The sequence below is a fragment of the Pseudodesulfovibrio senegalensis genome (assembly GCF_008830225.1).
In the GTDB taxonomy this organism is placed as follows: domain Bacteria; phylum Desulfobacterota; class Desulfovibrionia; order Desulfovibrionales; family Desulfovibrionaceae; genus Pseudodesulfovibrio; species Pseudodesulfovibrio senegalensis.
The window spans coordinates 858,858-915,654 of the sequence record NZ_WAIE01000001.1; the positions used below are offsets into that span (position 1 = coordinate 858,858).

Here is a 56,797-nt window from a genome sequence, read left to right on the forward strand (position 1 = left end):
CTTCAGATTCCTTTTGAGAGCCCCCGGTTTTTCCGGGGGCCTTCTCGTTTTTGAAGGCGGGTGCTTTCTTTACTTTGGTTTGCCGTGTTTGCATCTTGAGCAGAAAGCGGGAATCATTTACCATCCCTGTCTGGATTCAAGCCTGCAAAAGCAAGGAGAGCCAATGCCCGTCGTCATGGGAACCGCCGGTCACATCGACCATGGCAAGACAACGCTGGTCAAGGCGCTTACCGGAATCGATTGCGACCGACTTTCCGAAGAAAAAAAGCGCGGTATCACCATAGAATTGGGGTTTGCATTCCTTGATTTCGAGGATGGCTCCCGTCTTTCCGTGGTGGACGTGCCCGGGCACGAAAAGTTCGTCAAGAACATGGTGGCCGGGGCCGCCGGCATTGATTTCGTTCTTCTGGTCATTGCTGCGGACGAAGGCATCATGCCCCAGACCCGCGAACATCTGGACATCTGCTCCCTGTTGGGTATCCGCACCGGCATGGTCGCCCTGACCAAGACGGACATGGTGGACGAGGAATGGCTGGAAATGGTTCAGGAAGAGGTGGTCGCCTACCTTGAGCCGACTTTTTTGTCCGGCTGTGTCATCGTGCCTGTTTCCGGACGCACCGGAGAGGGCGTGGCAGAGCTCAAAAAGGAATTGGCCGCGCTCAAGGCCGGGTTTGCGGCAAAGCGGCGGTCCGATCTGGCCCGGCTCCCTGTGGACCGCGTCTTCACCATGAAGGGGCACGGCACGGTGGTCACCGGAACGCTGGTTTCCGGCTCCTTGCAGGTGGGCGAGGACGTGCAGCTTTTTCCCGATGACCGCACCGCCCGGGTTCGCGGTTTGCAGTCCCATGGAATAAGTGTGGAGCAGGCTCCGGCAGGACGGCGCACGGCCGTCAATCTTCAGGGCGTGGACGTGGCCGATATGCAGCGCGGACAGGTGCTGGCGCGTCCGGGCACGCTTTTTCCTCATGACAGCTGGGTGGTGGAGCTTTCCTTGCTGGAATCGTCGCCCCTGCCGCTCAAGCACCGCAAGGAAATTCATTTTCACCACGGCGCGCGGGAGGTTCTGGCCAGAATCCATTTGTTGGACCGCGACAAGCTCATGCCGGGCGAGACCGCCATTTGCCAGATGCGTTTTCCCACTCCGTTGGCGGGCGTATATGGCGACAGGGTGGTCCTGCGCTCGTTCTCGCCGCTGCGGACCATTGCGGGCGGCCGCATCCTCAGCCCGTCCGCACATGCCATCAAGCGTTTTTCCCCGGCTGTGGACGGCCTTGCCGCGTTGACTTCCGATTCCCCGGAGGAGGTCATTCTTGGCCAGCTTGGTCTGGCCGGAGCCAATGGTGTGAGTTTTGCCGAACTCATGACCATGTCCGACCTTGAGTCCAAGGCGCTGGAAAAGCATTTGGGCACCATGGCCGGACAGCAAAAGGTCGCCCTGTTCGACAAGGAGGAGCGTCGGTATGTGTCCGGTGCGCTTGTTGCCGGATTGCAGGATTCCCTGCTGGCGTTTTTGGCCGATTTCCATGCCCGCGAATCCATGAAGCCCGGCATGGCGCGGGGCGAGATAGCCTCGTCATGGGGCAGAGGCTTGCCCGCCAAATTGTTTCACCTCGTGGTGGAGCGGCTCGTGAAAAAGGGCGACGTGGTGGCGGACCAGCAGGTTTTGCGGCTCAAGGATCACAAGGTCTCGTTGGCTTCGGACACCGAGCTTGTGCGCGAGACCCTGTTGCGGGCTTATGAAAAGGGCGGCATTCGTCCGCCCAATCTCAAGGACGCGCTGGAACCAACGGGCATGAGTCCGCGCGAGGCCGCGCCCGTATTGCAGGTGCTGCGAGATCAGGGCGAGTTGGTCAGGATCAACGAGGACATGTATTACCATGCCCCTGCGCTGGAAGACCTCAAAAACCGCGTGCGGGGCTTTCTTGCCGACCATGAGGAGATGAGCGCACGCGATTTCAAGGACATGACCGACCTGAGCCGCAAGTTCATCATTCCGGTGCTGGAATTTTTCGACAAGGAAAAGCTGACCGTGCGCGTGGGCGACGTGCGTCATCTGCGCAAGGGGACGTCTTCGTGAGAGGCAGGCCGGGCATAATGCTTGACACCATGGTGGGCAGATTTTAGGCCATGTATATCATGAATTGTGTGTGCAAACAGCTATGTATTTTGGCCCTGTGCCTTGTGGTAGCCGGTTGCGGCGCGCGCCGCAGTGCCGGCCAGGCCGATTCCGGCCCCAAGGCCGACCTTGCCCAGCAGGTCGTGGACAAGTCTGTGCGCGCAATGGAAGATTTCATGAAGCGCGATCCTGATCACGGGGTCGCGTTTCTTGTTGAGAACGCTGCCGGAATCATGATTTTTCCCTCGGTAGGCAAGGTCGGTTTCGTGGCGGCCTTTGAAGGCGGCACCGGCGTTGCCTGCGCGCACACGGACCGGGGGTGGAGTTACCCCTCGTTCATGGCTTTGAGCGGGGCTTCGGTGGGCTTGCAGGCGGGAATCAAAGGTGGAGCCGTTGTGTTGGTATTCCTGAGCCGGGAACTGTTCGAAGACGCGCTGGCGGGTGGCGTTTCCTACAAGCTGCGCGGCGGCCTGACCATCTGGAACCTGAGCGACGGCAACACGCCGTGGGGATTGACCCGCGAACTGGACACCGTGCTGCTCACCGATTGGGACGGCTTTTACGCCGGGGCTTCGCTGGGCGGGGCCGGGCTGGCCGGACGTACTCCATTGAATGAAGCCTATTACGGTGTGAACGGCATTGACGCCGGGGATATTCTCTTTCACTCCCGGCACGTGAATTTCGGAGCGGACAGCCTTCGCGGGCTTCTGGACTCCATGCATTTGGAGCAAAACAAAAAGGACGGAATGTTTGTCATTCCGTCCTCTTGATTCCACTGGGGTGAGTGATGGGACTTGAACCCACGGCCACTTGGGCCACAACCAAGTGCTCTACCAACTGAGCTACACCCACCGTGTGAGGGGGTACGTTTATCCAACTCGCCCTTGATGGTCAAGCAAAGAAAACAAAAAAAAGGAAAAATACATGGATAAGTTGATTGTGGAAGGTGGTGTTCCGTTGCATGGACGGATTACCGTGAGCGGTTCCAAGAACGCGGCCCTGCCCATTCTCATGGCCTGTCTGCTGGCCGAAGGGCCTGTGGCGCTTTCCAATGTTCCGCGGCTGCGCGATATTCATACCTCACTCCGTTTGCTGGACATCCTGGGTTGCGAAACCGAGTTTTCCGGCAACGAGGCTACCTCCTGCGTCACCAATCTCAGCCCGGAAGCCCCGTATGATCTGGTCAAGACCATGCGCGCGTCCGTGTTGTGCCTTGGCCCGCTGCTGGCGCGTCTGGGCGAGGCCCGGGTGGCCCTGCCGGGCGGTTGCGCCATCGGTGCCCGGCCTGTGGACCTTCACCTCAAGGGACTGGAGCGCATGGGGGCCGAGTTCGAATTGACCGAAGGATACATCCTCGGCAAAAGCGGTCGCCTCAAGGGCGCGCACATCACCTTTGATTTTCCCACGGTGGGCGGCACGGAAAACCTGCTTATGGCCGCAAGCCTTGCCGAGGGCGAGACAATTCTTGAAAACGCGGCCCGCGAGCCCGAGGTCACGGACCTTGCCAACTTTCTCAATGCCATGGGCGCCAAGATCACCGGGCAGGGGACCAGCGTGCTCCGCGTGCAGGGCGTGGAAAAACTGACCGGCTGCTCGTACCGGGTCATGCCGGACCGCATTGAGGCCGGAACATATCTGGTGGCGGCCGCCATTACCGGCGGGGAATTGGAAGTGGCGGATTGCCCGTTTCAGGAGCTGGACGCGGTGAGCTACAAGTTGCGCGAGATGGGTGTTTGGCTCGAGGAACGGGATGACCATGTGTTGGTTCGTCCAGAAGGGCGCATTCGGGGCGTGGACGTGGTCACCCAGCCGTATCCGGGATTCCCCACGGACATGCAGGCCCAGCTCATGGCCCTGATGTGCGTTGCGGACGGCACCGGCTCCATCGAGGAAAAGATTTTTGAGAATCGTTTCATGCACGTTCAGGAATTGGCGCGGCTCGGTGCCAACATTACCCTGAAAGGACGTATGGGCATCGTGCGCGGCGTGGATCAGCTTGTGGGCGCGCAGGTCATGGCTTCGGATCTGCGGGCTTCGGCCTCACTGGTTTTGGCCGGTTTGGCCGCTTCGGGCAGGACCGAAATATCCCGCATCTATCATCTGGATCGCGGCTATGAAGGCATAGAGGACAAGCTCTCTGGCGTTGGCGCGCGTATCTGGAGGGAAAAGGAATAGCATGGCCCATGGCCGTTCTTCCATAACGTTGCAAACGGACCTGCCCGGGCTGCTGCCTTGGCAGGTCTTTTTTTTGTCGTTGGTGTTTGGCGTCATGGCTGTTCGGTATCCTGTTGCCGCTCTCGTCGCCTGGTTTTGCCTTGGAGCAGTGGACCATTTGTTGCGGTACGGCCGTTTTTTTTCGGGCCGGTGGTGGGCGTGTCTGTTGCTGGCGTTGCTGTCCGGTTTTGTTGTCGGCACCCTGTCATTGCCTGCTCCTGCGCCGCCTGTTCCCGAATGGATGGAGCAACGCCGTATGGTTACGCTTTCCGGTGTTGTTGATCAGGTGGTGACCCGCCCGGAGCACAAACTGAAGATCGTGCTTGAGGATATCGCATGCATTGTGCCGCAGGGGGAGCGGGAAACACTTGCCGGGAAGTTGGTCTGGACGTGGCAATATCCCGGGCATCGGCCCGAACCCGGGCAGCGTGTGCGTTTACATGTTCGGCCGCGTCCGGTGCGTGGGTTTCGTAACGCGGGCGTGTGGGATTATGCGTGGTACTGGCGGTTGCGCGGAGTTTACTGGCAGGCGTGGACCCGGGGGAAGCGCAATGCTCCACAATGGGGACCGGCTCCGCAAAATGTTTCATGGGCTGTTCGGGAGAAGGTCGGCATGACGGTGCGTACCGCCGTGCCCGAAACGCAGGGCGGGGCCTTGGTGCATGCCCTGCTGACCGGGGACAGAAGCCAACTGAGCACAAAAACGGTTCGGGCCATGCGCCGGGCCGGACTTTCGCATACCCTTGCCCTTTCCGGCCTGCATGTGGGGTTCATGGCACTCATGGGTGTGGGGCTTGCCTTCATGGGGGGATGGGTTTGGCCGGATATCTATCTGCATGTGCCACGGCCCCGTCTGGCCGTTCTCCTGGCTGCGCCACTGGTGTTTTTTTATGTCTGGCTTGGCCAGCCTTCAGCGTCCCTGTTGCGGGCTGGGATCATGTTTGGCTTTTGGGGAGCCCTGTTGTGGGCCGGTCGTGGCCGCGTATTGCTGGACGGACTGTTTGCGGCTCTGGCCGTGCTTGTTCTGTTCGATCCCACGTCCGTTTTCGATTTGAGCATGCAAATGTCCGGCGTTGCCGTGGCAGGTATCGCCGTATTGTTTCCGTTGTCGTTGCACATGCTGCCTTCGGGGCATGGCCTTTTCTCGCGCGTGTTCCGTTGGGCCGGGGCCCTTCTGTGCATCAGCGTTTGCGCCAATCTTGCCTTGTTGCCGCTCCTCTCGTGGAATTTCGGCATGGTGGCGCTCAATCCTTTGTTGAATCTGGTCTGGATTCCGCTTCTTGGATGTGCGGTCATGCCGCTGGGGGTGCTTGGAACCCTTTGTTCGCTTGTTTTCGGGTGGACTCTGCCATTGGTTTTTTCTGCGCGGATAGCCGACGGCATGCTGAAAATGTTATACTATGCGGGAGATTCGGGTTTTTCTCCTCTGGTGGCAGTGTTGCGTCCTCTCTGGCCTGAAATTCTGGGATTTGCCTTGTTGATGCTCGGAATGCTGATTGCCGTGCGCCGTGCCGGACACAGGAGTTTGCCGGTCATGGGGGTGGCCGGGCTTGTGCTGCTGGTCGGTCCCCATTGGCAGGTTGCCATGCACGATGCGCAGGATAGGGCGAGTCTGACCATGCTGGACGTGGGGCAGGGACAGGCCGTGTTGGTGTCGTTGCCCGGTGGACGGCGGTATCTCGTGGATGGGGGCGGTACTGCCAGCCGCACTTTTGACATCGGCGAGGCGGTGGTCGGTCCTTTCCTTTCCGGTGGTCGCGCGCCTCGGTTGGAAGGCGTATTGTTGTCCCATTCCGACTATGACCACTCGCAGGGGTTGTGTCACATTCTCGAATATTTTGATGTGAACGTGCTGTACGCCAATAGGCCGTTGCCTTCCGGAAGCACCGGGCAGCGCATGCAGGCCGCTGTCAGCAGGGCCGGGCTGGTTGCCCGGGGCCTGTATGCCGGTGGGCGCATTGAACTCGGCAACGGCTATTCTTTTGAGTGTTTCAATCCGGTGGGCGACTCCGTATCGGCTTCGGTCAATGACCGTTCTCAGGTTGTGCGTCTGGAGTGCGAAGGGCGGGGACTGGCTCTTTTGTGTGGCGACGTGGAATCACCGGTGTTGGAGAGGCTGGCCCGTGGGACGAATGATTTGAGGTGTTCTGTTCTGGTTGTGCCGCATCACGGCAGCAGGGGCAGCTTGGCCCCTGCGTTTTATGACGTGGTGGGGGCGCGATACGCTGTCTGTTCATGCGGGTATCTCAATCGGTATGGTTTTCCAGCAAAGGATGTTGTCCGCGCATTGCAGCGGCGAGGTACTGCATTGTGGACCACGGCGGATTGCGGCATGATTCGGGTAACGTGGCCACGGGGCAATGCCGGGAACATGAACATGTGGTTCGAGGCCGGGGCAGGAGTCAAATAATGCCGGGTAGGCGGAAGAGGTTTTTTTACGGCCCATTCGGGCGGCGCTTGTAGGCCTTTGGTTCTTGGGGTACCTTTGTCCGGAACGGAAAAAATCAGGGAAGCGTGTTGATGCAAGACGGATTGGAGTCGATTCGTGATGCCGTGGAACGGGTGCCTGCTTTGCATTCAAGTGTGCGAACGCTGATGCGCATGTCGGGCGGCGAGGTGTATCCGCGACTGGATCTGGTCGAGGCAATTGACAGTGATCCCGTCTTTTCCCTGAAGATACTGCGATTGGCCAATTCCTGTTTTTTCGGCATGCCGCAGGAAATGACCTCGATCCGGCAGGTCGGCGTGCTGCTGGGCATGGGAATGCTGCAAAGCGTTGCCCTCGGTCTTGCGGTTATTGCGGCCATTCCTTCCGGAACATTCCGCGATATGAACATGGGAGCATTTTGGCTCCATTCCCTTGCCACGGCCACTGCCGCGGGCATGCTGGCCCGAAAACTTGGAGCAGGCCATGAGGAACGGGGCGACTGTTTCACGGCCGGTTTGCTGCACGATCTGGGCAAGATCGTCTTCGCCCTGTTCATGCCCGATGAATACCGAGCTGTGATGAAGTACGCCATGGAACCGGATGTGGATATCTGCCGTGCGGAGCGCGAGATATTGGGGTGCGACCATGCGCAGGCTGGTGAATTGCTGGCCCGTCATTGGGATTTGCCGGAACGGATATGCGGCGTGATTGCCCACCATCATTCCCCGGATGAGGTCTCCGGTTCCCAGTTGCTGGATTGTGTTTTTGCCGCCGACCAGATCAGCAAGCGGCTTTCGTTCGGAACAGCCGGGAATTATGAAGTCGAATCCTTGCCTGCACGCATGGAAGAACGGTTCGGCATGGGATTGCAGGGAATCGTGGAGGACCTTTCCGGCCTGGACGAGGCTGTGGATGCTTCACGCATATTCATCAAATTGGGGGGCGGCTGACAGTTGCCCCTGACAGGCTGTATCCGTTTCTAATGCTGTTTACATGGTGCCGCCCCGAGGGTATTCGCCATGTTCATACAGGTTTTTTTGTTTTTTGGCAGTTGTCCAGACCTGTCGTGGTCGTGTGTCTTGTTGCTGACGGAGCGTGTTCATGATCGTTCGATGCTGGGGTGCCAGGGGATCCATAGGTGTTTCCGGGGTGTCATATGTCAAATATGGCGGCGACACGACCTGCATGGAAATCAGAACAGCGGGGGATGATGTCGTCATCGTTGATGCCGGTACCGGCATCCGGCGGTTGGGCAAGCGGCTGCTTGAGGAGGAAAAGCGGAAATGCACGCTGCTTTTTACCCATGCACATTGGGATCATATTCTTGGTTTTCCGTTTTTCCGTCCCCTGTATGATTCGGCAAATTCCGTGCGAATCGTTGGTTGTCCGTTGGAACAGGGCAACATGCAAATGTTGCTGGCTCGGATAATGAGCCCCCCGTGTTTTCCGGTTTCCTTTGATGTCATTGAGGCGGACGTGCAGTATGAGGAGTATTGCAGCAAGTCTTTTTTCATCGGAGACATGGAGATTCGGACCATACCGCTCAGTCATCCGAACAAGGGGGTTGGCTATCGGTTTATCGAGAAAGGTCGGTCATTTGTGTTTCTGACGGATAATGAATTGTCCTATCCGCACCGGGGAGGCAGGTCGTTTGCAGAGTATGCTGATTTTTGCCGTGGAGCGGACCTGCTCGTGCACGATGCTGAATTCAGTCCTGAGGAATACGAGGAAAAACGCGGTTGGGGCCATTCGCACTTCATGGAAGTGCTGGAACTTGCGCTGGCAGCGGGCGTGAAGAGCCTCGGATTGTATCATCATAATCAGGACCGTGCCGATCACGACGTTGATGCCATTGTGGAACGGTGTCGGGCGGAACTGGTGAAGCGGGGCGAAAATCTGCATTGTTTTGCCGTTGCCCAGGATATGGTCGTGGATGTCGGACACGGCTAGCGCATTTTTCCATTGTGTTGTTCTTGTTTGAATTGTAAATGCATGTGAGTACGTTTGACGGATGCACCGTTGGTGTCAACTTCAGTTCGGAGGATCCGATGAAAGCCCTGATTGTTGATGACGATTTTTACAGCCGGAACATGATTCATGAAATCCTGCGCCCCTACGCCTCCTGCAATATTGCCGTCAACGGCGAGGAAGCCATTTTCGCCTTTCGGGAGGCCATGGAGCGGGGCGAGCCGTATTCGCTCGTGTGTCTGGATTTGATGATGCCGGAAGTGGATGGTCAGGACGCGCTCAAGGAGATCAGGGCCATTGAAAAGGAATTCGACGTGCATCCCAACGATGAAACCAAGGTCATAGTGACCACCATGCTCGACGACGAGCAGGAAACGCACGATGCTTTTTTTCTTGGCGGGGCCTCGTCCTACTTGGTCAAGCCTATTGACGAGAACAAGCTGATCGGCGAGGTGAAGAGTCTGGGCCTTATCGATTGACGGCATTTTTTTTGCGTATCGTGCCGCCTTCCGGTTGCTGCCGGGAGGCGGTTTTTCGTGAAAGGGAAAATTTCCGCGGATTGCCTGAGCATGGCATTTGAAGTTGCGGGGGTTTTCACCTATATTACCCGTTCCGAATGAACGCGCCTTCCCATGGGGAGTTCGCATATACAAGCAGGATTGCATGAGCCAAATTCTTGGTATTAAGTTCAACGATTACAGTCAGGTCTATTATTTTTCATCCGGTCCGTTCGTGGTCCGGGAAGGCCAGCGAGTGATCGTCAAAACCGATCAGGGCATGGGGCTCGGCAAGGTGGTCATGGTCCGTCAGGCTCCGCCTGAGGGTGAAGCGTCCGAAGAACATAAGGCCATTTATCGCCTTGCCAATGACGAGGATCTCGCTTCACTTGCCGAAAATGACGATCTTTCCCGTGAAGCCTATGATTACTGCCGTCAATGTATTGATACGCACGGTTTGGAAATGAAACTCGTGGATGTGGAAGTCTTTTTTGACCGAAGCAAAATGATTTTCTATTTCACCGCGCCCGGCAGAATCGATTTTCGTGAATTGATCAAGGACCTTGTCCGTCAGTACCGTACCCGTATCGAATTGCGTCAGATCGGCGTGCGCCACGAGACCCAGATGCTCGGGGCCATTGGCAACTGCGGACAGGTGTGTTGCTGCCGACGGTTTATGCGCAAGTTTGTTCCCGTGACCATCAAGATGGCCAAGGAACAGAACTTGTTCTTGAATCCCACAAAGATTTCCGGGATTTGTGGACGACTTCTTTGTTGCCTGAGTTTCGAGCAGGAAGCCTATGAGGAGTTTCACAAGCAGTGTCCCAAGGTCGGACGCAAGTATCCTACGGCACTCGGACAGGCCAAGGTTCTTCGTTCCAATTTTTTCAACAAGACTTTGAGCCTGTATACGGAATTCGGCGAGGAACACGAAGTTTCTCTTGACGAATGGAACGATATTGTCAACAAGCCGGTCGGCGAGGGCATTGATCGGCCTTTGGGACCGGTTCAGGGGCGGCCACGAAGAAAACCGCCCCGCAGAGGCGGCCCGCCCGCGCAGAAAGGGGCTGCAGCCACGGGCAGGAAGGCGGAGGAAGAAAAAGTCACGTCTTCTGAAAAAAACGGGACAAGGTCCGAATCCCGCGATGGCGGCGACGATGCCTCAGCGAAAGGCGCTGGTGAAGGTCGTCCTTCGCGCAGGAAGAAATCTCCTGCAAAAAAGGGCAGCCGTTCCGGTAGCAAGCCGGGACAGCGCAAGCCCAAGTCCGGCGACGCCGCATCCGCCAATGCGGGAGACGAAAAACCCAAGCGCCCGAGACGTCGGCGCAGGCGGCGGCCTTCCAAGCCCAAACAGAAGTAGCGCGTTTCCCCCGTGATGCGGGAACGCTTCAACAGTGCACAAGGAGCTTTCAGTTTGGATAGTTTTTATATTACCACGCCCATCTATTATGTGAATGCCAAGCCCCATCTGGGGCATGCCTATTCCACCATCGTGGCTGATTCCCTGAATCGTTTCCACAAGATCAGGGGCGAGGAGACGTTCTTTCTGACCGGCACGGATGAGCACGGCGACAAGATCGTCAAGGCAGCCGAGGCCAATGACCAGTCTCCGCAGGAATATGTGGACACAATCAGCCAGTTGTTCAGGGATCTCTGGCCCGACCTCATGTGTGAGAATGACGACTTCATCCGTACCACGCAGCCGCGTCATGTCGAGGTGGTGCAGGACATCCTGCAAAAGGTCTACGACAAGGGCGACATCTATTTCGGGGAATACGGCGGCTATTACTGTTTTGGCTGCGAGCGTTTCTACACGGAAAAGGAACTGGTGGACGGCAAATGTCCGGACCACCTCACGGTTCCCGAGTATATTTCCGAAAAGAATTATTTTTTCAAGATGTCCAAGTATCAGGACTGGTTGCGGCAGCACATCCTGGACAACCCCGACTTCATCCGTCCCGAGCGGTATCGCAACGAGGTTTTGAGCCTGCTTGATTCCGGTGCGCTTGAGGATTTGTGCATTTCGCGCCCCAAGTCCCGTCTGACCTGGGGGATCGAACTCCCGTTCGACAAGGACTATGTCACCTATGTGTGGTTTGATGCGCTCATCAATTACCTGACCGCATTGGGCTACCCCGACGGTGAGGATTTCAAGCGATTCTGGCCGTCTGCCAACCATCTTGTAGCCAAGGACATTCTCAAGCCCCATGCGATTTTCTGGCCCACCATGCTCAGGGCTGCGGACATCGACGTTTACCAGCATCTCAACGTGCATGGTTACTGGCTGGTCAAGGATACCAAGATGTCCAAGTCGCTGGGCAACGTCATTGAGCCGTTGGCCATGAAGGACACGTACGGCATCAACGCGTTCCGTTATTTCCTGCTGCGCGAGATGTCGTTCGGGCAGGATTCGAGCTTTTCCGAAGAGGCGCTGGTGAACCGCCTCAATGCCGACCTCGCCAACGACCTGGGCAACCTGTTCAACAGGACCCTGTCCATGACCCACAAGTATTTTGGCGGCGAGATTCCCACTCCCGAGGACGAGGAGATCGAGGATCTCGAAATCAAGCGGGTGGGCCAGCAGGCCATGAAGACCTACCAGAAGGAATATGCGGACCTGCGGTTTTCCCGTGCCCTGGAAGGGCTGTGGGAACTGGTGCGCGGTTTGAACAAGTATATCGACACCACCGCGCCGTGGACGTTGTTCAAGAACAAGGAAATGTCCCGTCTCGGCACGGTCATTTACGTGTTGCTGGAGAATATGCGCAAGATTGCCGTGCACCTGTGGCCGGTCATGCCCGAAGCCAGCGAGCGCATGCTCGAGCAGCTGGGCATCCAGTTCGATCCGCGCAAGGTGGCCCTGCGCAAGGAGCCCGAAGTGTGGGGATTGCTGGAGTCCGGCATTACCGTGGCCAAGACGTCCAATCTTTTCCCCCGTGTGGAACTGGCCGAGCCGATGCCGCCCAAGCCCGGAAAGGCCAAGAAGGGCAAAAGCGCTGAAAAGACCACGAGCGAAGGTTTCATCGAATTCGAGGATTTCCAGAAGCTGGACCTGCGGGTCGGCACCGTGCTGAACGTGGAAAAGCATCCGGATGCGGACCGGTTGTTGCTGGTGCGTGTTGATGTGGGCGAGGACGATCCGCGTCAGGTGGTGGCCGGATTGGCCGAATTCTTTGCCCCGGACGACCTTGTTGGTCGTCAGGTCGTGCTGGTGGCCAACCTCAAACCGCGTAAACTGCGCAAGCAGCTGTCGCAGGGCATGATTCTGGCCGTGAAGACCGACAAGGGCATGGAGCTGCTGCATCCGTCCGGCGAAGTTTTGCCCGGCTCCAAGGTCAGCTGACCTGTGCGTGCAGCAAAATGAATAAATGAAGGCCCGGCTATTGTCCGGGCCCTTTTTTTATGCGTGGTTCAAAAGACGCAGTTCCGTGGGATGCTGGTTCAGGTATGTCTGTTCGGCAAGGTACTGCTTGCCGTATTTGCGCACATAGTGGTTCAGCAGGGTGATGGGGACGATTCGAGGAACATGGCCTTGCCGGTAAGCCTCGAAGAGTTCCAGACATTCCTGCTTTTCGGCCGCGTCGAGGTCCTTTTTGAAATAGCCGAGCACGTGCTGCAGCACGTTGATGTTTTTCTTGATGGTGCTTTTCAGTGTCAGGGCCTTGATCAGCTGCTCCAGATAGTCGTCGAAAAGCGGTTCCGGATCGTGTTTTGCCGCTCCTGCCACCATTTTTCCCAACGCGCGGTAGGATTCCACACTGCATGACATGAGCAAAAGCTTGTGCCGGGTATGAAAATCAACGAGATTGCCGACCGTCTTGCCTTGCTTCAGGGTGTCGCGCCAGCGTTTCATGGTGAATACGCGGGTGATGAAGTTTTCGCGCAGGACCGGATCGTGAAGGCGACCGTCGTCTTCAACCGGCAGCAGGGGAAAGCGGTCCATGAACATGCCTGCGAACAGGCCACGTCCGTCGTAGCGGGGCTGGCCGCCTTCCGGCGGATAGACCTTGACGCGGCCCATGCCGCTGGATGGAGATTTGGCCTTGAATATGAATCCGCACAGGTCCAGTTCTTCCAGCGCTTCGAGCCTGTCCGCGGCCCACGTTTGCATGGCCTCGGTCCAGTCCGTTCCCGTTTCGCGCCCGACAAGGCGGGGAGCTGCGACATCGCCCACAAGGCGGACGGGTTCGCGCGGAATGGACATTCCGCAGCCCACTTCCGGGCAGACGGGAACGTATTCGACGAACTTGCCGAGCGTGTGCGTGAGATAGCGGTCGAGTTGGTGCCCGCCGTTGTAGCGGACTTCGTTGCCCAACAGGCAGGAACTGATGCCGAGGCGAAGCTGGTCGGTCATGGCTGATCCTCCGATGATATGTGTCGGAAAACTATATATGGCTTCAGCCCGAAGATCAGTGATTCTTTTCAGCTTGCCTTTGCTTTTTTGTTGGCGAGCTTTTTCCGCTTGTGCGGGCAACCGGGGTGTTCACAGGATTTGCAGACCATGAGTTTGTCGCACAGTCCTTGACCGAGCACTATTTCCGAGTCGCGTACCTTCAGACGGATGGGGCCATGCCCGTCGCTGAGGATTTCAACAGGGCATCCCGGAGTCAGGCCCATGGCCAAAAGACGGGAACGGGCCTGACACCCGCCCTTGATGTCTATGACGCGCACCTTGGTGCCTTTGCAAAAGCAATTCAGTGGTTTTTCGGACATGATTTTTGTGCTCCCTTCCCAATAGGTGAAAGTGAAAATAAGAATCAGCCTCCCGCTTGTCAATGGGCAAATGACCGTTGGCTTTGATAGTTTGACCGTAGGGAGGGTAAACAGCGAAAATAGTTAGCTTCCAAACTCTTCTGGGGTTGTCCAAAATCGTATGATGCGGCATATAAAAATTGCTTTCCCGGGTATAACCTTGTATGACCGCATCACTCTGCGCGGCGGCAGGGTTGCCCGCCCGTAGGGGATTGCCCGACCAGGACTCCTCGCGAAGTCATAACCTCAACCCGCTGGCGAAAAATACATGCCCAAACGCACCGACCTGAAGAAAATTATGCTCATCGGGTCCGGCCCCATTATTATCGGCCAGGCCTGTGAATTCGACTATTCCGGAACACAGGCGCTCAAGGCCCTCAAGGAAGAGGGCTACGAAGTCGTGCTCGTCAACTCGAACCCCGCGACGATCATGACCGACCCCGACCTTGCGGACCGGACGTACATTGAACCCATCGAACCCGAAACCGTGGCCAAGATCATCGAGAAGGAGCGACCGGATGCGCTGCTTCCCACCCTTGGCGGCCAGACCGGCCTGAACACGGCCATTGCCGTGGCCGAAATGGGTGTGCTCGACAAATTCGGCGTTGAACTCATCGGCGCGGATCTGGATGTGATCAAGAAAGCCGAAAGCCGCGAAGAATTTCGTGAGGCCATGGAAAACATCGGCCTCAAGGTTCCTCCGAGCGGCATTGCCCGAACCGTGGAAGAAGTCCGCGAATGGGGCCGCAAAATAGATTTTCCCATCATTGTCCGCCCGGCCTATACCCTTGGCGGTACCGGCGGCGGCGTGGCCTACAACATGGAAGACCTTGTGGAGATTGCCTCGCAGGGCATCGCCGCTTCGCTCAAGAACGAGGTCATGCTCGAAAAATCCTGCCTCGGCTGGAAAGAGTATGAGCTTGAGGTCATGCGGGACAAGAAAGACAACTGCGTCATCATCTGTTCCATCGAGAACCTCGACCCCATGGGCGTGCATACCGGCGATTCCGTGACTGTGGCCCCGGCCCAGACCCTGACCGACCGCGAATACCAGATGTTGCGCGACGCCTCGCTGGCCATCATGCGCGAGATCGGCGTGGAAACAGGCGGTTCCAACGTGCAGTTCGCCATCAATCCCGAAGACGGCGATATGATCGTCATCGAGATGAACCCGCGCGTTTCCCGTTCTTCCGCGTTGGCCTCCAAGGCCACCGGGTTCCCCATTGCCAAGATCGCGGCCAAGCTGGCCGTGGGGTATACGCTGGACGAGATTCCCAACGACATCACTCGCGAAACCATGGCTTCGTTTGAGCCGGCCATCGACTACTGCGTGATCAAGATTCCGCGGTTCACGTTCGAGAAATTCCCAGGAACCGACGATTACCTGACCACGGCCATGAAGTCCGTGGGCGAGACCATGGCCATCGGCCGGACGTTCAAGGAATGCCTGCAGAAAGGGTTGCGTTCCCTGGAAACCGGGCAGACCGGCCTGGGCAGGGATTTTGCCGAGTGTACCGAGGACCGCAAGGATTTACTTGCCTTGTTACGCAAGCCCAATTCCGAGCGCATGCTGGTTTTGCGCAACGCCTTGCGCGTGGGCCTGACCGAAGAAGAAATCTTCGACGCTTCCATGATCGATCCGTGGTTCATCCGCCAGTTTGCTGAATTGGTGGACATGGAGCGGAAGCTTCAGGAATTCGGCATTGCCTCGGGCATCGACGAAAACAATCCCGAGCTCAAGGAAACGCTGCTGCGTGCGAAACAGCTCGGTTATTCCGATCCGCAGCTGGCCGCGCTTTGGAAAACGTCTGAAGAGACCATCCGCTCACTGCGCAAGAAACTGGACATCGTGCCCACCTATTATCTGGTGGACACCTGTGCCGCGGAATTCGAAGCCTACACGCCGTATTATTATTCCACCTACGAGACAGGGCGCGAAGTGTCCCCGGCCGAAGGGAAAAAGGTCGTCATTCTCGGCGGCGGACCCAACCGCATCGGGCAGGGCATCGAGTTCGACTACTGCTGTTGCCATTCCTCGTTCACCCTGCGGGAAATGGGCGTGACCTCCATCATGGTCAACTCCAACCCCGAGACCGTGTCCACGGACTATGATACTTCGGACAGGCTGTATTTCGAGCCGTTGACCTTCGAAGACGTGATGAACATCATCGAGTTTGAAAAGCCGGACGGCGTCATCGTGCAGTTTGGTGGGCAGACCCCCCTGAACCTGGCCCTGCGGCTCATGAACGCGGGCGTGCCGCTCATAGGCACTTCCCCGGACGCCATTGACCGCGCCGAGGACCGCGAGCGCTTCAAGCAGCTCATCAATCTGCTGCACCTCAAGCAGCCGCCCAACGGCACGGCCATGAGCATGGTCGAGGCCAAGGAAATTGCGGGCACGTTGGGATACCCCCTTGTGCTTCGTCCTTCCTACGTGCTGGGCGGACGCGGCATGGACATCGTCTATTCCGAAGACGAGTTTGAACGCTATTTCCGTGATTCGGCCCGGGTTTCCCCGGAACACCCCACGCTGATCGATAAATTCCTCGAGTACGCCATTGAAGTGGACGTGGACGCGCTGTGCGACGGCGAGGATGTCTACATCGGCGGTGTCATGGAGCACATCGAGGAAGCGGGCATTCATTCCGGCGACTCCGCATCCGTGCTGCCGCCCCACAGCCTTGCTCCCGAGATGGTGCGCGAGATCGAACGCCAGACACGGGCCATGGCCCTTGAGTTGAACGTGGTCGGGCTGATGAACGTGCAGTACGCCATCAAGGACGGCGATCTTTATATCATCGAAGTCAACCCGAGAGCCTCGCGGACAGTGCCGTATGTGTCCAAGGCCACGAGCGTGCCGCTGGCCAAGCTGGCCACCCGGGTCATGCTCGGGGAAAAGATTCGTGATCTCAAGCCGTGGGAAATGCGCAAGAAGGGACATGTGGCGGTCAAGGAATCCGTTTTCCCGTTCAACCGTTTCCCCAACGTGGATGTCATTCTCGGACCGGAAATGCGTTCCACGGGCGAGGTCATGGGCATAGACGAGAGCTTCGGACTGGCCTACATGAAGTCCCAGCTTGCCGCAGGCCAGAAACTGCCCACGTCCGGCACGGTATTCATTTCCGTGAACGACTGGGACAAAAGCAAGATCGTCCTGTGCGCCAAGGATTTCATATCCCTCGGTTTTCGGGTCATGGCCACGGGAGGCACCGCAACATACCTGGAAGAGCGCGGCGTGGACGTGGTTCGTGTGCACAAGGTGCATGAAGGACAGCGCCCGCACGTGGTTGATCACATCAAGAACGGCGAGATCGACCTGGTCGTGAATACGCCTTCGGGCAAGAAAACCGTTGGCGATTCCAAGATGTTGCGACAGACGACGCTGATGTACAACATTCCCTACAGCACCACCGTGGCCGGTGCCCGGGCCGTCGTGCAGGCCATTCATGAACTGCGCGATTCCGGACAGCAGGTCAAAAGCCTTCAGGCCTATCACGGCTGACACATACGAGAGAGAGAGGCATGAAAAAAGAATACTGCGGACTGTTCGGCGTTTACGATCACGAGGAAGCGGCGCGCATGACCTATTTCGGTCTGTACGCCATGCAGCATCGCGGGCAGGAGTCCGCAGGCATCGTGACATGGGACGGCGACAGAATTCGTGAGCAGAAGGGCATGGGCCTTGTGGCCGACGTGTTCAACGAACGTCATATCGGCAGGGAACTCAAGGGCCGTATCGGCATGGGGCATATCCGCTATTCCACCACCGGGGCGTCTCTTTTGCGCAATGCCCAGCCGTTTCTGATCCGTCATGGCGACCTGCGTCTTGCCGTTGCCCACAACGGCAACCTCGTGAACACCTACGAATTGCGTTGTGAACTGGAGGAGCAGGGCAGCATCTTCCAGACCACCATGGATACCGAAGTTTTTGTCCATCTCGTTATCCGCAATCTCAACGGCAATACCATCGAGGAAGCCATCAAGCTGGCCTGCAAGCGGCTTCGCGGCGCGTACAGCATGCTGATCATGGCCAACGACAAGCTCATCGCTGTCAAGGATCCCAACGGGTTCAGGCCGCTGGCCATAGGGCGGCTGGACGATTCCTATGTTTTCGCCTCCGAGACCTGTGCCTTTGATCTCATCGAGGCCGAGTACATGCGTCCCCTTTCGCCTGGCGAGATGGTGGTCATCGACGGCGGCAGGATGAGTTGTGACCGCATCTGCGAGCCGCAGCCCAAGAAGCAGTGCATTTTCGAACTGATTTACTTTGCCCGCCCCGACTCCTACGTGTTCGGCGAGGTCGTTTATGAGCGGCGCAAGGAAATGGGCAAGGTGCTGGCGCGGGAAGCGCCGGTGGACGCCGATCTTGTCATGCCTTTTCCGGATTCCGGAAACTACGCGGCCGTGGGGTATTCCCAGGAATCCGGGCTGCCGCTGGAGCTGGCCATGATTCGCAATCATTACGTGGGCAGAACCTTCATTCAGCCCACGCAGGGCATGCGTGATTTCAGCGTCCGGGTGAAGCTCAACCCCGTGCGCAGCATGATTCAAGGGAAACGCATCGTCATCGTTGAGGATTCCGTGGTGCGCGGCACCACCATTCGCACCCGCGTCAAGCAGTTGCGCGCACTGGGGGCACGCGAAATCCACATGCGCGTGAGCTGTCCTCCCATCAAGCATCCCTGCTATTACGGCATAGATTTTTCCTCCAAGGGAGAGCTCATTGCCGCCAATCATGAAGTTGAAGACATCGCCCGTTTCCTGGGTCTTGATTCTTTGCATTACCTGACCATTCCCGGCCTGCTCAGTTCGGTTTCCCACAAGGATGATTACTGTCTGGCCTGCTTTGACGGCAACTACCCGGTCAAGGTAGAAGAGAACGCGGGCAAGCTCAGCCTCGAGGATTCGGCTGCCAAGCCCGGGATCATCAAACAATTCTGCTAGGAAGAGTCAGCGGATGGGAAGCAGTACGCCAGAAAGCATGCTTGATGTGGCCCGACGGGCCATGGATATAGAAATTGAAGGGCTCAAGGCGGTCCGGGAGCAGTTGGACGGAGGCTTTTCCGAGGCTCTGGATGCCATGGCGGCCTGCACCGGCCGCGTGGTCATCACCGGAGTGGGAAAATCCGGTCTTGTGGGACGCAAGATTGCCGCGACATTGTCCAGCACCGGTACGCCGTCTTTTTTCCTGCATCCGGTGGAAGGTGCGCACGGCGACATGGGCATGATTCGCGATGAAGACGTGGTCCTGGCCATTTCCAACAGCGGCAACACCGACGAAGTCAACGCCATCATTCCAACGCTCAAGAGTCTCGGAGCCACGGTCATCGCCCTGACCGGCGGGGCGGATTCGCTCATGGCCGAGTTGGCGGACATCACCATACTTGCCCATGTTCCCCGTGAGGCCTGTCCCATCGGGCTTGCCCCCACTTCCAGCACCACGGCGCATTTGGTGGTTGGCGATGCTTTGGCCGTATGCCTCATGGAGCGCAAAAAGTTTACCCAAAAGGATTTCAAGCGGTTTCATCCGGGCGGCTCTCTCGGGCAAAGGCTTTCCCTGTGCGTGGAGGAATTGATGCACGAGGAGGATTTGCCCGTTGTTCGTTCCGGGGCCACGCTGGCCGGAGCACTTTCCCGGTTGCATGAAGGTGGTTTGGGGCTTGTGGCCGTGCTGGGAGACAGTGACAGGCTCCTGGGAGTACTGACGGACGGTGATGTCCGTCGTATCGTCGTTTCCGGCGTATATGATGCGGATGCGCCCGTGGACGATGTCATGACATCGTCACCGCGCAGTGTTACTGTCGGCGAGTCGTCAGCCCATGTGCTTGACCTCATGGAGGCCAGCCAGATAACCGTTTTGCCGGTTGTCCGTGAGGACGGCATATTGGCGGGTCTGGTGCATTTGCACGACCTGTTGGGCAAGGGCAAATTGAAGTTTTCTCAAGTTTGACGGACCGGTGCGGAACGGAAGACCATGGTGACGGACATGCAGAAAGGCAGGGCTGGCGAGATCGATAATGATCCGGGTGTATGTGCCCGGTGCGCGGCCTTGGGACCGACATGCTGTCATCTCGACCCTGTTGATTCTGAATTTTGTTTTCCTCTGTCCGAGATGGAGAAAAATCGTATTTTGGACTGCTCCCCGATCTCGGGGGGATTCGTGCTTCAGGCCAATTCCCGGGCGTTTGTGGATAATGTCTGTCGCCTTTTCCCGGGTGAAGAAGATACCGTACGCACCGTTTTTGCCGAATCGGACAGCCATTTCCGGCTTGCCGTGGGTGATGACGGTGCATGTCGTTTTCTCGGGCCGCAGGGGTGTACGATTCCTCGCGAAAGCAGGCCATACTATTGCCGCCTGTTCCCCTTCTGGGTCGTGGGCGGCGAAGTCATTCATTTTGACGCCCGTATCTGCCTCGCCCGGCGCGAGGCCAGCAGCCTTCCCCAGATTCTCAACAGTATCGGTGCAAACCGTGCTGAACTACGCGATTTGTATGGACGATTGCGACTGGCATGGGGCCTGCCCCCGGCCCGGGGCATGCAGTCCGTAAAAAAAGGATTCTGACGAACCATCATGAAAGTTCTCAAAATATTTCTCATCACTGTTGCCGTGATGCTGGTGCTCGGCATTGGCGGTCTCGTGTTTTTATACAACTGGGCGGCCAGCGACCTGCCCGGCTTCAAGAAGATCACCGACTACAAGCCGCCGCTGGTGACCACCGTTTATGCCAACGACAATCAGGTGCTTGGCTATTTCTACAAGGAAAAGCGTTTTCTGGTTACCTTGGGACAGATGAGCCCCTGGTTGCCCAAGGCTTTTCTGGCGGCCGAAGACGCCTCGTTTTACGAGCATGAAGGCGTGGACCTTACTGCCATCGCTCGAGCTTTTGTGATCAATATCAAGGCGGGCCACGTCAAGCAGGGCGGATCCACCATCACGCAGCAGATCATCAAGCGACTGCTGCTCAGTTCCGAAAAGAAATACAAGCGCAAGCTCAAGGAGGCCATTCTCGCCTACCGTCTGGAACATTATCTGACCAAGGACGAGATACTGACCATCTATTTGAACCAGATTTTCCTCGGCGCGCATTCCTATGGCGTCGAAGCTGCCGCCCGTACCTATTTCGGCAAGCACGCTTCGGAGCTTGATCTGGCGGAATCCGCTGTCATAGCCGGGTTGCCGCAGGCACCCAGTCGTTATTCTCCGGTGCGCAATCCCGAATTGGCCAAAAAACGTCAGGTGTACGTCCTGGATCAGCTTCTGGAGCTGAACTGGATTGACAGGGCCCAGTATGACGAAGCCGTGAACAAGCCGCTTGAATATACGTCCATGGCCGATCCTTCGTGGAAGGTGGGACCGTACTATCTTGAGGAAGTGCGCCGTTGGCTGGTGGACATGTATGGTGAGGAGGCCGTGTACAACGATGGCATGACCGTGACCACGGCCTGCGACATCAAGCACCAACTGGCGGCCGAGGCAGCACTGCGCCACGGCCTGGAAGAATCCGCCAAGCGCCGCGGTTGGGAAGGGCCGACCGAGAATATCAGCCTTGGCGATGCCGGGCGGATTCAGGAACAGGGACCGCAGGATGCAGAAGATGTCGAAAAAGGTGATCGATACCGTGCGGTTGTCACCCGCGTGAAAAAGGATGGCGCAGAAGTTGTGTTCGGCGCGTTCAACGGATTCGTGACGCTCAAGTCCATGTGGTGGTGTCGCAAGCCGGACATCAAAAAATCGCACGAGGATGTTCGCGATCCCGGCGATGCACGCAAAGTGCTCAAGAAAGGTGACGTTGTTTGGGTTTCTGTTGCCGATATACCCGAGGTACCGGATGCTGTGTGGACGTTGGGTCTGGAGCGTGATCCCATGATTGAGGGGGCCATCGTTTCGGTCAAGCCGGACACTGGCGAGGTTGTGGCCCTGAGCGGCGGGTATGACTTCGGTCGCAGCCAATTCAACCGCGCCACGCAGGCGTTGCGCCAGTGCGGTTCCGCGTTCAAGCCCATCGTGTATTCCACGGCCATAGACAACGGTTTTACGCCTGCTTCCATTGTCATGGATGCCCCCATTGTTTTTGCCAACGAATCCGAGGGCAAGCTCTGGCGGCCCGAAAATTTCGAGAATACTTTTTATGGCCCGACCCTGTTGCGCACCGCGCTGGTCAAATCACGAAATCTCGTGACCATTCGCGTGGCCCAGAAGCTGGGAATCCACAAGATTATCGAGCGGGCCAGAGCGCTTGGTCTGGAAGCGGATTTCCCGTCCGACCTTTCCGTTGCCCTTGGTTCGGCCTCGGTCAGCCTCATGAATCTCTGCAAGGCATATACGGCCTTTGCGCGCGGCGGGACCACCATTCAGCCGAGGCTGGTGCTTTCGGTCAAGAGCGCGTGGGGTGAGGAATTGTATGCCTCGCAACCCGAGGTTGTGGAGGCCATCAGCCCGCAGACGGCATACATCATGGCCTGTCTGATGAAAGAGGTTGTGCGCGACGGCACGGGGTGGCGCGCCCGTGTGCTCAAGCGACCCATAGCGGGCAAAACCGGAACAAGCAACAACGAACATGACGCCTGGTTCATGGGATATACCCCGTATCTGCTGACGGGCGTATTCGTGGGATTCGACCAGATGAAGCCGCAGGGGAAATGGGAAACCGGTTCGCGTGCGGCCAGCCCCATCTGGGTGGATTACCGCAAACAGGTGGAGCAGGATTATCCGTATCAGGACTTCACCCAGCCTCCCGGAATTGTTATGGTGCGTGTAGACGGGAAAACCGGAAAACTGGCCGGTCCCGGGTCGAGCGAGGTCTTTTTCCTGCCGTTCAAGGAAGGCACGGAACCGACACAGATGGCGGCACCCGCAGGAAGCGACGGCGTGCCGGCCTCGGATGACGACCTTTTCAAGCAGGTTTTCTAGTCGGGCCGCTCTAGGGTGGTCCGCATTTTGCCGGAAACCGGCGTCAACCTGCACAACACCCGCAACCGGAGGACTCAATGAAGCTGGATATCTTTCAGGTCGATGCTTTTGCCGAAAGGGTCTTTCATGGCAATCCTGCCGCCGTGGTTCCGCTGTACGAGTGGCTGAGCGATGACCTCATGCAGAACATCGCCCGGGAGAACAACCTTTCGGAAACCGCTTTTTTCGTGCGCAAGGGCGAGTATTTCGAATTGCGGTGGTTTACGCCGGAATTCGAAATCGATTTGTGCGGCCATGCGACCATGGCCAGCGCACATGTCCTGTGCGCACACATGGGGTATGAAGATCCTGCCGTGGTTTTCGTGACCAAGAGCGGACGGCTGTTCGTGGACCGTGACGAAGACGGTATGTATTCCATGGACATTCCGGCCTGGCCCGTAAAGGAAATTCAGGTCACTGAGCGGGTGACCAAGGCGCTTGGCGCACGGCCGGAGGCCTTGTACGCCAACCGCAGGGACATGATGGCCCTGTATGCCTCCGAGCAGGATGTCCGCGGTTTGAAACCGGATGCCCAGCTTGTGTCCCAACTCGACGGCGTGTGCCTGATTTGCACGGCCCCGGGGGAGGATCATGATTTTGTTTCCCGCGTATTCAGCCCGGGTGCAAGCATATTCGAGGACCCGGTCACGGGCTCGGCCCATTGCGGTCTGGTTCCCTTTTGGGCAGAGCGGCTGGGCAGGGATTCCCTGTATGCGCATCAGGCTTCTGAGCGCGGCGGCGATATCCGTTGCGAAAACGCGGGCGATCGCATCAAGATCGCGGGGCGCGCCGTGACCTACATGACCGGAAGCATCACGCTGTAGGAGGTCGTATGCCGTTTTGCAGGCTGGAAACCAACGTTGTCGTGGGCAAGGAACAGACGCAGACGCTGGTGCGCGGGCTTTCCACACTGGTTGCGGACATGCTGGGCAAGCCAGAAGCATATGTCATGGCCGTGTTCGAGCCGGGCAAGGAACTGATGTTTGGCGGCACGGACGACCCTGCGGCGTACGTGACCTTGCAGAGCATCGGGCTGCCGCGAGAAAAGACCCCTGAGTTTTCCGCGGTCATGTGCGCTTTCCTGGAGGACGCGCTGTCCATTGCGCCGGATCGCGTCTACATCGCGTTCGGGGATATTGACCGTCCCCTGATGGGCTGGAATTCGGCAACATTCTGATATTCGGATAAAAGGAAATCGAGATACATGAAGCGCAGTGAGATCAACGCATTGATTGCGGACGCCAAGGTTTTTTTCCGTGAACACAGGTTCATGCTGCCGCCGTGGGCCTTTTGGGGGCCAAAAGACTGGAAGGGCAAGGGACAGACGGAAGTCGTTGCCAACCAGTTGGGATGGGACCTGACCGACTACGGCGAAGGGAAATTCCATGAGCGCGGCCTGATTCTGTTTACCCTGCGCAACGGCAACCTCGCCACCGGACACACCAAGCCCTATGCGGAAAAGATCATGATCGTGGGCGAGGGACAGATTTGTCCCATGCATTTTCATTGGTCAAAGATGGAAGACATCATCAACCGTGGCGGTGGCAATCTGGTCATTGAACTGAACGGTTCGGATGATGAAGAGTGTTTCTCGGGCAAGCCGCTGGCCGTGATGGTGGACGGCATTGAGCGGGTTGTGGAACCCGGTGGGACCGTGGTCCTTGAACCCGGCGAGTCCATTACCCTCGAAAAGGGCATGTACCATCGTTTCTACGGCGAGGCGGGCAAGGGCCGGGTGCTGGTGGGCGAGGTCTCCTCGGTCAACGACGACAACACGGACAATCGTTTTTATCGTCCCATGCCGCGTTTTCCGGAAATCGAGGAGAACGAGTCCCCGCTGCATCTGCTGTGTACGGATTACCCCCGGTACGTGTGACGCAGCAATATCATGCAACGTAAATCAAAGGGCCCGCCATTTGGCGGGCCCTTTTTTTGTCATTCGGTGAATTGTTCCCAATCCTTGAGGAATTGGGCCAGCCCCGTATCCGTGAGCGGATGCTTTACGAATTGCTGTATGACCTTGTAGGGGACCGTAGCCACATCCGCGCCGATGAGTGCGCTGTCCTGCACGTGCATGGGGTCGCGCACGCTGGCCACCAGTATTTTGGTCTCGAATTCGTAGTTGTCGAAGATGGTCCTGATCTGTTCGATGAGCTGCATGCCGTCGTGCCCGATGGCGTCGAGCCTGCCCACGAACGGGCTGACATAGGTTGCCCCGGCCTTGGCGGCCAGAAGCGCCTGCATGGCAGAGAAAACCAGCGTGACGTTTGTCTTGATACCTTTTTCGGAAAGTGTTTTTGCGGCCACCAGACCTTCGGCGATCATGGGTATCTTGATGACCACGTTGGGTCCGAAGCCGACAAGGTCTTCGGCTTCCCGGACCATGTCTTCGGCGGTGGTGCCCACGACCTCAAGGCTGACCGGCCCGGAGACGATTTCGCATATGCGCTTGGCCTGCTTGCGCCAGTCGCCGCCTTCGCGGGAGAGCAGGGTCGGGTTGGTGGTCACTCCATCCACAAGGCCCTGACGCTGGGCAGCCCGGATTTCATCAATATTGGCCGTGTCCAGAAAGAATTCCACGTAACAACCTCCTCGGCATTGTTGGCTGGCAGAAAAATGTCCCGTTCATCGGGATTTTTCCTGTATGGTCGCAACCATACCAAGAACAAAGGCTTTGGTCACCCTTTTGTCGTTTTGGGGAACAGTGGAAAATCAGGGGTCAGATGCGCAAGGTGTCCGGCATGACGGGCATGGCTCCGGCCTGCGAGCAGACATGGGCGGCCACCTGTGCGGCCTTCTGGTTGATTTCTTCCAGCGGGAGTCGTTGCAGCCAGCCAAGTGCCAGCGCGGCCGAGAACGAATCCCCGGCGCCGATGGTATCGCGGACCGTGGCAGCTACGCCGGGAAAGTCGGAAGTTTGGTCCGGGGTCATGAGCAGGCTGCCGTTTTCTCCGCGCGTGAGCACGCCGAGTCTGAGGGTGAATCGCTCGATCAGTCGGGACATGCGCTCCTGTTCCGTGCCGTGGATGGCCAGCATGCCGCCAACGATCGCCAGTTCCTCGTCGTTGATTTTGAGCACGTTGGCCATGCGCAGGGACGATTCGATCAGCTCTTGGGAATAAAAGTGTTGTCGCAGGTTTATGTCGAATATTTTCAGCGTTTTTTGGGGCAGGGCTTGCAGCATGGCCGTGATGTTGCGGCGCGATACCGGGCTGCGCTGGGCCAGCGTACCAAAGCAGACAGCGTCGAGCGTGGGCAGGGCCCGCGTTGCCGCGTCATTTGCTTCAATGTGGTCCCAGGCCACGTCGTCCGGGAATTCATAGCTGGCAACGCCGTTTGCATCCACATGCACGTCCACTCGACCGGTCATGTGATTGGGATCCACGGTCACGGCGGAGATGTCCAGACCATGCTCTTTCAATTGCGCAAGAGCGGCTTTGCCGGGTTCATCGTCCCCAACGCGGGAAATGGTCAGGCTTTCACCGCCCAGCGCCTTGAAATGGTAGGCGAAATTGGCGGGCGCGCCGCCCAGTTGCCTTTCGCCGGGAAGCATGTCCCAGAGGATTTCCCCGATGCCTGCTGCCGTGAATGTGCCCATGATTACAACAGATTGTTATTCCAGTTGAACGTGCTGGTGCGTTTGGGACGGGGCACGGCCTTGGGCCACGGTTCGTGCAGATGCACGAATGTACGGATTCCGGCTCGTTCCAGTTTGCGCATTTCCGGGGTCAGGTCAATTTCCCAGCCCGGGAATATCCAGTGGTTCTGGCCGTATTTTCTGACCCAGGCCACTTCGTTCATGGGGCTTTTTATGGGGGCTTCCTCCTTGACCTCGGCAGCCAGAATGCGGGAAATGCCGAAGGGCCACAGCCCCTTGACGACCATGCCCAGCGGCATGGGCGTGCGTTTGGTGAGGGCGATCACGTCTTCGGCGGGCAATTCCGGGCTGATGATGGCCGAGGAAAAACCCATTTTCTTGAGCGCGTCCAATGCCAGATGGTTGGCCGCGTTGCAGTACGGCCCGGCAATGAGTTCGGCCTTGCGGTCCCGGAAGAGTTCGGCCTGCCACGGCGAATTGAGCACGAACGTTTGTGCGCCGTGGCGTTGGGCGTCGCGAAGCAGCCTGCGGTATTTGATTTCCTCTTCCGGCCAGATCACGGGCGGCAGCCACCACGTGGTGCGCGGGATTGTCTGGCGCGAGACGCGCTGCAGGGAAGATCGTTCCAACCACAGTGCCGGGCGGCCTTCGATGCGTCCTTTGGGCAGGCTGCGGTTCACGTGCATCAAACGGGTGCGGGCCTTGTTCTTTTGTGCCATGCCCTTGGGCATGGTGGGCGAGAACGTGGACTCCACCGGCTCTGCGGCCGCGTGATTTTTCAGCTCGTTTTCAAGCTCGCGAATGATTTTTGTCAGTTCTTTTTCCCTGCGGTCCACAAGAAACACCTTGGCTCCGATGCGCGGGGCGGGCTTCTTGGGGTCCTTGGGGCGGGGGATGTCGAAACGGCCCCGCTTGGGAACGCGGCGGCGTATGCTCAGGGTCCGGTGGCCCATCTGGTCTTCATAGCCCACGCGGATCAGGTCGCCGGGCAGAAGTTCCTCGCGGGAAACGAAGTGGAATTTGGCTCCGTCGCGTTTGATTTGGCCGACCATGAGGCCCGAGCTGGTTTCGTCTTCGGGCTTGACCGGGGTGAACGGACGCTGCGGCAGGAAAACAGAATGGCTGGAAGGGCGGCCGAGCGCCTGTTCCAGAAGGTCCATGGCGGCCTTTTTGGTCTGCGCGTCCTTGGGATTGTCCCGGAGCATTCGATAGGCCGAGACCGTGTAAAAAACGTAATGCGGTCCTTTTTTGCGGCCTTCGATTTTCCATGAACCCACTTGCGGTATGTCCAGCAGGGGTTTGGTCAGCACGTCGAGGCTCAGATCCATGCAGGAAAAGAGGCGCTTGGCGTCGGCATTGGCCTGGCGGTACATCCTGCGGCAGGGTTGCACGCAGCGGCCGCGCAGGCCGCTTTTGCCGCCCAGAAAGCTGCTCCAGTAACATCGTCCGGAAACGCAGTGACAGAGCGCACCGTGGACGAAGAGTTCCAGTTGCAGGCCCTTGGGGCAGGCCTTGGCCATGTCGCGCACTTCGTCGAGGTTGAGTTCGCGCGGGAGCACCACGCGACTCGCGCCCAAACGGGCCGCTGCGGCCAGTGCCGCCGGATGCGTTGCGTTGGCCAGCGTTGAAATGTGCAATTCGCCCTTGAAACCGGCCTGTCTTGCCAGTTCCAGCATGGCCAGATCCTGCACGATGAGCGCGTTCGGGCGTACCGAACGGGCAAGGCGCTGGATCAATCTTCCTGCGGATTCCGGGTCCGAGGGCTTGACCAGTGTGTTCATTGCCACGTAAGTCTTTGTTCCGCGCTCACGCCCGAGGCTTGCCAGGGCGGAAAGGTCGCCGATGGAGAAATTCTTGGCCTGCATGCGGGCGGAAAAATGCTTGAGTCCGACGTAGATCGCGTCCGCGCCCGCCGCGAGTGCGGCAAGGTAGGAAGAGACGTCGCCTGCCGGAGCCATAATCTCCGGTTTGAATCGTGTATCTTTATTCATTGTATTGGATGGTACCATGTCGTTAAGAGATTGCCGGAACGTGAAGGTATTGGATGTTGTCCCCGTTGGTCAATCAAAAAGACCCGGGGATTTTTTCGAGCTTGTTCTCGAGTATCCGGGTTGGGGCGGCTGGAAGCCGGGACAGTTCGTCATGGTTCGGCCTGTTTCGTGGGGGCCGGAACTGGTCTGGGGACGTCCGTTTTCCATTTGCCGGGGCGATGAGAAAAGTCTGACCCTGTTCGTGCAGCGCGTGGGGCGCGGCACGGAGCGCCTTTCGCAGGTGCTCCCGGGCGAGGATGTCACCATATGGGGGCCGCTGGGCAATTCGTTTGCCGTGGAACCGGAAACGCCCACGCTCATGCTGGCCGGGGGCATCGGCATTGCCCCGTTTTGCGGCTACATCGAGCGCCACGCCGCGCCGGAGAATCTGAAGTTGTTTTTTGCCCACCGCATGCCGCTGGAATGTTACCCCTATGCGGCCATGACCCAAAAAGCGCAGGGGCAGAACATGCTGGAAGCGCAGCCCGAGGACCTTGCGGGTATTATCGACCAGATGGGCGCGTTGATCAGGGAATATGCTGACGGCGGGCTGGTGCTTTGTTGCGGTCCCACGCCGTTCATGAAGACCGCACAGCGTTTTGCGCTGGAGCACGGCGCACGTTTGCAGGTCTCGCTGGAAAACCGCATGGCCTGCGGCGTTGGCGCCTGCCTTGGTTGCGTGTGCAAGGATGAAAAGGGGCACCATACGCAGGTGTGCACCAAGGGGCCGATTTTCTGGGCCGACAAGGTCGAACTGTAGGAGACGACGATATGGATATGAATGTTTCTGTGGGCGGCCTGCAACTCCGAAATCCGGTCATGACGGCCTCGGGCACGTTCGGCAACGGTCTGGAGTTCGCGCCCTATGGCGATCTGGAAAAACTGGGCGGCATCTGCGTCAAGGGACTTTCGCTCAAACCCCGCGAGGGCAACCCCATGCCGCGTATTGCCGAGACTCCCTGCGGCATGCTCAACGCCATCGGCATCCAGAATCCGGGCGTGGAATATTTCGTGCGCTCCATCCTGCCTTCGCTCAAACGCGTGGACGTGGCCGTGGTGGCCAACCTGTATGCCTGCGACGCGGACGAGTTCGGCGAGCTGGCCGGTATTCTGGCTGCGGAAGAGGGCGTGCACGCGCTTGAGGTCAACGTGTCGTGCCCCAACGTCAAGGAGGGCGGGGCGGCCTTTGGGCAGGATCCGTCCCAGATCGCCCGCGTGACCGAGTCGGTCAAGAAACGGGCCGGGAATACTCCGGTCATGGTCAAGCTTTCGCCCAATGTCACGGATATCGTGGAATGCGCCAGGGCGGCCGTGGACGGCGGGGCGGACAGTCTTTCGCTCATCAACACCTTGTTGGGCATGGCCGTGGATGCGCGCAACCGCAGGCCGCGCATCGCCAACGTGGTGGCCGGCCTTTCCGGTCCGGCCATCAAGCCCGTGGCCCTGCGCTGTGTGCATCAGGTCTGCCGCGCCGTGGACGTGCCCGTGGTGGGGCTCGGCGGCATTGCCTCGGCCGAGGACGCGCTGGAATTCATCCTTGTGGGTGCGCACGCCGTGCAGGTGGGAACCGCCAATTTCTTGCGTCCGGATTTTGCGTTTTCCCTTGCGGACGACATGGCCGCGCTGCTCTCGGACATGGGCGTGGAGAGTCTGGACGAGTACCGGGGGAGCCTTGTCCTTCCCCTGTAAAATCGGAATCTTGGAAAAAATGCGCCTTTTGGGCAATTAACGCTTGCCACTGATGCGCGTTTTCGCTAAATACACAACTCCCAACGCGGAGAGGTGTCCGAGTCCGGCTTAAGGAGCACGCCTGGAAAGCGTGTGTGGCTTCACGGCCACCGGAGGTTCAAATCCTCTCCTCTCCGCCACAGAGAATTCAAAAGGGTCAGGCTTTCCGGTCTGACCCTTTTTCATTTTGCACCTCAGGCTTGACGACTCTTGCCTGCTGGGCTACAAGCATCTTCCCTCTGCAACGGCAGGGCCGGGAGGGAAGCCGGGCGGCGGTAGCGCTGTAAACCCCGTCAGGCCCGAAAGGGAGCAGCGGTAGCGGTTGCTATCGGGTGTCCGGTTTCCCTCACAGGGGCGCTCTTCGGAGCGTCCCTGTTTTTTTGATCCAGCCCGCGTCAAACTCATCCACGGATTGTTTCATGATTCGCATGATCCCCATACTGATCGAGCGCGGCTTCCTCCCCATTGCCTGTGTCCTTTCCCTGCTGGCGTTGTGGCGTCCCGAGCTGTTCACGTGGATCAGGCCGCATATCCCGTTGGGGCTGGGCATTATCATGTTCGGCATGGGGCTGACCCTCGATTTCGGTGATTTTCGGGACATTCTGCGCAAGTGGAAGCTGGTGGGGTTGGGCATGATCCTGCAATACACCATCATGCCGCTGCTCGCCGTGGGCATTTCCATCATGCTGGATCTGCCCGAGGCCGCCATGGTTGGCATGGTCGTTGTTGGTGCGTGCCCGGGCGGCACGGCTTCCAACGTGATCGCCTACATTGCCCGGGCCAACGTGCCGCTTTCCGTGACCATGACCCTTGCCTCCACGGCCCTTGCGCCCATATTTACGCCGCTGGTCATTTATGTTGTTCTAGACAGGCAGATATCCATAGATTTCTGGGGTATGATGGATTCGGTCTTCTGGATTGTTGTTTTCCCGCTGCTGGACGGCCTGATCCTGCGGCGGCTGCTGCGCAAACGACTCGATCCCGTGCTGCACTGGTTCCCGTCCGTATCTATCGTTGTCATTTCCCTGCTGATCGCCTGTATCATCGGCCTTAACAAAGACAGCCTGCTGGCTTTCCCCTTGCTGGTGTTTGCGGCCGTGGCTCTGCACAATGTGTTTGGGCTGGGAGCCGGATACCTTGCCGCGCGCATGGCTGGGTGCGACAAGCGCGACGCCCGGACCATGGCCATTGAGGTGGGCATGCAGAATTCCGGATTGGGCGTGGCCCTTGCCAGTTCCTTTTTTTCCGCAGCCAGCGCGCTGCCCGGTGCGTTGTTCAGCCTGTGGCACAATGTCACCGGCGTTTCTCTTGCCAGTTACTGGCGTCGTTCCGACTCCTGATCGTGATTTTGAGCCCTCATTTTTGACGTTCCATACTTGACCTGTGTCACCTTTTCTGCAATAGTATTCACTTAGTTCTATTGAGAATGTTTTCTTATACTGAATTTGAGGGAGGTCTTCATGAAACGGGTTACGGTATCATTGGCTGTTGCGGTCCTTTTTGCCTTCATTGCGTCCAGCGCGTTTGCGCATTTCGGCATGCTGGTTCCTGATACGGACGAGGTTACGCAGGCCAAGCGAGACATTAATCTTGTCCTGAGTTTTTCTCATCCTTTCGAGGGAAATGGCATGGAGCTGGTCAAGCCGGAGCGGTTTTTCGTGGTCGCCGATGGCGAGGCTGAAACCGATCTTTTGGCAGGGCTGCAAAAGGCATCCGTCATGGGACATACGGCGTGGAAGGCGCAATACACGCCCAAGGCTCCGGGACTGTATGCTTTTGCCATGGTCCCCCATCCCTACAAGGAAGATGCAGAAAACAACTACATTCAGCATTTGACCAAGGTGTATGTGGACGCCTACGGCGAAGGTGAGAACTGGATGAAGCCGTTGGGCCTGCGCACGGAAATCGTGCCCCTGACCCGTCCGTTCGGCAACTATGCCGGTAACGTGTTTCAGGGACAGGTACTTTTTGAAGGCAAGCCCGCTGCACATACCCGTGTGGAAGTTGAATTTTACAATAAGGACGGCCAGCGCAAGGCTCCCAACGATCGTATGGTCACGCAGGAAGTAATGGCGGACCAGAATGGCGTATTCACGTTTGCCTGCCCGTGGAAGGGGTGGTGGGGGTTCGCCGCTTTGACCACGGCCCCGGAAGAATACAAGGGCCGTGAACTTGAGCTTGGCGCCGTCATCTGGTTGGACATGAAGTAATTTGTCTGTCCGGTAAATCAGGAAAAGCAAACGGCCCGTCCTCTTGCGAGGACGGGCCGTTTTTTTGCATCACCGAAAAATTTTAATCGTGGTGGTGATGATGGTGGTGGCCGTGATCATGATCGTGGTCATGGTCGTGGTCGTGGTGATGATGGTGGTCATGATCATGTTCGTGGTCATGATCATGGTGATGGTGGTCGTCCTGACCCAGTTCACGTTTCATTTTCTGGAACTTGGTTTCATGGCCGGGACCGCAACCGCAATGGTCACACATGGCAATTCTCCTCGTTTAAATAGGTGAATACGATATTTACACCAGTGTTACGAGGATGTCCATGCGCAATAACCATTTTTATCGGGAGCACTCCCCCTCCATTTTCTTTTTGGCGGATGAGGATGTCGGAGATTCGAGCAGGGCAAGCATCGGGGAAACGAAATCGTCGGACATGGCCCCCAGCCATGCCCCCATGGCGCTGCCGACCATGGAGCCGATGAGGATGTTTGCGCCGTTTGCGCTCCCGGCGATCTGTGCCAGTGTGCCGAGCAGTGTGCCCATGAATGATCCGAGCATCATGCCGTCGTTGTTGACGCCGCGATACGGCTTCAACCCGCGACTGATCCGCATGAGGTCCTTGGACAGAAAGCCTCCAAAGCCTCCCAGGAAAGCGGCGCAAAGAGTCAGCACTGCACCGGGAAACACGTAGCGCAGGGAAAATCCGTGAGCCAGCGTGCCTTCCAGCAGTCCGGCTGCAGCGCCGATTATCATTATTCCGTAAAAGCCTTTTTCCTTGGCATCCAATTTGGGCTTCATCGCGTAACTCCATGCGGGAATGATTTTCCGTATGAAGTTGATATTGCGATTATCGTGCCGTCTGACGTTTTTTAACATTTCCGCTGTTTTGAAACCGGCATTTTAAACCTTTGTTTTAATAACATATTGTTTTTTTTGATTTACTTTTTGTTGCAATATGTTAACGAAACGAAATTCCGCGGCGCATTGAGAGGGCGCCGTTTTCATTGTTCTTCGAACAGGGTTCCGAAGAAGGCGAAGACGGAGCGACATTTGGTGAATGTACGTTGCTGCGGTGGATACGAAGGGGGATAAATGAAAAATATTTTGGGGGCCTTTTGTGCCCTGGCCGTGCTGTGCATGGTTTCGTTGATGGGGGTTACCAAAGCCGACGCGGCCGGTTTTGGTCTGTATGAATGGAGCAACCGGGCCAACGGTATGGGCGGGGCGTTGATCGCCCTGGCGGATGAACCTTCCGCCATTGCCTACAACCCTGCGGGCATGACCCAGCTAGAAGGTACGCAGACCCAGGTTGGCATGACGCTGATTGCCCCGTCCGCCAGTCTTGAAATCGGTGGTGAAACATACGATACCGCGCACAAGGTGTATACACCGCCGCACATGTATTTGACCCACCAGCTCAATGATGATTTTTGGGTCGGTTTTGGCGCGTATACCCGTTTTGGTGTGGGCACCAATTATGACAACGACTGGGCGGGCCGTTACAATGTCTACAAGGCCAGCCTTGAGTCCTATTCCCTGAGTCCGGCCGTGGCCTACAAGATCAACGACGATTGGTCCGTTGGGGCTGCTCTGGACTGTATGTATCTTTCCTTTGACCTGCGTCAGTACACCAGTCCTCTGGCTCCTACCGGTGATTCGGATTTTCATCTGGACAACCATGGGTGGGCTTGGGGTTGGAACGTTTCCACGCGTTATGAAATAACGGACAAGGCGGCTGTCGGCCTTATGTACCGCGCCCCGCAGCGTCTTGTGGGCAGTGGCGAATCCAAACTTATTGATTCCGGTCTGACCGAAGACCTGACCATGCGCGCCACCTTGCCCGGTAGCGTAAGCATGGGGTTTGCCTACAAGTTCACGGATACATTTCGCGTGGAAGTGGATGCCATTTATACCAACTGGAGTGACTACAAAAAAATCGAGTATCGATTTGGGGATGCCACGGCCTTGCAGGCATTTGGTAGCCTGAGCTCGGATATCGATTCCGACAAGTATTGGAATGATGTATGGCGCTATCAGCTTGGTGCGGAATGGGATGTGGCCGACCACCATACGATTCGTGCCGGTATCGTTCTGGACGAAAGCCCGATCCAGAAAGGCTATGAAGATTACATGCTGCCCTCCAACGACAGGGTCATGTATTCGGCTGGTTATTCGTATTCCGATTCCGCGTGGTCCGTGGACCTTTCGCTCATGTATCTGGATATGCTCGGAAGGCATATCGATGCCAACCTGGCCAAAGGCGTGTATGACACGGAAATAAGCAACAGCCATGCCTGGCTTGGCGGTGTGAGTTTTTCCTACGCATTCTAGGTCAAGTCGCCATATTCAAAAAACGCAGGGGCTTTCCGGAAAAGGGAAGTCCCTGCGTTTTTGTTGACACAAGGGCATGCCCACTGGTCAATTGCCGGAACCGCAGGAGACATGATGATTCATTTGAATGACCTTTCATATGGGTATTCTCGGGGAGTGGACGTACTTTCGGGCATCAGCCTGTCCGTAAAGCCCGGACAGCTGCTGGGTCTTGTGGGCGCCAACGGAAGCGGAAAATCCACTGTGCTTGCGATCATGGCCGGACTTCTGACCCCTCGGCAGGGCAGCGTGCTCGTGTCCGGGGGGGAGTTTTTGGAAAACGGAGCCGGCAATGAACAGCGGGTTCGTCTGGTAATGCAGGACGCGGACCTGCAAATTGTTGGCGCAACCGTTGAAGAAGATTTGCTGCTGGGCAGAGAGGCTGAAGCTGATGCCGGAATCAGGGCACGGGATATTGCCGATCGTTTTGGGCTGGGGGATGTCTGGGCCGCGCCGGTGCATTCGTTATCGTGGGGCATGAAGAAAAAACTGTGCCTTGCTGGCGCAGCGCTTGACAGGCCGCGGGTTTTACTGCTGGACGAGCCCTTCAGCGGTTTGGATTATCCTTCGGTTCGAGAAATGCGCGCATTGATCGATGCCAACAGGCAACAAGGCATTACGCAGGTTCTTGCAGCCCACGATCTCGAGGCGTTTGTGGATATGGCGGACAGGCTGGCCGTTTTGGAAAAGGGCACACTGGTGCTGGAAGGCGTGCCCGCTGATGTCTTGGGCCGAGTCGCTTCATTCGGGGTGCGGCCTCCGTGCAGTTGGGTGCTGAACCGTAGCGTGACCCATGGGGAAGAGTGGTAGGCATGGACTGGCTGCGACAGGCTGACCCGCGCGTGAAAATATTCGGGGTGCTCGTCTTCGGGGTGGGGCTGTGGCACACCGGAGTGTACGGGGTGCTGTTGTGTGCCTGTATCGTGGGGTATTTGGCGGTTTGGATTCTTGGAATCAGCCCGCAGGCCCGGCGCATGACCCGGGCATTCACAATTTTTGCTGCTTTTTGGTCATTGCTCAAGGCCGCGTTCGGTCTGTGGGACGGTTTGCCGCCAATGGCCGTGTTCGGCGACGCCGCTTTTTTCGGAATTCGGTTATTGGTTTTGCTGCATCTGGGCCTTGTGCTTTCGGAATCCACTTCTGCCCGTCAGATCGGTCGGGCCTTTTGCTGGGCGCTCAGGCCTTTGGGCACGCAGCGCAGTTGGCGTTTCGGGTTGTCGTTGGCCCTGATGATTCATTTTATTCCGATGACTATTGAAGTGATGCAAAAAGCCGGGCAAACCCTGAAGTTGCGCCGCGCCCGTCTGGGGTTTTGGCTCAGGATGCGGGTGTTGCCCGGCATGGTCATGCGCATTATGGCCGGCAAGACATGGGAGAGCGCCCTGGGCGTCAGTGCCCGCGGACTGGGGCGACCCGAGGCCTGGGCGTACCCTCTTTCCTTCCGGGTTCGCGATGTGTTTTTTCTTTTTGGGATATGTCTAGGCGGATGCTGCCTTTTTCTGCTCTGATACGGCCCGGGTCAGGGCAATTACGCAGAGGGCCAGCAGGCCGAGATCCCGGAGCAGCACCAGACGCATGTCGGCCACGCTTTCCGGATTCAGCGAAAAACAACCGCAGTTGATGTCCAGCCCACGCAGATAGCTTATTCCCACGGCAGCGGAAAAGACCATCATGAGCGTGGCGGCCGTTGTTGCCGCTCCCATGGTGAAGCGTCCCGCAACCAGCAGAATGCCGGTGAGCATTTCAAGCCACGGAAGCCAGAGCGCAACCGGACCGACCAATGCTGTGGGCAACAGGTCGTAATTGGCCACGGAAACCGCAAAGGCATCCGGATTCATGAGTTTTTCCGTAGAGGCGTACATGAGTAGCAGGCCGACGACAATGCGTGGCACCATGTTCAATATTTTCATTGCGCGCCCTCCGTTGCCCATCCCTGTTTCGTCCATTCCTTGTATCCGCCGGGGAAGACGTATGTGGTATAGCCTTTTTTATCCAACAGGGATGCCAGTTTTTCGGCCCATTGGCATTTGATGTTGCTGCAATAAACCACAAGCCTTTTCTGCTTTGGCAGGGTGTCTAGCACGGAGTCGTCCGTGATTGCTTCGTCCAACGGAATGTTGATTGCGCCCGGAATGTGCCCCAGGTCGAAATCGAACGAATTCCGACTGTCCACGAACAGGTTGTGTTCGCACTCATGGGCGGCCTTGGCCTGTTTCGCATCCAGCGTGGTGACGCTTTCGGGCAGTTTTATTGCCGTGGGGCGGTTCACCTGCGGAAAACCGTGCGGACGCACAGCGTATGAACCTGCTGCAAAAACGAGCGACAGGCCCATTACGAGAATGGTTTCCTTGAGTAGTGTTTTGATCATAATTGTGTGTTGTACAGCATTTGCTTGGTATAACCGGTCGGAATACGTTACAACTACTGGACCGCAATCTGATTGGCAACTTCATTTTTTGGAGGCCTGATGGACCACGGGATCGAGAATCTGACTGTTGATGGCGTGAGGAAGTTTTTTTCCGCCCGTACAACAGGACGCTACACATTGCTGGATGTTCGGCAGCCCTGGGAATATGAGGATGCCCACCTTCCCGGTGCGCGTCTGCTTCCTTTGCCCGTATTGGCGGAGCATCTGGAAAATGAAACGATGGTCGAGCCTGTGGTGGTCTATTGCCGTACCGGGGCACGGAGCATGGCCGCGGCTAAATTGCTTGCGGGTGTGGGATATTCGCGGATCGTGAATATGCTCGGAGGCATGTCGGCCTGGGAGGGGCATGTCGCGTTCGGCCCCATGGATTTGGGGCTGGGCGTTTTCAGTGGACAGGAGGCCCCTGTTGCAATCGTTGTGAAAGCCCATGCCATGGAAAAGGTTTTACAGGATTTTTACATACTGCAAGCCGCGCAAGCAAAAGATGCCGGAGAAAAAGCGGCGTATGAAGAATTGGCTGGTTTTGAGGAAAAACACATGTCGGTTCTGGAGACGCTTCATTCCCGTTTCGGAGGAGCGCAGGCGGAATTGATTGCCTCGGACGAAAAAGGTCTGGGCGAAGGCGGGGTGGTCATCGAAGACTTTCTCAACGAGCACGCTGGTGCGTTTGAGGGGCCTCAGGGCGTCCTGCAACTGGCCATGATGATGGAGGCGCAAGCCTGTGATTACTACCAGCGGTGTATGCGTCAGATGACACGGGAGGATGCTCGGGATCTGTTTGGCGTTTTGGCGCGCGAGGAACTGGCTCACCTCAAGCTCTTGGGCCGCCGCATGGATGTTTTGGGAGAATGACGTGAAGTCTTCGTTTGATATTGAATTGTATTCCAAGATGATTCTTGAATTTCCCGAGGACAGGGAACGCATGAATTGCCGGTTCATCGGGTTGATGCCGGATGAATACGTAGTGGTCCGGGTGCCGCTGGTTCCGGGGATCAGAAATCGTCTGGAGCCGGATAGTCCCGTTGAGTTGCGTTTTTTGGAACAGGGCAGTCTCGTGGGTTTCAGGACCGAAGTGATCGCCTACCAAGCCACACCGTTTTCCCTCATGTTCGTCCGCTATCCTCAGCGGCTTGATCGTCATGAGTTGCGGAAAGAAAAACGTATGGAGTGCCGTTTGGCGACGTTGATCAGCAAAGGGGATTCCCAGTGGAAAGGCGTGACCGTGGATATCAGCAAGGGCGGGTGTCATTGCAGACTTGATGCCGGAACTATGGAAAAACCGGATTTAAAAAAAGGTGATCACGTAAAGGGTGCTTTTCAGTTCATCGATGGAGAGAGTCAGCCTTTTCGTGCCACAATCGCCAGCATTGGCAAAAGGGACGGCCTTTTGACATTGGGCCTGTCGTTTCCCGACGACAAGAGTGCCCCGCCCGAAAAGCTGTATGCGTATCTTCAGGGAATGGCGGCGATGCTGGGTTAATGGCCCAGGGCTTTTCCGGCGCGCAGCAGCTGCAGATTGGGGAGTACAATTCCGGCAACGATCAGTGCCGCCCCGCCCACTTGCAGCAATACCACGTTTTCTTCCAGCAGCAGTGCCGCAGCCGCAAGGGTTGCAACCGGTTCGATGCTTGAAAAAATGGAAGCATAGGCACTGCCGACCTTTTCGATGGCAAGGTACAGGAACGTTACTGCAAACACACAGGCGATCAGTCCGAGTCCAAAAGCTATGGGCATGGTTTGCAGGGTGAGTTGCGAGTACGCTTGCGGCCCGCCTGCGACGTTGTAGGTGATGCAAGCGAAGAGCAGCACGTACAGTGTGGCGCGCAGGGGCTGTTCGTCCCTGAGCAGTGCCTGAACCACGATGAGATAGACGGAAAAGGTGGCCATGGCTCCGAATGCGAGGGCTATGCCCGTGGGATTCATCTGTTGCAGGAAGGCATCGTAAAAGACCAGCGTGCATCCTCCCAACACCAGCATGAGCGACACCACAACCGTGCGGTCAATGCGCATGCCGAAAAAAAGAGCTGAGAGCAGTGTCACGGCTACCGGATAGAAATAGAGAATGAGGGCCGTGGTCGAGGCCGGAATGTATTTGGCCGCAGAAGCGAAGCATATGGATTGCAGCGGATAGATGAATATTCCGATGAGTCCGCAGCGAAAAACAGTCTTGCGTTTGGCCCGGAGCTGGTCGGGAGCCCTGAACAGTAGCCACAGGAACAGGATGGTCACGCCGAAGGTGAAGCGATACTGGAGCATGGTGACCGCATCCAGCCCAAGCCGGTAGCCGAGCTTGACGAATATGACCAGCATGCCGAAGGAAATGGCCGAAATGACCGAGTACGCAAGTCCCTGGATCATTTGCGAGCCTTTGTTCCTTTTGTTTGTCCGGGCATTGTTCAGCGCCGGAAATAGGCGAGATATTCCTGATTGCCTTTGGGGCCCTTGATGCGCGACGGCTCAACGTCCACAGTGAACAATCCCAATTCTTGCTCGCAGAAATTCGTTATGATCTGCACGGCCTGCTGCCGCAGAGATTCGTCTCGCACCACGCCTTTGTCCGTTTGGCCGGGGCCGAGCTCGAATTGCGGTTTTATCAGGCAGACCACATGTCCGTCCGCAGCAAGGAACTGCATGCACGCAGGCAGTATCTTGGTCAGGGAGATGAAGGAGACGTCGGCCACGACCATGTTCACGGTTTCGGGAATCAGGTCCGGCTCTGCGTGGCGGATATTGGTACGTTCAAGGTTGATGACCCGTTCGTCCGTGCGCAGCTTTTCGTGGAGCTGGCCGTAACCCACATCGGCGGCATAGACCCGCACGGCGCCGTGCTGCAGCAGGCAGTCAGTGAACCCGCCCGTGGATGCCCCCGCATCCAGACAAACCATGCCCGAGCAATCGATGTTGAAATGTTCCAGCGCCGTGAGCAGCTTGAACGCGCCGCGGCTCACAAACCGGTTATCCTGTGCGGCCACGAATTCCGTGTCTTCGGGAAATTGTTGTCCCGGTTTAGCCACGGGAATCTTTTGGCCCTTGTGCATGTAGTGGGCCTTGCCCGCCATGATCAGGCGTTTGGCCTTTTCCCGGCTTTCGGCAAGGCCCTGCTCGGCCATGAGTTGGTCAGCCCGTTTTTTCGGCACGTGGCTTTACCTCGAGCGTGTTTGCAGCCCGAGTTTGGCAACGACCCGTTCGGCCGTGGCCGTCGTGTATTCTGCAGCCGAAAGGCGTTCCTTTTCTTCGGGATCGATGACCAGTTCCGGGGCGTTGGCCAGTGAACGGTCGGGCGAAACCTCAAATTCGGCGGGGAAGCTGTCTTCAAAATACATGGTCTGGAAGTCCACGAATTTCAGATGGTGGGCGGTGGAGTCGAGGATGCACAGCTCGTTTTCGTCCACAAGGCCCAGTTCCTTGGCGCGCTTGGCCCCGGCAAGGGATTCGCCACCCTGCGTGCAGGCAATGTGTCCATTGCGGTTTGCCTGAATCATGGCGTCCATGATCATCTGTTCCGTGACCTGGATGACCTGGAAGGAATGTTTTCCGCCCACGGCCTCGAAGCGTTCCGCAAAATGGCGTACGCGAGGGAAGGAGACCGGGTTGCCGATCATGGCGGCCTGGGCAACGCTCGGCGTCACGGCCACAGGCTCGAATTTTCGCTGTCCGCTGTCCGCCGCATAGTAGCGGTACACTGGGTCTGCGTGGTGGGACTGCACTCCGAAGATGCGCGGCACGGTGTCGATGATGCCCAGATCGTGCAGCTTCAGAAAACCGGCCATGATGGCGGTGATGTTTCCGGCGTTGCCGATGGGCACGAAAATGCATTTTCCGGCCATGTCCCAATCGAACCACTGCGCCACTTCATAGGCATAGGATTCCTGCCCGAGGATGCGCCATGCGTTTTTGGAGTTGAGCAGAGCCACGCGGTAGTTATCCGCAAGGTGTTCCACGACCTTCATGCAGTCGTCGAAAACGCCGGGGACTTCCAGCACGGTTGCGCCGGAGCCCAGCGGCTGGGACAGTTGGGCGGCGGTGACCTTGCCTTGCGGCAGGATGACCACGGATTTGATGGCGTCGCCCGCATAGGATGCATACAGGGCTGCCGCGGCGGACGTGTCGCCCGTGGACGCGCAGACCGTGAGGATCTGATCCCAGTCGTTGGCACGAATCAGGGAGCGCAGGTAGCTGAAGGCGCAGGCCATGCCGCGGTCCTTAAACGATGCGCTCGGGTTCTGGCCGTCGTTCTTGTATGCGGTGTGCAATCCGGTTTCCGCGCGCAGGGCAGGGCTGGACTCGATGGTCGGGGTGTTGCCTTCGCCAAGGTAGACGATATCTTCCTGCTCCAGCACCGGGGCCATGAGTTCGTAAAAACGGAAAATGCCTCGCAGGGCCGTGTTTTTCGTGGCTGCACGCTGGTCGAATATGGCGCGCCATTCGTGGCCCGGAGTCTGCTTGAGCGTATCGAAATCAAGGTTGTCCAGCAGGAAAACGCCGCCGCATTCCGGGCAGGTGTAATACAATTCGTTGGCGGGATAGCGCTTGCCACAGCCGAGGCAGAAATATTCCATTGTTCCGCGATAGGAAGGGAAAGTCATAGATTGCACCGTTTTTTTTGCTGAAGTTATGTCAATCCGGGCTGGTGTGCCTTTTTCGGGGTATCGTGAAGCAGGGGGCCTGTGCAAGTCCCAAGTCGTTCTCAGGGCCAGATTTTGGGTATGGACATGACCACGATGATGGCCCCGAGGGTTGTCTTGAGCGTGAAGCCGAAAGCTTTGCCCCAGAAGGCGCCCTTGGCTGCGTGCCTGGCCTCGGCAAAGCTTTTGCCCCGCAGTTCCGCGACAAGGCAGCCCAGATAGGCTCCGGCCAGTGCTCCGGGCAATGCGCCGAGGCCGAACAGCAGGGGGGCGCCCAGAATGGCCCCGACAATGGCGCCGATGATGCCGGCAATGTTGCCAAGTCGACCTGCTCCATACTTTTTCGCTCCCCATGACTGGAGAAGGAATTCCATGATTTCGCCGGTCAGGGCTATGCCGGCCATGACCGCCACAAAGGCCCAGGTCATGGATTCCGGAGACAGCCACTTCCAAATGGCTATCAGAACGACGGCAACCCAGTTGGCCGGTCCGCTGAATATCTGCAGGGCCTGCGAGGCCACAAGCAGGAAGATGACCAATCCTGCCCAGACATATTCCATGACTTACTCCTTGTCCCTGAGGTCCACCACGCGTACGGCCTTGCCTTCTGCCTTGGGGATGGAATCGTGCATGACCAGTTCCACCCGGGGCGTGACCAGAATCTCGCTGCACAGGCGCGAGGCAATGGATTTTTGCAGGTTTTGCAGTGCGCGCATATCTTCCACGAAGAATTGGTCCTTGATTTCGACCTTGATGCGAATCTGGTCCATGAAGCCTTCATGGAACAGTTCGATGAGGTAGTTCTGGCCAACCTCGGGCATGCTCATGAGCACCTGTTCTATCTGCATGGGGTAAATGTTTACGCCCTTGACGATGAGCATGTCATCCGCCCGGCCGGCAATGCGGTCGATGCGGCGGTGCTTGCGGCCACAGGCACATTCGCCGGGAATGAACCGGGTCAGGTCCCGGGTGCGGTAGCGGATGATGGGCATGCCATCGCGCCGCAGGGTGGTCATGACCAGTTCGCCGATTTCCCCTTCGGCAACGTGCTCACCTGTGACTGGATCTATGATTTCAGGGATATAGGCATCTTCCCATACGTGCATGCCGCTCTGTTCCGTACACTCGAAGGCTACCCCCGGACCGTTCATTTCGGAAAGTCCGTATGAGTTGTAGGCCTTGATGTGCATGAGCTCTTCAATGCGCTGGCGGGTTTCCTCGGTGTGCGGCTCCGCACCGATCAATGCGATGCGCCACGGCATGTCTTTGGGATCAAAGCCTTCCTCGCGTACCTTTTGGGCGAAATACAGGGCGAAGGAGGGGATGATGTGCAGCACGGTGACGTTGAAGTCACGGATGAGTTTGATCTGGCGGCGTGTGTTGCCCGCGCCTGCCGGGATTGTCAGGCAGCCCAGGCGTTCGGAACCGTTGTGGATTCCCAGTCCTCCGGTGAACAGCCCGTAGCCGGACATATTTTGCAGCACGTCGGATTTGCGTATGCCTGCCGTGTGCATGGAGCGGGCCATGAGATCAGCCCAGGTGTCGATGTCCTTTTGGGTATAGAAAATTGCGGTGGGGCTGCCTGTTGTCCCGGAAGATGCATGCAGCCGCACAAATTCGTCCAGAGGCCGGGTCAGCAGGCCGTAGGGATATTGCGAGCGCAGGTCGTCCTTGGTGGTAAAGGGCAGTTTGACGATATCGGCAGGGGTGGAGATTTCTCGGGTGTCGAATCCTTTCAGTCGTTCGGCGTAGAAAGGAGATTTGCGGGCGTTTTCGACGACTGCCTTGAGGCGTTCGGTCTGGAGTTGGTCCAGTTCGGAGCGCTGGAGGGATTCTTCCGGATGATAGAACATTGCTGCCCCTTGAGAGTTGGGAATTGTTATTCGTTCTGCTGGCCGCCCGTGAATTCCGACGGGTATGGCGTGCTGTCCAGATTGCCGAAGAGAGTGCACTCCTTCTTGAAGAACAGGGTGCAGGTGCCGGTGGGGCCGTTACGCTGCTTGCCGATGATGATGTCGGCTTCGTTCTTGCGCGGGTTGTCTTCACTCTTGTTGTAGGCGGCGTCGCGGTAGAGGAAAATAATGATGTCCGCATCCTGTTCGATTGCGCCGGATTCTCGCAGGTCGGACATCATGGGCGTCTTGTCCGTGCGTTCTTCGACCTTGCGGTTGAGCTGCGAAAGGGCGATGACCGGAACGTTGAGTTCTTTGGCCATGGCCTTGAGGCTGCGGGAAATGTCGGAGATTTCCTGCTCGCGCGAATCGGTCCGGGCGCTGGAGCGCATGAGTTGCAGATAGTCGACCACGATAAGCCCCAAGCCGTGTTCAGCCTTGAGGCGGCGGCATTTGGCCTGAAGCTCCAACGTGGAGAGCGCCGGAGTGTCGTCAATGAAAATGGGGGCGTGGGAAAGCACGTCCGCAGCATCGTACAGCGCGGCCCAATCCTGATCGTCCAGATAGCCGGTACGCAGGTTGCTCAAATGGACATGGCTTTGCACGGCCAGCAGGCGTGTCATGAGCTGTTCCATGGACATTTCCAGCGAGAATACGGCCGTCGGGACTTCGGCCCGAGCTCCGGCACGGAGGGCTATGTTGAGCGCAAAGGCGGTTTTACCCATGGAAGGGCGTCCGGCAATGATGATCAGGTCGGAATTCTGCAAGCCGGCAGTCATGCTGTCAAAATCGTTGTATCCGGTGGGTATGCCCGTGATTGCGGACTTGTTTTCGAATTTGGTCTGCAGCTCTTCGAAAACCTTGATCACCAGCTTGTCGCTGGCAAGCATGTTGGTGGCGGACTTGGCCTGCGCAATGCGGAATATTTCCTTTTCGGATTCGCTCAGGAGCGTGTCCACGTCTTCGGCTTCGTAGCAGTTGCTGATGATGCCGCCGGAAATATCGATGAGTTGGCGCAGGATGGATTTGTCCCGCACGATGGTGGCGTGGTACTCCGCATTGGCCGCACTGATGACCGAGTCGGCAATTTCGGCCAAGTAGACCGGGCCGCCGATGGTATCCAGTTCTCCACGGCTGTTCAGGTAGTCGCTGACCGTGATCAGGTCGATGGGCTTGCTGGTCCGGTAGAGTTCGGTAAATGCTTCGAAAATTGTCTTGTGTGCCGGAGAGTAGAAATGGTCCGGTTCAAGAATCTCCACCAATGAACTGAACATGGTGGGAGATTGGAAAACACCGCCAAGAACGGATTGCTCAGCCTCGAGGTTGCTGGGGGGGACTTTGCGTAATAAGTCGGAGGAAGCCCTGTTCAGGGCTTCCTCCGAGTGTGAATTGCGGCTTTGGCCTTTATGCCTCTGCGGATTCTGCTTCGGCATCGGCGGTAGCTTCGGCTTCTTCGGCAACCGGAGCTTCTTCGGCGGTCTCTTCCACAGGCTCTTCGTCTGCGGGCTGGCCGTGTTTGACAACGGCCAGCTTGAGTTCGCCACGAACTTCCGGGTGCAGCTTGATTTCGATATCGAACTCGCCGAGAGAGCGGATGGGATCGCTGAGCAGGATCTTGCGGCGATCAATCTCGACTCCGGCTTCGGCCATGGCGTCGGCAATGTTTGCCGCAGTCACTGCGCCGTAGAGTTTGTCGCCTTCACCCACGCGAACCGCGATGGAAACCGGGGTTGCTGCGACTTTTTCTGCCAGTTCCTGAGCGACGGCACGCAGTGCGTCGGCCTTGACCTGCAGCTTTTTGCGCTCCAGCTCGAACTGTTTGACGTTTGCTTTGGAAGCAGGCATGGCCAGCCCCTGCGGGACGAGGTAGTTGCGGCCATAACCCGCCTTGACGGTGACAACATCTCCGAGTCGACCCAGAGAGTCGACATCAGCACGAAGAATAAGTTTCATGGCTCCCCTCCTACAGGTTGGTCTTCTTCTTCACGTCCGTGGAATGGACGGTGGTGTAGAACATCAGAGCCATCTGCCGGGCGCGCTTGATCTCGGTGGTCAGGCGGCGCTGGTGCTTTGCGCAGGTGCCGGTGATGCGGCGTGCAATGATCTTGCCGCGTTCAGTCACGAAGTCGCGCAGGATGTCCGGACGTTTGTAGTCCAGAGGCATTTCCTTGTCGGCGCAGAAGCGGCAGAATTTTTTCCTCGGGGTGAATTTCTTGCGGAATGCCATGGTTACCTCCTTAGGCTGCCTTGGTGTCGAGTTTGACGGTCAGGAACTTGAAGATGCCGTCGGTGATGCGAATGTTACGCTCCAGTTCGGCAACAAGGGGTCCGGGACCGCTGTACACAAGGCGGGTGTAGTAACCACGGGTCTGCTTTTCCACCGGATAGGCCAGCGTGCGCATTCCCCATTCGTCCGTTTCGGCGATCTCGCCGTTTTCGGAAGAGATGACGCCCGTCAGCTTTTCCATGATCTCCTTGCGACCTTCTTCCCCGAGTTCGGGAGAAAGCAGCAGGAGGGTCTCATAATTAGCCATTCCAGTCCTCCTTTTGGTCGTTGGCCCTCTCCTGATGAGGATGGAGAGAGCAAGGCTAAAGAAAAGGGTTTGTATGGGCTTTGCCCCTTTCTGTCAAGGGCAATACCATGTCACTTTTCGTCCGGCTTGTCAGCCTTTGTCTTGTCCGGCGACTTCCAGTCGCACGACGTGTTCGGGCGTCAGCCCAGCTGAATACCGGTTTTGCGTGATATCCACCCGAGCAGTAGATATCCGGCGACAAAGCAGCCTATGAGAATCAATGCGTCGAGCATGATCAGAACTCCAGTTCGCTGCCGGTCAGCAGCGAATAGGCCTCCATGTATTTGGCGCGGGTCCGGCTGCCGATTTCCTCGGGAATGGCCGGTCCGGGAGGCTGTTTGTTGAATCCGATGTCCACGAGCCAGTCGCGCAGGAACTGCTTGTCGAAGCTGGGCTGCGACTGCCCGGGAGTGTATCCTTTTGTGGGCCAGAACCGGGAGGAGTCCGGAGTCAGCACTTCATCGATGAGGATGAGCTTGTCGCCGATGGTGCCGAATTCGAACTTTGTGTCCGCGATGATGATGCCGCGTTCGCGGGCATAATCGCGGGCGCGTTTGTAGATGTCCAGCGAGAGTTTTTCCACCTTGCGCATCATTTCCTCGCCCACCAGTTGCGCGGCGTGGGCAAGGGTGATGTTTTCGTCGTGGTCGCCGAGTTCTGCCTTGGTGGACGGTGTGAAGATCGGCTCGGGCAGCATGTCGGATTCGCGCAGGTCGCCTGGCAGGTCGTGGCCACAGACCGTGCCGGTCTTTTGGTAGTCGGCCCAGCCGGAGCCCGTGATGAATCCGCGCACGATGCATTCGATGGGCAGGGGCTTGGCCTTCTTGGCCAGCACCGAGCGCCCTTCAAGCACGGCGCGGTGCGCCTTGAGCGGCTCGGGGTAGTCGTCCACGCTGGCGGCGATGATGTGGTTTTCCACCAGATCCTGCATCATTTCCATCCAGAACAGGGTGATCCTGTTGAGCACGATCCCTTTTTGTTCGATGGGGTCGGGCATGATCACGTCATAGGCGGAGATGCGGTCGGAAGTGACGATGAGCAGGGTTTCTTCGTCAATGTCGTAGATATCCCTGACCTTGCCCCGGGACACAAGGGGGTATTCCTTGATGTCGGTTTGGGTAACTGCGTTCATGGTTTCCTCGTGAGTCTTTACTATAAGGTATTACTTGTTGCGGCATTCCACGGAGCGGGCATGGGCCTCCAGCCCTTCAAGCCTCGCCAGCCGGGCAATTTTGTCTCCGTGCTCGCGCACGTATGACGGGCTGGTGGCAATGACGCTCGATTTCTTGACGAATGTCTGCACCGAGAGAGCCGATGAAAAGCGGACCGTGCGCAGTGTGGGCAACACATGGTTGGGACCGGCAAAATAGTCGCCAACCGGTTCCGGGGAATGGTGTCCCATGAAGATGGCCCCGGCATGTCGGATGGAGCCGAGTACGGACCACGGGTCGGCCATGGCCAGTTCCAGGTGCTCCGGGGCGAGTTTGTTGATGATTTCTGTCCCGGTGGCAATGTCCGGAACAGTGATGACCGCTCCCCATTTTTCGAGGGATGCTGCGGCGATTTCACTGCGGGGCAGAGCCTTGGTCTGGTTTGCGAGTTCCTTGCAAACCGCCTTGCCCAGTTCCTTGTCCGGGGTAACCAGAATGGATGCGGCGAGCGGGTCGTGTTCGGCCTGCGAGAGCATGTCTGCGGCCAGCCATTCCGGGGTGGCGGTGTGGTCCGCGAGTATGGCGATTTCGCTCGGCCCGGCAAACATGTCGATGCCGATCTGGCCGATGAGCTGGGCCTTGGCCGTGGCGACGAAAATATTGCCCGGTCCTGCTATCACATCGCAGGGGGCAATGGTCTGCGTGCCGAAGGCCAGCGCGCCGATGGCCCATGCGCTGCCGGAAAGACGGATTTCATCCAGTTCCAGCAGGGCGGCCGTGGCCAGAATGTACGGGTTCAGGGTCCCGTCCTTGCGGGGCGGGCTCATGACCGATATTTCCTGCACCCCGGCCACCTGTGCGGGCACAGCGTTCATGATCAGGCTGGAAATGAGCGGTGTTTCACCGCCCTGACCGCCGGGAACGTAGAGGCCCACGCGGTCCACCGGACGTACCAGCTGGCCGAGAATGGTGCCGTCTGCTTCCGTGGTCCACCAGGATTTTTCTTTCTGGTTTTGGTGAAATTTCCGAATGTTGTGAATGGATTCCTCAAGAATCGCGCGGTCGGATTCAGGGATTTCGTCCAGCGCGGCCCGGATGGTTTCGGCGGGAACGCGCAACGTCTTTTCCGTCAGGTTCGGGCAGTCGAATTTACGCGTGTATTCGACCAGCGCCGCGTCCCCGTTGGTGCGAACGTTTTCAAGAATGTCGCGGACGATCCCGTCCACGTTGGTGTCCGGATCCTTGCGTTGACAGAGCCAATCGTCGATGGCTTGCCAATCGTTGCCGGAAGTATAGTCGATGCGTTTACAGGGCATGGCATCCTCTGTTGTTTCAGGCGATTTCAGACGGTTCGGAGCAAGGGAGGTGGTGTGACTCGTTCAAGCCCGAGAGAAGAAATATATAGCCGAGCGTATGGCAAAAGTCGAGAGCCGGGTTGTGCGTGAACGTGGGAGGTCGGTGGCTTTGAGGCCCGGCTGCATTCGTGTGTGGGCCGTTGTCTAAAAGGCGTAGTTCAGGCCGGTGGAAATTTTCCATGCCTCCTGATTGGCCCGGTTGCGGTCATCGCTCCAGTCCGGGGTGATCAAGCCGAGTTCCACGTAGGCGGTCAGTTCGTCGTAGATGGAGTAAGCGGAGTTCAGGTCGAATTCCCACAGCGAGTCGCCTTCCGTGAGGTAGGTCGACGGAGCGTAGGCAGCGAATTCTTCAGCATTGGTGCCTTGAATGTACAGGACGTTGACGGTGTGTGTCAGTTTTTCAAAGAAGGATATGTCTTTCAATGAAACGCCCAGCGTCCAGAAGCCGTACCAATAGACATCGGCGTTGATGCTTGACTGGTCACCGATGCCCCAGTCGCCTCCGAACCAGAATGAGCCGACAGCCCAGTCTCCGAGAAAGTAGGGCATCTGGTCTTCCCCTGCATAGGTGGTGTCCTTGTCGTCGCCGGAAGACCAGACGAAAAAGGCTTCGGGAGTCATGAAGTCAAAACCTGTGTATTCTGCGGACATGGCAGTGAACCAGCCTGCGGCGGAATCGTCCCGTTGGTAGTCGGCCTCGCCGTAGTTGATGTCTGCCCTGAATACGAAAGGATCGAACAGGGTCAGTTCCACGGACATGCCAGACCAGGTGATGTCGTCCACATCGTAATCGAAGTTGTGGCCTGCATACAGGGCCAACACAAATGGGGTTACGGTAAATCCATCGAATTTAATGGGCAGGGAGGCGGATATCGCGTCAGCTTCATCTGCGGTGCCACCTTGCCAACCGGATTTTTCCACCCGGTGCCAGCCGAGCATGTAGGAAATGTTGTCGTTGATGGGGCCGGAGAACAGCACGGTGGGCAGTTCGTCATCAAGAACGATGGACCCGCCCACCGCACCCGGCAGGGTCACCCTGAGGTGGCCCATCTTGACGTTTTGTTGGGTGCCGGGCCAGTTGAAGTCGATATAGCCGGCCTTGATGGTGACAACGTCGAAAATATCGTATCCGGCCTTCATGTCCCACCCCCAGGCGTTGGTGCCGACTTCGGTGTACAGAACGCCTTTCAGGTTTTCGTTGGCAATGAATTCGAATTTGGTGCGCAGGCGCTGGTATACGTCGAAGCGTGATCGCAGAAAGCTGTATGTGAGGTCATTCTCTCCGCATACGGCTTCAAATGTATACGCACCGGTTGCCTTGATGTCGGAGGCGAAAGTCGTGGTTGTCATTCCCGAGACAAGAATGAGCAGAATGGCAAGCGGCAGAAGGCGCTTCATGGCGAATTCTCTTTCATGATGTTGGTAAAACTGGATGATCGAATACTGCCAAATATGACTGGTTGTATAGCAAACGGAGGAGATGAACAAGCGTGCCGTTTTTTCGTTGCAGCGTTGTTTGACGGTTTGAACCGGGAACCAACGATTGGCGGTCGGCTTGTTTATGTTGGCGGCAATGCGTTTCGGCAGGAAGGGCTCGAAGTCAAAAAGGCAGAATGCAAAAAAAGAAGGCCGGAGCCCGAAGGCTCCGGCCGGATGGCGTCAATGGTGAGAGTTTGTAGTCTTCTTAGAAGACGTAGTTCAGACCCGTGGAGACCTTCCACGCTTCGTCGTCGTTGATGTTACGATCGTTGTCCCAATCCGGAGCGATCCAACCGAGTTCCACGTAGGCGGTCAGTTCGTCGTAGATGGAGTAAGCGGAGTTCAGGTCGAGTTCCCACAGGGAGTCATCTTCGTTCAGGTAGGTCAGGTCGCCTGCGATGAAGTTGTCCTTGTCGTTGGTACCCTGGATGTACAGAACGTTCACGGTGTGGGTCAGGCCTTCGAAGAAGGAGATGTCCTTCAGGGAGACGCCGAGGGTCCAGAAGCCGAGCCAGTTGGCGTCAGCGTCGATGCTGGACTGGGCGCCGATGCCCCAGTCACCACCGAAGAAGAAGGAGCCAACGGCCCAGTCGCCAGCCAGAAGCGGCATCTGGTCTTCACCAGCGTAGGTGACGTTGTTGTCATCACCAGTGGTGTACACGAAGAAGGCTTCCGGGGTCATGAAGTCGAAGCCCTTGTATTCGGCGGAGGTAGCGAAGTACCAACCGTCCTGGTCTTCAGCGTTTTCATAGTCAGCCTGACCGTAGTTCAGGTCGGCCTTGAACACGAACGGATCGAACATGGTCAGTTCAAAGGACACGCCAGCCCAGGTGATGCTGTTGGTGACGTTGGCGTCGTAGTTGTCGCCAGCGTAGGCGGCCAGGATGAACGGAGCAACGGAAACACCGTCAAAGTTCAGGGGCAGGGCCATGGCCACTGCGTCCAGTTCGTCGTCGGTGCCATTCTGAGCGCCGGACTTGTCCAGACGGTGCCAACCGAGCAGGTAGGACACGTTGTCGGTGATCGGGCCGGTGATCACAGCGGACGGCAGTTCATCATCAAGGATGATGGAGCCGCCAACGGCGTTGGGCAGAGCCACGCCGAAGTGACCGACTTTGATGTTCTGCTGAGTGCCGGGCCAGTTGAAGTCAATGTAACCGGCCTTGATGGTCACGAGGTCGTCGATGTCGGTGCCGACATGCATGGTGCTACCCCAGGTGGAGGTGCCCACTTCGGTGTACAGAACGCCCTTCAGGTTCTCGTTCGCGATGAACTCGAACTTGGTGCGCAGACGCTGATACACGTCGAAATCGGAATCCTGATCATCATCGTCGAAGCTGTTGTCGCCCCAGACGGCCTCAAAGGTGTACGTACCGGTCGCCTTGATGTCGGCGGCGGAAGCTGCGGTAGCAGCCATGCCGAACGCGAAGGCGCACAGCACAGCGAGCATTACCAAACGTTTCATAATAATCCTTCCTTCTTTTGCGATTAAGTCTTTTGCGATTGAGAAGTCACCACATAACGCCATCTACACGCGTCTTGTATCGCAACTGTAAAAGGGAAGCAAGGATAAATTAACATTTGGTTAAAAAATTTTTACCGTGTTTACATCTGCCGGTGAGAGAGCTTGGTGGTTGGCTTAATATTCTAATTTTAAACATTTTATTTTGTTATAAGCTTGGGCCGGCAGGGCGGGGGGAGAGCATGGGAACCCTGTGGCGTGTTGTCGGTGAACTGCCGACTGGCCTGCGGAGGGTATAAAAATTTGTCCTTGCCGGTTTGTGCATGAACAAAAAAACGGCCGGAGCAAGCTCCGGCCGTTGCAATATGCAGGTTTTCGCGTGGGTCTAGAACTCGTAGTTCAGGCCCGTGGAAACCTTCCAGGCTTCGTCGTCGTTGATGTTGCGCTCGTCAGCCCAATCCGGAGCGATCCAACCGAGTTCCACGTAGGCGGTCAGTTCGTCGTAGATGGAGTACTGGGAGTTCAGGTCGAGTTCCCAGAGGGAGTCGTCGTCGCTCAGGTAGGTCAGATCCGTGCCGACGCCGACGTTTTCATCGTCGTTGGTACCCTGAATGTACATGACGTTCACGGTGTGGGTCAGGCCTTCAAAGAAGGAGATGTCCTTCAGGGAAACGCCCAAGGTCCAGAAACCGAAGTAGTCTGCGTCTGCATCGACGCTGGACTGTGCGCCAACGCCCCAGTCGCCGCCGAACCAGAAGGAACCGAGAGCCCAGTCGCCAACACCGATGTTGGGCATGGAGCCGCCGCCGTCGGTGGCAGCGTCTTCGTCGTCACCGGAGGTGTACGCGAAGAACAGTTCCGGAGTCATGAAGTCCAGACCCTTGTACTCGGCAGCAGCCGCGAAGTACCAACCGTCGGTTTCGTTGGCTTCGGCTTCATTGTCCGAGGCACCGTAGGCCAGGTCGGCCTTGAACACGAACGGGTCGAACATGGTCATCTCGAAGGATGCGCCGGCCCACCAGACGTTGTTCAGGTCGTTGTCGTAGTTGTCTCCGGCATAGCCGATCAAGGTGTACGGAGTGACGGAGATGCCGTCGAAGGTCAGGGGAAGGGCCAGGGATACGGCGTCCAGTTCATCAGCGGTGCTGTTCTGAGCGCCGGACTTGTCCAGACGATGCCAGCCGAACAGGTAGGCCACGTTGTCGGTGATCGGGCCGGAGATGACTGCGGTGGGCAGTTCGTCCGACAGGATGATGGAGCCGTCGCCGATGGCGTTGGGCAGGTCGATGTTCAGGTGACCGACCTTGATGTTCTGCTGGGTGCCGGGCCAGTTGAAGTCGATGTAGCCGGCCTTGATGGTCACGACATCGTCGATATCGTCGCCGACACGCATGGTTTCACCCCAGGTAGAGGTGCCCACTTCAGTGTACAGGACACCTTTCAGGTTCTCGTTCGCGATGAATTCGAACTTGGTGCGCAGGCGCTGATACACGTCGAAGTCGGAATCCTGATCGTCATCGTCGAAGCTGTTGTCGCCCCAGACGGCCTCAAACACATAGGACCCGGTCGCCTTGATGTCGGCGGCGGATGCTGTCGTTGCCGCCATGCCGAGCACGAATGCGCACAGCATGGTGAGCAGAACCAAACGTTTCATAACAATCCTTCCTTTTGCAGTTAAACAATTCGCGATTCACGTACGTGATGAAAATTTGTACCCCTGTGGGGTGTTTGCAATCAATGGTGAAATTGTAAAAGGTACAAGAAATTGTACCGTTTTTTCGCGGAGCGTCCTTTACATTTTTTTCTTGGATAAATAATTGGTTTTTAATGATATTGTATTTTTATGCATGCGCATTTATTTTGTTTTTGTAAACGAATGGTTAAATTGTATGAGGATTTTCTTGGAGGTGGGGTAAAAAAAATTGTACGAGGTGGGTGTTTTTTCGGGGTATTGCTTCCCAAGGGGTTCATCCGTAGGTTGGTGTTGGTTTTTTTCTTGAAGCCTGGTGTTGCTACAATCGGAGTTCTGGTGAGCGATTTCATTTTTTCGGCCGGTGATTACCCAACCCGCCCCGGGGTGTACCTGATGAAGGACGCTGCGGGAAAAATCATATATGTGGGCAAGGCGAAGTCCTTGCGGGCACGTCTTTCATCCTATTTTTATTCCCGGGCCAGACATACCCCGAAAACGCGGGCCATGGTCGAACGCATTGCACACATCGACATCCTTTTGGCCGGGAGCGAGAAAGAGGCCCTGTTGCTTGAGGCAAGCCTGATCAAGAAGCATCGCCCCCGATACAACGTGGTACTGCGCGACGATAAACAGTACGTTCTTTTCCGGCTGGACAAGATGTCCGAATATCCACGGCTGATCATGACTCGCAACGTGGTGCGCGACGGTTCCGTGTATTTCGGGCCGTTTACTTCCGCCGGTGCGGCCAAGGCCACATGGAAACTGCTGAATTCCGTGTTCCGGCTGCGCAAGTGTAATGATCGTGCGTTCGGCAACCGCGTGCGTCCGTGCCTGTATTATCATATAGGTCAATGCCATGCCCCTTGTGTGCTGGATGTGGACAGGGACATGTATCGGGATATCGTGCGCCGGGTGGAGATGGTTCTTTCCGGGCGCACCGGTGAGCTGGTTGGGCGATTGCGTCGAGAGATGCAGGATGCTTCCGAGGGGTTGGCCTTTGAGCGGGCCGCCCAGTTGCGCGACCAGATACGCGCTGTGGAAAAGACCGTGGAACGTCAGGCCGTTGTCATGCACGACAACAGTGACCGTGACGTACTGGGCCTTGCCCAGACGGAAAACGGGCTTGGGCTGGGCATGCTGTATGTCCGGCAGGGGCGGCTTCTGGATGAGAAGACATTTTTCTGGCCGGGGCTGACGCTTGAGGAAGGGCCGGAAGTTCTGGACAGTTTCCTTTCGCAATTCTATGGCCCCGGTCGTTTCATACCCCCGGTCATCATTGTGCCCTCGGCCATGGAGAGTGAGGCCTTGTCTGAAGTGCTTTCCGAACTGCGCGGCGGCAGGGTGCGCATCGTGTCGGCCGCATCTTCGGCGCAACAGCATCTTGTGGGGCTTGCGCGGTCCGTGGCCGTGCAGGCGCGTGAACAGGAGAACAGCATAACCCGACTGCTTGCCAAGGGGCTTCGCCTCGAGCACGAGCCGCTGCGCATCGAATGCATTGATGCTTCGCATCTGGGCGGGCAGGGCATGCGTGTGGGGCAGGTCGTCTATGAGGATGGAAGGCGCGCCAAGGGGGAAACCCGGTTGTATTCATTCCCGGAACTGGAAGGGACCGGCGACGACTACGCTGCCTTGGCCGCATGGGCTGTGCGAAGGATTGAGTCCGGGCCGCCGTGGCCGGATTTGCTGCTCATCGACGGCGGCAAGGGCCAGCTCGCATCCGTGGAAAAGGCACTGGAAAATGCCGGTTGGGACAACTCGTGGGAATTGGCGTCCATAGCCAAGGGGCCTTCACGCCGGGCCGGAGAACTGGAGGACAGAATTTTTCGACCCGGTCGCATGAATCCCATGCCGCTCAAGCCGGGTAGCGCCGAATTGTTGTTTTTGCAGCGTGTGCGTGATGACGCACACCGTTTCGTCATCGGCAGACAGCGCAGGGCCAGGAAAAAAAGAATGCTGGACAGCGCCCTTCTGGACATGCCTGGAATCGGAGAGAAAACTGCGCGGATCCTGTGGGATCGGTTTGGTTCACTTGAGGCGATGCTTGAGGCCACTCCAGACCAGCTGCAGGAGATTGACGGAATCGGGCGCAAACGAGCGCTTCGTATTCACGAACAGTTGTCGGAAATCCGTGTCTGCCGGAAATCCGGCTAGATATCCGTGGGCTGGCCTGTTTCCAATACCGTTAGGGATGTACCGGGCGCTGTCTGTTTCAACTCGGCAGCCAGATCGTCCGTACCCTGCGCCAGAATCGGCCAGGTGCCCCAGTGCATGGGGATGAGCGTCTTGCATTGCAGCAGCTTGCAGGCATGGGCGGCATCGCGTGCATCCATGGTGAATCGTCCGCCCGTGGGCAGGACCGCGATGTCGATGTCGTGCAGTTGACCGAACAGTTCCATGTCTCCGAACAGGGCCGTATCGCCCGCGTGATACATGCACCGACCGTCCGGGAAGGTCAGCAGGAATCCCACGGCGGTTCCGGTTGCGCTGGAATGCACCGCTTGCACCATTTTGATTTTTACTCCATTGCGTTCAACCGTCCCACCTATGTTCATGGGCACGCCGAGCGATGTGTGCAGTCCCTGGGAGATCAGGCTTTGGATGGTGTCGAAAACTCCCACCACCTCCGCGTCCAGACGCGTGGCCAGTTCCAGTGCCTGACCTATGTGGTCCGAGTGGTCGTGGGTCACAAGGATGATGTCGGCTTCCGGCACCTGATCGTACGTGATGGGCGCTGCAGGGTTACCCACGAAGAACGGGTCCACGAGAATGGTGGTGTCTTCGTATTTGTAGCGGAAATTCGAGTGTCCGAACCATGTTGCTTCCATGCTCGCCTCCTATTCGCCCCACCGTTTGTACAGGGTGTGGGGGATTTCCAGTTGATCGAGTATTTTACCCGCCAGATGGCGTGTCAGATCCGGAATTGTCGAGGGCTGGTGATAAAAACCCGGACAGGCCGGAAGAATGGTTGCCCCGGCACGGTTAGCCTTGAGCATGTTTTCCATGTGAATGGCGTTGAGCGGTGTTTCCCGGGGAACGATAATCAGGCGGCGGCCTTCTTTCAGACATGTGTCCGCAGCCCTGTGCATGAGGTTGGTGCCGAGTCCGTTGGCAATGGCGGCCAGGGAAGCCATGGAACAAGGGCAGACGATCATTCCATCGTGTTGCCATGAACCGCTGGCCGGGGGCGCGGCGATATTGTTTGGGTCATGGTCGGTGTGGGCCAGGGAGAGCAGCGATTCGGGGTTGATGTCCTCATGCTGCATGA

At 57.4% G+C, this 56,797-nt stretch carries 52 protein-coding genes, 2 tRNA genes and 1 other RNA gene (1 of these 55 running past the window's edge); 29 read left to right on the plus strand and 26 right to left on the minus strand.

The window, feature by feature from the left end:
- Nucleotides 1–163: 163 nt before the first annotated feature.
- The gene (gene selB, locus F8A88_RS03870) at nt 164–2,077 is read left to right on the plus strand and encodes a selenocysteine-specific translation elongation factor (protein WP_151149774.1); all 1,914 of its coding nucleotides are present in this window, start codon (nt 164–166) and stop codon (nt 2,075–2,077) included.
- Nucleotides 2,078–2,127: 50 nt separating this feature from the next.
- The gene (locus F8A88_RS03875; RefSeq protein ID WP_151149775.1) at nt 2,128–2,886 is read left to right on the plus strand and encodes a lipid-binding SYLF domain-containing protein; all 759 of its coding nucleotides are present in this window, start codon (nt 2,128–2,130) and stop codon (nt 2,884–2,886) included.
- Between the two features lie 6 nt (nt 2,887–2,892).
- Here F8A88_RS03875 and F8A88_RS03880 read toward each other — a convergent pair.
- A tRNA-His gene (locus tag F8A88_RS03880) sits at nt 2,893–2,968 on the minus strand.
- A gap of 72 nt (nt 2,969–3,040) precedes the next feature.
- Here F8A88_RS03880 and murA point away from each other — a divergent pair.
- From murA to metG, 7 genes are all read left to right on the plus strand, one after another.
- The gene (gene murA, locus F8A88_RS03885; RefSeq protein WP_151149776.1) at nt 3,041–4,291 is read left to right on the plus strand and encodes a UDP-N-acetylglucosamine 1-carboxyvinyltransferase; all 1,251 of its coding nucleotides are present in this window, start codon (nt 3,041–3,043) and stop codon (nt 4,289–4,291) included.
- Between the two features lies 1 nt (nt 4,292).
- Nucleotides 4,293–6,740, plus strand: a complete 2,448-nt coding sequence (locus F8A88_RS03890) for a DNA internalization-related competence protein ComEC/Rec2 (protein WP_151149777.1) — start codon at nt 4,293–4,295, stop codon at nt 6,738–6,740.
- 110 nt (nt 6,741–6,850) lie between these two features.
- Complete coding sequence (locus F8A88_RS03895) at nt 6,851–7,708, plus strand: HDOD domain-containing protein (RefSeq protein ID WP_151149778.1); 858 nt, start codon at nt 6,851–6,853, stop codon at nt 7,706–7,708.
- Nucleotides 7,709–7,859: 151 nt separating this feature from the next.
- Nucleotides 7,860–8,708 carry an MBL fold metallo-hydrolase gene (locus F8A88_RS03900; RefSeq protein ID WP_151149779.1) on the plus strand — a complete coding sequence of 283 codons (849 nt, stop codon included), beginning with the start codon at nt 7,860–7,862 and terminating at the stop codon, nt 8,706–8,708.
- Between the two features lie 98 nt (nt 8,709–8,806).
- Nucleotides 8,807–9,205, plus strand: a complete 399-nt coding sequence (locus tag F8A88_RS03905; protein WP_151149780.1) for a response regulator — start codon at nt 8,807–8,809, stop codon at nt 9,203–9,205.
- 184 nt (nt 9,206–9,389) lie between these two features.
- Nucleotides 9,390–10,583 carry a PSP1 domain-containing protein gene (locus F8A88_RS03910; RefSeq protein WP_151149781.1) on the plus strand — a complete coding sequence of 398 codons (1,194 nt, stop codon included), beginning with the start codon at nt 9,390–9,392 and terminating at the stop codon, nt 10,581–10,583.
- Between the two features lie 54 nt (nt 10,584–10,637).
- Nucleotides 10,638–12,566 carry a methionine--tRNA ligase gene (metG, locus tag F8A88_RS03915; RefSeq protein ID WP_151149782.1) on the plus strand — a complete coding sequence of 643 codons (1,929 nt, stop codon included), beginning with the start codon at nt 10,638–10,640 and terminating at the stop codon, nt 12,564–12,566.
- Nucleotides 12,567–12,623: 57 nt separating this feature from the next.
- On the opposite strand, the gene F8A88_RS03920 is transcribed toward metG, so the two are convergent.
- Nucleotides 12,624–13,577, minus strand: coding sequence for a YbgA family protein (locus F8A88_RS03920; protein WP_151149783.1), 954 nt, complete (start codon nt 13,575–13,577; stop codon nt 12,624–12,626).
- A gap of 68 nt (nt 13,578–13,645) precedes the next feature.
- Nucleotides 13,646–13,936, minus strand: coding sequence for a FeoA family protein (locus F8A88_RS03925; RefSeq protein WP_151149784.1), 291 nt, complete (start codon nt 13,934–13,936; stop codon nt 13,646–13,648).
- 307 nt (nt 13,937–14,243) lie between these two features.
- Between F8A88_RS03925 and carB the strand changes: the two genes are divergently transcribed.
- The 8 genes from carB to F8A88_RS03965 all read left to right on the plus strand — a co-directional run bounded on the left by carB (nt 14,244) and on the right by F8A88_RS03965 (nt 24,801).
- Nucleotides 14,244–17,477 carry a carbamoyl-phosphate synthase large subunit gene (gene carB / locus F8A88_RS03930; RefSeq protein ID WP_151149785.1) on the plus strand — a complete coding sequence of 1,078 codons (3,234 nt, stop codon included), beginning with the start codon at nt 14,244–14,246 and terminating at the stop codon, nt 17,475–17,477.
- A 20-nt stretch (nt 17,478–17,497) separates the two neighbouring features.
- The gene (purF, locus tag F8A88_RS03935) at nt 17,498–18,919 is read left to right on the plus strand and encodes an amidophosphoribosyltransferase (protein WP_151149786.1); all 1,422 of its coding nucleotides are present in this window, start codon (nt 17,498–17,500) and stop codon (nt 18,917–18,919) included.
- 13 nt (nt 18,920–18,932) lie between these two features.
- On the plus strand, nt 18,933–19,925 hold the full coding sequence (locus F8A88_RS03940) for a KpsF/GutQ family sugar-phosphate isomerase (RefSeq protein WP_151149787.1): 993 nt from the start codon (nt 18,933–18,935) through the stop codon (nt 19,923–19,925).
- Nucleotides 19,926–20,135: 210 nt separating this feature from the next.
- Nucleotides 20,136–20,537, plus strand: a complete 402-nt coding sequence (locus F8A88_RS03945) for a YkgJ family cysteine cluster protein (protein ID WP_338325277.1) — start codon at nt 20,136–20,138, stop codon at nt 20,535–20,537.
- Between the two features lie 9 nt (nt 20,538–20,546).
- Nucleotides 20,547–22,886 (plus strand): penicillin-binding protein 1A, encoded by a 2,340-nt coding sequence (locus F8A88_RS03950; protein ID WP_151149788.1) that lies wholly within the window; start codon nt 20,547–20,549, stop codon nt 22,884–22,886.
- Between the two features lie 77 nt (nt 22,887–22,963).
- On the plus strand, nt 22,964–23,749 hold the full coding sequence (locus F8A88_RS03955) for a PhzF family phenazine biosynthesis protein (protein ID WP_151149789.1): 786 nt from the start codon (nt 22,964–22,966) through the stop codon (nt 23,747–23,749).
- A gap of 8 nt (nt 23,750–23,757) precedes the next feature.
- Nucleotides 23,758–24,102, plus strand: a complete 345-nt coding sequence (locus F8A88_RS03960; RefSeq protein WP_151149790.1) for a phenylpyruvate tautomerase MIF-related protein — start codon at nt 23,758–23,760, stop codon at nt 24,100–24,102.
- A gap of 27 nt (nt 24,103–24,129) precedes the next feature.
- Nucleotides 24,130–24,801, plus strand: coding sequence for a D-lyxose/D-mannose family sugar isomerase (locus tag F8A88_RS03965; protein ID WP_151149791.1), 672 nt, complete (start codon nt 24,130–24,132; stop codon nt 24,799–24,801).
- 59 nt (nt 24,802–24,860) lie between these two features.
- On the opposite strand, the gene fsa is transcribed toward F8A88_RS03965, so the two are convergent.
- From fsa to F8A88_RS03980, 3 genes are all read right to left on the minus strand, one after another.
- Nucleotides 24,861–25,505 (minus strand): fructose-6-phosphate aldolase, encoded by a 645-nt coding sequence (gene fsa, locus F8A88_RS03970; protein WP_151149792.1) that lies wholly within the window; start codon nt 25,503–25,505, stop codon nt 24,861–24,863.
- Nucleotides 25,506–25,644: 139 nt separating this feature from the next.
- Nucleotides 25,645–26,523: a carbohydrate kinase family protein gene (locus F8A88_RS03975; RefSeq protein ID WP_151149793.1), complete on the minus strand. Its 879-nt coding sequence runs from the start codon at nt 26,521–26,523 to the stop codon at nt 25,645–25,647.
- A gap of 2 nt (nt 26,524–26,525) precedes the next feature.
- Nucleotides 26,526–28,481, minus strand: a complete 1,956-nt coding sequence (locus tag F8A88_RS03980) for a U32 family peptidase (RefSeq protein ID WP_241667330.1) — start codon at nt 28,479–28,481, stop codon at nt 26,526–26,528.
- Nucleotides 28,482–28,530: 49 nt separating this feature from the next.
- On the opposite strand from F8A88_RS03980, the gene F8A88_RS03985 reads away from it, so the two are divergent.
- The 6 genes from F8A88_RS03985 to F8A88_RS04010 all read left to right on the plus strand — a co-directional run bounded on the left by F8A88_RS03985 (nt 28,531) and on the right by F8A88_RS04010 (nt 32,491).
- Complete coding sequence (locus F8A88_RS03985; RefSeq protein ID WP_151149795.1) at nt 28,531–29,313, plus strand: iron-sulfur cluster-binding protein; 783 nt, start codon at nt 28,531–28,533, stop codon at nt 29,311–29,313.
- An 11-nt stretch (nt 29,314–29,324) separates the two neighbouring features.
- On the plus strand, nt 29,325–30,242 hold the full coding sequence (locus F8A88_RS03990) for a dihydroorotate dehydrogenase (RefSeq protein WP_151149796.1): 918 nt from the start codon (nt 29,325–29,327) through the stop codon (nt 30,240–30,242).
- An 87-nt stretch (nt 30,243–30,329) separates the two neighbouring features.
- Nucleotides 30,330–30,421 (plus strand) — tRNA-Ser (locus tag F8A88_RS03995).
- A 116-nt stretch (nt 30,422–30,537) separates the two neighbouring features.
- An RNA gene (ffs, locus tag F8A88_RS04000) (signal recognition particle sRNA small type) lies at nt 30,538–30,633 on the plus strand.
- 67 nt (nt 30,634–30,700) lie between these two features.
- Nucleotides 30,701–31,621, plus strand: a complete 921-nt coding sequence (locus tag F8A88_RS04005) for a bile acid:sodium symporter family protein (protein WP_151149797.1) — start codon at nt 30,701–30,703, stop codon at nt 31,619–31,621.
- Nucleotides 31,622–31,741: 120 nt separating this feature from the next.
- A complete protein-coding gene (locus F8A88_RS04010; RefSeq protein WP_151149798.1) occupies nt 31,742–32,491 on the plus strand; it encodes a DUF4198 domain-containing protein in 750 nt (249 codons plus the stop codon).
- Between the two features lie 69 nt (nt 32,492–32,560).
- On the opposite strand, the gene F8A88_RS04015 is transcribed toward F8A88_RS04010, so the two are convergent.
- Nucleotides 32,561–32,707, minus strand: coding sequence for a hypothetical protein (locus F8A88_RS04015; protein WP_194163266.1), 147 nt, complete (start codon nt 32,705–32,707; stop codon nt 32,561–32,563).
- A gap of 136 nt (nt 32,708–32,843) precedes the next feature.
- A complete protein-coding gene (locus F8A88_RS04020) occupies nt 32,844–33,302 on the minus strand; it encodes a hypothetical protein (RefSeq protein WP_151149799.1) in 459 nt (152 codons plus the stop codon).
- Nucleotides 33,303–33,596: 294 nt separating this feature from the next.
- Between F8A88_RS04020 and F8A88_RS04025 the strand changes: the two genes are divergently transcribed.
- From F8A88_RS04025 to F8A88_RS04035, 3 genes are all read left to right on the plus strand, one after another.
- Nucleotides 33,597–34,835 carry an OmpP1/FadL family transporter gene (locus tag F8A88_RS04025; protein WP_151149800.1) on the plus strand — a complete coding sequence of 413 codons (1,239 nt, stop codon included), beginning with the start codon at nt 33,597–33,599 and terminating at the stop codon, nt 34,833–34,835.
- 111 nt (nt 34,836–34,946) lie between these two features.
- A complete protein-coding gene (locus tag F8A88_RS04030; protein WP_338325278.1) occupies nt 34,947–35,684 on the plus strand; it encodes an energy-coupling factor ABC transporter ATP-binding protein in 738 nt (245 codons plus the stop codon).
- Between the two features lie 2 nt (nt 35,685–35,686).
- Nucleotides 35,687–36,382, plus strand: coding sequence for an energy-coupling factor transporter transmembrane component T family protein (locus tag F8A88_RS04035; protein ID WP_151149801.1), 696 nt, complete (start codon nt 35,687–35,689; stop codon nt 36,380–36,382).
- Here the strand turns inward: F8A88_RS04035 and F8A88_RS04040 are convergent.
- Nucleotides 36,353–36,784, minus strand: coding sequence for a MauE/DoxX family redox-associated membrane protein (locus tag F8A88_RS04040; protein WP_161598333.1), 432 nt, complete (start codon nt 36,782–36,784; stop codon nt 36,353–36,355). The genes F8A88_RS04035 and F8A88_RS04040 overlap by 30 nt on opposite strands.
- The gene (locus F8A88_RS04045; protein ID WP_151149803.1) at nt 36,781–37,242 is read right to left on the minus strand and encodes a rhodanese-like domain-containing protein; all 462 of its coding nucleotides are present in this window, start codon (nt 37,240–37,242) and stop codon (nt 36,781–36,783) included. The genes F8A88_RS04040 and F8A88_RS04045 overlap by 4 nt, the downstream gene beginning before the upstream one ends.
- Before the next feature lie 99 nt (nt 37,243–37,341).
- Here F8A88_RS04045 and F8A88_RS04050 point away from each other — a divergent pair, with 99 nt between their 5' ends.
- The gene (locus F8A88_RS04050; RefSeq protein WP_151149804.1) at nt 37,342–38,154 is read left to right on the plus strand and encodes a rhodanese-like domain-containing protein; all 813 of its coding nucleotides are present in this window, start codon (nt 37,342–37,344) and stop codon (nt 38,152–38,154) included.
- Between the two features lies 1 nt (nt 38,155).
- Nucleotides 38,156–38,782 carry a flagellar brake domain-containing protein gene (locus tag F8A88_RS04055; RefSeq protein ID WP_161598334.1) on the plus strand — a complete coding sequence of 209 codons (627 nt, stop codon included), beginning with the start codon at nt 38,156–38,158 and terminating at the stop codon, nt 38,780–38,782.
- Here the strand turns inward: F8A88_RS04055 and F8A88_RS04060 are convergent.
- The 14 genes from F8A88_RS04060 to F8A88_RS04125 form a co-directional block, all read right to left on the minus strand.
- Nucleotides 38,779–39,660 (minus strand): DMT family transporter, encoded by an 882-nt coding sequence (locus F8A88_RS04060; RefSeq protein ID WP_151149806.1) that lies wholly within the window; start codon nt 39,658–39,660, stop codon nt 38,779–38,781. The two genes, F8A88_RS04055 and F8A88_RS04060, sit on opposite strands and share 4 nt — an antisense overlap.
- 38 nt (nt 39,661–39,698) lie before the next feature.
- Complete coding sequence (locus F8A88_RS04065; RefSeq protein WP_241667331.1) at nt 39,699–40,439, minus strand: TlyA family RNA methyltransferase; 741 nt, start codon at nt 40,437–40,439, stop codon at nt 39,699–39,701.
- Nucleotides 40,440–40,445: 6 nt separating this feature from the next.
- Complete coding sequence (gene thrC / locus F8A88_RS04070; protein WP_241667332.1) at nt 40,446–41,861, minus strand: threonine synthase; 1,416 nt, start codon at nt 41,859–41,861, stop codon at nt 40,446–40,448.
- 128 nt (nt 41,862–41,989) lie between these two features.
- The gene (locus F8A88_RS04075) at nt 41,990–42,487 is read right to left on the minus strand and encodes a DUF456 domain-containing protein (RefSeq protein WP_151149808.1); all 498 of its coding nucleotides are present in this window, start codon (nt 42,485–42,487) and stop codon (nt 41,990–41,992) included.
- Nucleotides 42,488–42,490: 3 nt separating this feature from the next.
- Entirely contained in the window at nt 42,491–43,780 is a 1,290-nt protein-coding gene (locus F8A88_RS04080) for a phenylacetate--CoA ligase family protein (protein ID WP_151149809.1), read from the minus strand.
- A gap of 26 nt (nt 43,781–43,806) precedes the next feature.
- Nucleotides 43,807–45,252, minus strand: a complete 1,446-nt coding sequence (gene dnaB / locus F8A88_RS04085; protein ID WP_151149810.1) for a replicative DNA helicase — start codon at nt 45,250–45,252, stop codon at nt 43,807–43,809.
- Entirely contained in the window at nt 45,224–45,772 is a 549-nt protein-coding gene (rplI, locus tag F8A88_RS04090; protein WP_151149811.1) for a 50S ribosomal protein L9, read from the minus strand. The genes dnaB and rplI overlap by 29 nt, the downstream gene beginning before the upstream one ends.
- Nucleotides 45,773–45,782: 10 nt before the next feature.
- Nucleotides 45,783–46,046 carry a 30S ribosomal protein S18 gene (gene rpsR / locus F8A88_RS04095; RefSeq protein WP_151149812.1) on the minus strand — a complete coding sequence of 88 codons (264 nt, stop codon included), beginning with the start codon at nt 46,044–46,046 and terminating at the stop codon, nt 45,783–45,785.
- Between the two features lie 10 nt (nt 46,047–46,056).
- Entirely contained in the window at nt 46,057–46,353 is a 297-nt protein-coding gene (gene rpsF / locus F8A88_RS04100) for a 30S ribosomal protein S6 (RefSeq protein WP_151149813.1), read from the minus strand.
- Nucleotides 46,354–46,627: 274 nt separating this feature from the next.
- Nucleotides 46,628–47,524 carry a phosphoribosylaminoimidazolesuccinocarboxamide synthase gene (locus F8A88_RS04105; protein WP_151149814.1) on the minus strand — a complete coding sequence of 299 codons (897 nt, stop codon included), beginning with the start codon at nt 47,522–47,524 and terminating at the stop codon, nt 46,628–46,630.
- A 30-nt stretch (nt 47,525–47,554) separates the two neighbouring features.
- Entirely contained in the window at nt 47,555–48,859 is a 1,305-nt protein-coding gene (hisD, locus tag F8A88_RS04110; RefSeq protein WP_151149815.1) for a histidinol dehydrogenase, read from the minus strand.
- Between the two features lie 183 nt (nt 48,860–49,042).
- On the minus strand, nt 49,043–50,296 hold the full coding sequence (locus F8A88_RS04115; protein ID WP_151149816.1) for an outer membrane homotrimeric porin: 1,254 nt from the start codon (nt 50,294–50,296) through the stop codon (nt 49,043–49,045).
- Nucleotides 50,297–50,582: 286 nt separating this feature from the next.
- The gene (locus F8A88_RS04120) at nt 50,583–51,842 is read right to left on the minus strand and encodes an outer membrane homotrimeric porin (RefSeq protein ID WP_161598335.1); all 1,260 of its coding nucleotides are present in this window, start codon (nt 51,840–51,842) and stop codon (nt 50,583–50,585) included.
- 382 nt (nt 51,843–52,224) lie between these two features.
- Entirely contained in the window at nt 52,225–53,493 is a 1,269-nt protein-coding gene (locus F8A88_RS04125; protein WP_151149818.1) for an outer membrane homotrimeric porin, read from the minus strand.
- Nucleotides 53,494–53,868: 375 nt separating this feature from the next.
- Here F8A88_RS04125 and uvrC point away from each other — a divergent pair, with 375 nt between their 5' ends.
- Nucleotides 53,869–55,683: an excinuclease ABC subunit UvrC gene (gene uvrC, locus F8A88_RS04130; RefSeq protein ID WP_338325279.1), complete on the plus strand. Its 1,815-nt coding sequence runs from the start codon at nt 53,869–53,871 to the stop codon at nt 55,681–55,683.
- Here uvrC and F8A88_RS04135 read toward each other — a convergent pair.
- Together F8A88_RS04135 and F8A88_RS04140 are read right to left on the minus strand one after the other, a co-directional pair.
- Nucleotides 55,680–56,357 carry a metal-dependent hydrolase gene (locus F8A88_RS04135; RefSeq protein ID WP_151149820.1) on the minus strand — a complete coding sequence of 226 codons (678 nt, stop codon included), beginning with the start codon at nt 56,355–56,357 and terminating at the stop codon, nt 55,680–55,682. The genes uvrC and F8A88_RS04135 overlap by 4 nt on opposite strands.
- A 9-nt stretch (nt 56,358–56,366) precedes the next feature.
- On the minus strand, nt 56,367–56,797 hold the 3' portion of the coding sequence (locus tag F8A88_RS04140; protein ID WP_151149821.1) for a UbiX family flavin prenyltransferase. It continues 130 nt past the right edge of the window; 431 of the gene's 561 nt are visible here — the last part of the coding sequence; its start codon lies beyond the right edge, outside the window; its stop codon occupies nt 56,367–56,369.

Bases quoted from the DNA above. Each gene is read 5' to 3' on its own strand.
- selB (WP_151149774.1), top strand. From the start codon at position 164: ATGCCCGTCGTCATGGGAACCGCCGGTCACATCGACCATGGCAAGACA.
- F8A88_RS03875 (WP_151149775.1), top strand. From the start codon at position 2,128: ATGTATATCATGAATTGTGTGTGCAAACAGCTATGTATTTTGGCCCTG.
- murA (WP_151149776.1), top strand. From the start codon at position 3,041: ATGGATAAGTTGATTGTGGAAGGTGGTGTTCCGTTGCATGGACGGATT.
- F8A88_RS03890 (WP_151149777.1), top strand. From the start codon at position 4,293: ATGGCCCATGGCCGTTCTTCCATAACGTTGCAAACGGACCTGCCCGGG.
- F8A88_RS03895 (WP_151149778.1), top strand. From the start codon at position 6,851: ATGCAAGACGGATTGGAGTCGATTCGTGATGCCGTGGAACGGGTGCCT.
- F8A88_RS03900 (WP_151149779.1), top strand. From the start codon at position 7,860: ATGATCGTTCGATGCTGGGGTGCCAGGGGATCCATAGGTGTTTCCGGG.
- F8A88_RS03905 (WP_151149780.1), top strand. From the start codon at position 8,807: ATGAAAGCCCTGATTGTTGATGACGATTTTTACAGCCGGAACATGATT.
- F8A88_RS03910 (WP_151149781.1), top strand. From the start codon at position 9,390: ATGAGCCAAATTCTTGGTATTAAGTTCAACGATTACAGTCAGGTCTAT.
- F8A88_RS03920 (WP_151149783.1), bottom strand. From the start codon at position 13,577: ATGACCGACCAGCTTCGCCTCGGCATCAGTTCCTGCCTGTTGGGCAAC.
- F8A88_RS03925 (WP_151149784.1), bottom strand. From the start codon at position 13,936: ATGTCCGAAAAACCACTGAATTGCTTTTGCAAAGGCACCAAGGTGCGC.
- carB (WP_151149785.1), top strand. From the start codon at position 14,244: ATGCCCAAACGCACCGACCTGAAGAAAATTATGCTCATCGGGTCCGGC.
- purF (WP_151149786.1), top strand. From the start codon at position 17,498: ATGAAAAAAGAATACTGCGGACTGTTCGGCGTTTACGATCACGAGGAA.
- F8A88_RS03940 (WP_151149787.1), top strand. From the start codon at position 18,933: ATGGGAAGCAGTACGCCAGAAAGCATGCTTGATGTGGCCCGACGGGCC.
- F8A88_RS03950 (WP_151149788.1), top strand. From the start codon at position 20,547: ATGAAAGTTCTCAAAATATTTCTCATCACTGTTGCCGTGATGCTGGTG.
- F8A88_RS03955 (WP_151149789.1), top strand. From the start codon at position 22,964: ATGAAGCTGGATATCTTTCAGGTCGATGCTTTTGCCGAAAGGGTCTTT.
- F8A88_RS03960 (WP_151149790.1), top strand. From the start codon at position 23,758: ATGCCGTTTTGCAGGCTGGAAACCAACGTTGTCGTGGGCAAGGAACAG.
- F8A88_RS03965 (WP_151149791.1), top strand. From the start codon at position 24,130: ATGAAGCGCAGTGAGATCAACGCATTGATTGCGGACGCCAAGGTTTTT.
- F8A88_RS03975 (WP_151149793.1), bottom strand. From the start codon at position 26,523: ATGGGCACATTCACGGCAGCAGGCATCGGGGAAATCCTCTGGGACATG.
- F8A88_RS03980 (WP_241667330.1), bottom strand. From the start codon at position 28,481: ATGGCTCCGGCAGGCGACGTCTCTTCCTACCTTGCCGCACTCGCGGCG.
- F8A88_RS03985 (WP_151149795.1), top strand. From the start codon at position 28,531: ATGTCGTTAAGAGATTGCCGGAACGTGAAGGTATTGGATGTTGTCCCC.
- F8A88_RS03990 (WP_151149796.1), top strand. From the start codon at position 29,325: ATGGATATGAATGTTTCTGTGGGCGGCCTGCAACTCCGAAATCCGGTC.
- F8A88_RS04005 (WP_151149797.1), top strand. From the start codon at position 30,701: ATGATTCGCATGATCCCCATACTGATCGAGCGCGGCTTCCTCCCCATT.
- F8A88_RS04010 (WP_151149798.1), top strand. From the start codon at position 31,742: ATGAAACGGGTTACGGTATCATTGGCTGTTGCGGTCCTTTTTGCCTTC.
- F8A88_RS04020 (WP_151149799.1), bottom strand. From the start codon at position 33,302: ATGAAGCCCAAATTGGATGCCAAGGAAAAAGGCTTTTACGGAATAATG.
- F8A88_RS04025 (WP_151149800.1), top strand. From the start codon at position 33,597: ATGAAAAATATTTTGGGGGCCTTTTGTGCCCTGGCCGTGCTGTGCATG.
- F8A88_RS04030 (WP_338325278.1), top strand. From the start codon at position 34,947: ATGATGATTCATTTGAATGACCTTTCATATGGGTATTCTCGGGGAGTG.
- F8A88_RS04035 (WP_151149801.1), top strand. From the start codon at position 35,687: ATGGACTGGCTGCGACAGGCTGACCCGCGCGTGAAAATATTCGGGGTG.
- F8A88_RS04040 (WP_161598333.1), bottom strand. From the start codon at position 36,784: ATGAAAATATTGAACATGGTGCCACGCATTGTCGTCGGCCTGCTACTC.
- F8A88_RS04045 (WP_151149803.1), bottom strand. From the start codon at position 37,242: ATGATCAAAACACTACTCAAGGAAACCATTCTCGTAATGGGCCTGTCG.
- F8A88_RS04050 (WP_151149804.1), top strand. From the start codon at position 37,342: ATGGACCACGGGATCGAGAATCTGACTGTTGATGGCGTGAGGAAGTTT.
- F8A88_RS04060 (WP_151149806.1), bottom strand. From the start codon at position 39,660: ATGATCCAGGGACTTGCGTACTCGGTCATTTCGGCCATTTCCTTCGGC.
- thrC (WP_241667332.1), bottom strand. From the start codon at position 41,861: ATGGAATATTTCTGCCTCGGCTGTGGCAAGCGCTATCCCGCCAACGAA.
- F8A88_RS04075 (WP_151149808.1), bottom strand. From the start codon at position 42,487: ATGGAATATGTCTGGGCAGGATTGGTCATCTTCCTGCTTGTGGCCTCG.
- F8A88_RS04080 (WP_151149809.1), bottom strand. From the start codon at position 43,780: ATGTTCTATCATCCGGAAGAATCCCTCCAGCGCTCCGAACTGGACCAA.
- dnaB (WP_151149810.1), bottom strand. From the start codon at position 45,252: ATGCCGAAGCAGAATCCGCAGAGGCATAAAGGCCAAAGCCGCAATTCA.
- rplI (WP_151149811.1), bottom strand. From the start codon at position 45,772: ATGAAACTTATTCTTCGTGCTGATGTCGACTCTCTGGGTCGACTCGGA.
- rpsR (WP_151149812.1), bottom strand. From the start codon at position 46,046: ATGGCATTCCGCAAGAAATTCACCCCGAGGAAAAAATTCTGCCGCTTC.
- rpsF (WP_151149813.1), bottom strand. From the start codon at position 46,353: ATGGCTAATTATGAGACCCTCCTGCTGCTTTCTCCCGAACTCGGGGAA.
- F8A88_RS04105 (WP_151149814.1), bottom strand. From the start codon at position 47,524: ATGAACGCAGTTACCCAAACCGACATCAAGGAATACCCCCTTGTGTCC.
- hisD (WP_151149815.1), bottom strand. From the start codon at position 48,859: ATGCCCTGTAAACGCATCGACTATACTTCCGGCAACGATTGGCAAGCC.
- F8A88_RS04115 (WP_151149816.1), bottom strand. From the start codon at position 50,296: ATGAAGCGCCTTCTGCCGCTTGCCATTCTGCTCATTCTTGTCTCGGGA.
- F8A88_RS04120 (WP_161598335.1), bottom strand. From the start codon at position 51,842: ATGAAACGTTTGGTAATGCTCGCTGTGCTGTGCGCCTTCGCGTTCGGC.
- F8A88_RS04125 (WP_151149818.1), bottom strand. From the start codon at position 53,493: ATGAAACGTTTGGTTCTGCTCACCATGCTGTGCGCATTCGTGCTCGGC.
- F8A88_RS04135 (WP_151149820.1), bottom strand. From the start codon at position 56,357: ATGGAAGCAACATGGTTCGGACACTCGAATTTCCGCTACAAATACGAA.